Source organism: Shewanella olleyana (assembly GCF_023283825.1).
Lineage (GTDB): Bacteria > Pseudomonadota > Gammaproteobacteria > Enterobacterales > Shewanellaceae > Shewanella > Shewanella olleyana.
In genome coordinates this window covers 57672-115342 of record NZ_JAKILD010000009.1, presented here as the reverse complement: position 1 = coordinate 115342, position 57671 = coordinate 57672, and the positions used below count along the sequence as shown (strand labels likewise).

Below are 57671 nucleotides of genomic sequence, written 5' to 3'. Positions count from 1 at the left end.
CAATTTTCACCCGCGACTGACTTTACTGATGAGAAGTTTGTTGATGTCAATGTGCAAATTATTGAAGACGGTCGCCCACCGATTAAGGTGATATTTAAAGCAAGACGTTTAAAAGATGATAGCTGGAAGGCATTTGATTTGGTGGCTGAAGGGGTCAGTTTATTAGCGTCAAAACAGTCTGAAGTTTCTAACTTAATTCGTCAGAAAGGGGTGGATTCGGTGATTGAAATGCTTAAAGAGCGCACGGACCAAGAAATCAATTACAAACAGGATAAGGAAAATGCTGCGTGATTGAGTTTTTACAAAAAGCTGACATTTGTGAAATTAAAGGGCAACTAAGGCAAGCAGAGGTCATAGATTTATGGCCTAAGAGACAACAGTTGTTTACTGACAGCACTCAAGTGTTAGACTTGTCTGCTTTAGAGTATGCCGACAGCGCAGGCGTCGCATTTTTACTTGAGCTAATATGTTTAGGTAATTGCAGTAAAAGCAACACTCAGCCAAGGATATTGGTAAATCCGAGTGAACATCTAAAAAGACTCATTGAGTTATATGATTTAGAATCCTTTTTTCTAGAAAACTAGCATTGAATTTAAGGTAGCAAATTCCATGGATTGCAAAGTAATCGAGCAAATTTTATTAGACGCATTAACTATAGACGAAGTACACGTCACTTCTGATGGCAGTCATTATAAGGTCGTTGCCGTAGGCGAATGTTTTGACGGTATGAGCAAAGTCAAGCAACAACAAACGATTTACGCACCATTGAATGAGCACATTGCTAGTGGTGAGTTGCACGCGCTGACGATCAAAACTTTTACGCCGACTCAGTGGAAGCGTGAAAAACTATTTAATATGTAATTCAGAGAGTAAGTGTGGATAAATTAACAATTCAAGCCAGTCAGCCGCTTGCTGGAAATGTCACCATTTCGGGTGCCAAAAATGCCGCTTTGCCGATTCTATTTGCAGGTGTGCTTGCTGAGACTGACTTTGTCGTGTCTAACGTTCCGAGCCTTCGTGACGTCAATACCACGTGTAAGCTATTACGTTGTTTGGGCGCTGAAGTCACCGAGTTAGGCGATAGCAAATATTGCATTTCGACTCAAAACTTAAATGAGTTTTGTGCGCCTTATGACTTAGTTAAAACCATGCGTGCCTCTATTTTAATCTTAGGCCCGTTATTAGCTCGATTCGGCACTGCAGATGTTTCATTACCTGGCGGTTGTGCTATTGGCGCACGTCCAGTGAACCTTCACTTACAAGGCTTAGAGCAAATGGGCGCTAAGATTGAAGTGAAAGAAGGTTACATCAAAGCTCGAGTCGATGGTCGCCTTAAAGGCGCTCATATCTTTATGGATATGGTCAGCGTTGGTGCGACTGAAAACCTACTGATGGCTGCAACACTTGCTGATGGCGTCACCATTATTGAAAATGCGGCGCGTGAACCTGAAATTAATGACTTAGCGCATTGCTTAATTGCGATGGGCGCTAAAATTTCAGGCGTTGGTACTGCAACCTTGCACATTGAAGGTGTGGAACGTTTATCGGGTTGTGAACACCGAGTGATGCCAGACAGAATCGAAACTGGTTCATTTTTAGTTGCAGCAGCAGTGACTCGCGGAAGTATTCGTTGTGTTGATGCAGACCCTTCTTCACTTGAAGCTGTCTTAGCTAAGCTTGAAGATGCAGGGGCGAAAATCACTACGGGTGATGACTGGATAGAACTTGATATGCAGGGCAAACGTCCAACAGCTGTCAATATTAAAACAGCACCTTATCCTGCTTTCCCAACCGATATGCAAGCCCAGTTCTGTGTGCTAAATGCGCTAGCTGAGGGGACGAGTCATGTCACTGAAACGATTTTCGAAAATCGTTTTATGCATGTACCTGAACTAAGCCGTATGGGCGCAGATATGGAGCTTGAGGGTAACACTTGCATCATTAAGGGCATTGAGCGTATGAATGGTGCACAAGTCATGGCGACCGATCTTCGAGCTTCTGCAAGCTTAGTCATCGCAGGCTTAATGGCTGATGGGATCACAACTGTAGATCGTATATATCATTTAGACCGCGGTTATGAACATATCGAAGATAAGTTTGCTGGCTTAGGCGGTAAAGTGGTTCGTGTGAGTTAAGCTGTTTGAAGAATATTAAAAAAACCGCTCCTATGAGCGGTTTTTTTATGTCTGAATTAAGATAAAAGGGAGCAAACATGCTTAGTATGTTAGCTATTTTCAGCTAGCTTCTCACCAATAACAACCGGCAGCTCAATTGGTTTACCTTCACGAATGATAGTAATGCTGACTTTATTGCCTGGTGGTGTTTCTGCGATTCTGTCCATTAACATTTCAACGCCGGGGACACTCTCATCTGCATATTGAATGATAACATCACGAGGGCGAAGTGTTGCTTTAGCTGCAGGGCCACTTGGGTCAACACCTGTTACTAGTACGCCTTTAAGATCGGGTAAGTTTAAGATCTGCGCCATAACAGGACTAAGTGGCTCACCAGAAATACCCAAGGCTCCACGTATAACACGTCCATTTGTAATCAATTTCCCCATAATGCTATGGGCAAGTTTAATGGGAATGGCGAAGTTAATGCCATGTCCACCACCTTCGGCGCCGATTTGGAATGCCGCAGTATTGATGCCTATTAGCTCACCACTAGTATCAATTAATGCGCCACCTGAATTACCGGCATTAATCGCAGCATCGGTTTGCAAGAAGTCGAGGTAGCCAGAACTTAAGCCATTGCGGCCTGTTGCACTGATGATCCCTTGGGTGATAGTTTGACCTAAGTTGTATGGGTTACCAATCGCCAAGACAACATCGCCGACTTGAGCTGGATTGTTGAGGTTAATGGGAACAATAGGCACGTTATCGCCAACTATTTCAATTTTAAGTACAGCTAAATCGGTGATTTGATCAGAGCCGACAACTTCGGAAGTAAACTTTCTACCATCTTGCAGTGCAACGACAATTTCATCAGCTTTTTTTATGACATGATAATTCGTCAAAATATAGCCTTCTTTACTCATTATAACGCCAGAACCAAGGCCTTGTAGTGAGCTTGAATTGAGTGGACTATTTTGATCTAAACTTAGACTGTAAATATTAACAACAGCAGGGGCTGCTCGACGAACTGCACTGGCAAATGACAATTCATTACTATGATGGGCAACAGTTAAACCATTGTTGAAGCTATTATTATTGGTAATAGAATTAACGAATAAGAATGCCGCAGCCATGACCAAACCAAATACCACAGCCTTGCTTAAATACAGAATAGTGTTTTTGAAATTCATTGGTCGGCTATTTTAGAAAAGTTAATAAAATATATTATCACGATTAAAAAAATTAAGCATCGAGATGAGAAATCACGATGCTTAATTTCAGTTTGAATATTTGAGTGTTATTAAGCTGTTATCTCAATACTAGATACATCAGCTTGTTATCACGCAATATCTTTAACGCCACAGCGCCTTTAGGGTTCTTTAATTCATCTCTAAGTTTATTCAAGTTATTTACCTTGCTGCGGTTTAAACCGACAATGAGATCGCCTTTTTCAAGACCATTTCTGGCAGCAGGTGAACCTTGGGCAACGTCAGTGATTTCGATACCTTTACGAGTATTGTTTAGCTGAGCTCCTTCCAGCATTGGATGTAGAGCATCATCACCCGCGCCGCTACTTGAGGTGGACTCGCCTAGCACGACATCAGTGGTTTCTTTATCACCATCTCGAATGAATCCAATTTCAACTTTAGCGCCAGCGCCCATAGTGGCCACTTTGGCTCTAAGCTCTTGGAAGTTTTTAATCTTCTTACCATTAACACTGACAATAATATCGCCAGCCTCTAATCCAGCCTTATCTGCGGCGCTGTCTGGCATGACTTCACTAATAAAGCCGCCGTGTTGCGTCTCTAACCCAAACGCTTTTGCCAGTTCATTGTCTAAATCACGTCCTGTAACACCAAGTACACCGCGTTTGACTTCGCCATGCTCAATAATCTGGTTAATCAGGTTATTAACCATGTTGGCTGGAATCGCAAAACCAATCCCAACGTTACCGCCACTTGGGGCAACGATTGCAGTATTGATGCCTATTAGTTCACCATTTAAGTTCACCAGTGCACCGCCAGAGTTACCACTATTAATCGCTGCATCGGTTTGAATAAAGTTTTCCAACATTTCAATGCCAAGGCCGCTGCGACCAAGTGCACTAACAATTCCCGAAGTTACGGTTTGTCCAAGGCCAAATGGATTACCAATGGCGACAGCAAAGTCACCGACACGAATATCATCAGAGTTAGTCTGTTTAATTGCCGTTAAGTTTTTAGCTTCAATTTGCAGTAATGCAATATCTGATTCAGGATCGGAGCCAATCAATTTGGCTTCGATTTCACGGCCGTCATGTAATCCAATTTTAATTTCATCAGCGCCATTAATCACATGGTTATTAGTGACGATGTAACCTTCTTTTGCATCAATGATTACGCCAGAGCCTAACCCTCTAAATGGACGTTCTTGCACTTGTTCTCGGGGAACGTTGGGACCAAAAAAGTATTTAAATACATCTGGAATTTGTTGTTTTGAAGTTTGAGTGCCACTAACCGCAACCGAAACGACTGCGGGTGTTGTTCTTTCAAGCATGGGCGCAAGACTTGGTAATGCTTGCCCCTCTACGGCATGGGGAATAGCTGCTTGAGATAAAGCCGGCATTAAAGAAAGTGAGGCTGATAAAATAGCTGCTGAGAGTAAAGTTAATTTTGGTTTCATTAATTCTTGCTCCTTGAAAATTAAATCATGTCTCTGGCAATACGCTTGAACGGCCGCCTTAGATGAGATTAATCAGTTAAACATACACTAAATATATAACCTCGGAGTCGATGAAGTTTCAATTAGTTCAGCGTTTATTAACAAAGGTTAATTTTTTGTGGCTATAAGCGTTACCTCTATTGTAGCTGCATGCTATGATTGCTTCGAATTTTCAGCAGCATAAGAGAGTCGTATTCGTGTCGCAGTTAAGCCCTTGGCAGCATTATCAACAAGATTTAACCCGTGATGGTTTCGCTCACGATTTGGCACAAGAGCAAGCAGTCAAATCACTGCAACGCGTTTATGAAGAAGTCATCGCAGCCGATACTCAACCTTCTGGCTTTAGCAAACTCCTTGGTGCGATTGGTGTGAAACAATCCACTGCTTCTGTACAAGGGTTGTATTTATGGGGCGGAGTAGGGCGAGGTAAGACCTATCTCATGGATACCTTTTATGATGCGCTGCCAACGGACAAAAAGCTACGTGCTCACTTTCATCGTTTTATGCATCAATTGCATCATGACCTAGGTGAAATGGAAGGGGTTCAAGATCCTCTGATTAGCATTGCAAAGAAAATGGCGCAGCAATACAAGATTATTTGTTTTGATGAATTTTTTGTCTCTGACATTACTGATGCCATGTTACTGGGTACTTTGTTTCAATATTTATTTAAAGAAGGTGTGGCACTAGTCGCGACCTCCAACATTATTCCAGATGACTTATATAAGAACGGCTTACAACGCGCCCGTTTTTTGCCTGCGATTAAATTAATCAATGAACACTGTGAAATCTTAAATGTCGACTCAGGCATTGATTACCGTCTACGCACACTTGAGCAAGCTGAGATATACCACTATCCGTTAGATGAACAAGCGGATGCTAACTTAATCACTTATTTTGGTCAGTTAGCACCAGAGTCAGAAGTGTTAACTGGCGCTATTGAAATTGAAGGACGTGAAATCGGCATTCGTCAGCAGTCTCAAGGGGTTTTATTAGCGAACTTTAGAGACTTGTGTGACGGACCTCGTTCGCAGCGTGATTATATGGAAGTGGCTAGGTTATATCACACCGTATTAGTTAGCGGGCTTGAGCAAATGGGGTCTTCTACTACAGGTGATGATATTGCGAGACGCTTTCTGGCAATGGTTGATGAATTTTATGAGCGTAATGTAAAACTGATTATTTCAGCAGAAGTCTCATTAGAAGATATTTATACCGACGGTTTACTGAGTTTTGAATTTAGACGTTGTCGCTCAAGGCTAATAGAAATGCAATCTCACGATTACCTCACGTTAGAGCATCTTCCCTAGTCAATAATCGATGAGAAGATTACAAAGAGCTACATATATACCCAAACAACTTGAAGATACGTGTTTCAGAGCTTCACCGTGTATTCAATACTAGGCGCGTTAATGCGGTAATGTAGGTACCTTATAAATTAGCGCAACAACGTAGTGGGAACACGGTGAAACTCCCTGAGGGCAAGTTTTACACGCGTTTATGCTGCGTTATTGATTTTGAAAAGGGAATAACCATTACCCGCAATCAATGCCTTGCCTAAACGCGTGTAAATTCTTGCTGAAATCGAGCATCTTCAGGTTGTTTGGGTATATAGAGGCGTCTAATTTGAAGGTGATAAATCGGTTCAACAATTGAACATGATGTTTGAGTCACTCGCACCTTTATTAAGCTTATAAACAGTAATAAATTGAGAAATCACCCACAGAGGTGATTTTTTTATATTTATGAAAAAATTAGGTGATTTTTAACTCAGCTTTGTCTATAATCCGCCACCTGCCCTCGTTACTCCACCGATTTGGGTGGACGATTTAAACCAATTTCAGCTCGAAGGGGCTTTGAAATGGTCATTGTGTTGATTGCATGTGCAGTCAGCATTGAGACAGAATTTTAAACATTGGGTTTTTGTAAAATGAAGACTACATTTACTGCTACACCAGAAACAGTCACACGTGACTGGTTCGTCGTTGATGCTGAAGGTAAAACTTTAGGTCGTATCGCTACTGAAATTGCTACTCGTTTACGCGGTAAGCACAAGCCAGAGTATACTCCTCATGTTGACACTGGTGACTACATCATCGTTATTAACGCTGATAAAGTTACAGTGACTGGTAACAAAGCTAAAGGCAAAGTTTACTACTCACATTCAGGTTTCATCGGTGGTATTAAGCAGATTACTTTTGAAAAGCTGCAAGATCATAAGCCTGAAATGATTATCGAGAAAGCAGTTAAGGGTATGTTACCAAAAGGTCCTTTGGGCCGTGCTATGTTCCGTAAACTTAAAGTTTACGCTGGCACTGAACATAACCATGCTGCACAACAACCTCAAGTTCTTGATATCTAATACGGGAGTAAGCTAATGTCTGCAACTCAGTACTACGGCACTGGCCGTCGTAAAACATCAACTGCTCGCGTATTCGCTAAAGCAGGTAGTGGTCAAATCGTTGTTAACCAACGTCCACTTGATGTATATTTTGGTCGTGAAACTGCTCGTATGGTTGTTCGTCAACCACTAGAGCTAGTTGAAATGACTGACAAACTTGACATATATGTAACTGTTAAAGGCGGTGGAACCACTGGCCAAGCAGGTGCAATTCGTCACGGTATTACTCGTGCATTGCTTCAGTTAGACGAAGCTCTACGTCCTTCTTTACGTGGCGCTGGTTTCGTTACCCGTGATGCTCGTAAAGTTGAGCGTAAGAAAGTTGGTCTACGTAAAGCACGTCGTAAGCCACAATTCTCAAAACGTTAATTCGTTTTCAGAGTTCAAAAAACCCAGCTATATGCTGGGTTTTTTATTGCCTTTTTGAACTGAAATACGGCTATGATATAAAGTGATAATGATGTTGCTTTTGTTGTGTGTCGTTATTTTCTGTTGTTGGGATAATATAAAATTGTGGATTGAATGATGGATTTTCAACTATTGATGTTTGCGATTGGTTTGGTTTTGGTTTTAGAAGGCGTTGGTCCCTTGTTATTTCCTGAGCAGTGGAAAAAATATTTAGCCGAGATTTCTGTACAAAAAAAGAATGTTCTCAGGAGGTTAGGTGGTTCTCTGGTCTCTGCTGGCATAGTACTATTAATAATTTTCGCATAAAATACTTGCAATACACCCCCAAAAATCTGTTAAAATTCGCCTTTATACCGCAACCTTGCAGCAGACGATGGGCAAAAACGTAGTAGTACTCGGCACTCAATGGGGTGACGAAGGAAAAGGTAAGATTGTCGACCTTTTAACAGAACAGGCAAAATATGTAGTTCGTTATCAAGGCGGCCACAATGCTGGTCATACTCTTGTTATCGACGGCGATAAAACAGTACTTCATTTGATTCCATCAGGGATCTTACGCGACAATGTGAAATGCATTATCGGTAATGGTGTAGTGCTAGCTCCTGACGCTTTGATGAAAGAGATCAACATGCTTAAAGAGCGTGGTGTTCCTGTCGAAGAACGTCTTCTTATTTCAGAAGCATGTCCTCTAATTCTACCTTTCCATTGTGCTCTTGATGTAGCTCGCGAAAAAGCGCGCGGTAATCAAGCTATCGGTACAACGGGTCGTGGTATTGGTCCAGCTTATGAAGATAAAATTTCTCGTCGTGGTCTTCGTGTAGGTGATTTGTTCAATGCTGAACTTTTCGCTGTTAAGCTAAAAGAAGTGATGAAATATCACAACTTCATGCTTACCGAATATTATGATTGTGAAGCTGTTGATTATCAGAAAACACTCGAAGATGCATTGGCGATTGCTGATTATCTTAAGAGCATGTGTACTGATGTTACTGAATTACTTGATACTGCCCGTAAAGCGGGTGAGCCAATCTTGTTTGAAGGTGCTCAAGGTACATTACTTGATATCGACCATGGTACATATCCATATGTGACTTCATCAAATACTACAGCAGGTGGCGTAGCTACTGGTTCTGGTTTTGGTCCTCGTCACTTGGATTATGTGTTAGGTATCATGAAAGCTTACACCACTCGCGTAGGTGCAGGTCCATTCCCAACTGAACTTGAGAATGAGATTGGCGACTACTTAGGTCATAAAGGCCAAGAGTTTGGTGCTACCACTGGTCGTAAACGTCGTCCAGGTTGGTTAGATGCTGTGGCAATGCGCCGTGCAGTTCAAATCAACAGTGTAAGCGGCTTCTGTCTAACCAAACTTGATGTTCTAGATGGTCTAGAAGAAGTTAAGATTTGTGTTGGTTACCAGTACCCTGATGGGTCTGTTGAAACAGTCACTCCTCTGGCGGCTGAAGGTTACGAGCAGGTAACACCTGTTTTCGAAACTATGCCAGGTTGGAGCGAGACGACATTCGGTGCGACGTCAATTGAGCAACTGCCACAAGCAGCGCTAAATTACATCAAACGCATTGAAGAGTTACTTGAAGCTCCTGTTGATGTTATCTCAACGGGTCCTGACAGAAACGAAACAATCGTATTAGTTAATCCATTTAACTAACACAATTAAGGCCGCTAACTTAGCGGCCTTTTTATTGTGTAGTTAAACCGTTTTCAGATTGAAAATTTAAATCGAACATTCACTGCTTTCCTCCAGTTACTTTCGTCATTTTTATCCTATCTAATACATTTATTGCCACTTTCTATTGTGTTGAATAATTGTGGTTTGTGCAGTTAATACTCAAGAATTGAGCTATAATGCCGATGCATTGAGTAACTAAAGTGTCATTGAGAATCGTTATGCTGCGTTTAAGTTTATTAGTATTGTGCTTTATTCCTTATATGCTTGTTGCTGAAATGGCTTCAGTAGATATTTATAATGATGAGCAATTACTTAAATTGATCCGAACGAATCAATATTTACAGCAAGTTAAAGCGGATGATTGTCAGCTAGTGCAAGACATCGAAGCGAGAGCCGAAGTGCTAAAGCAGCCCATGTATCAATTCTTATGGGGCGAGATGCTTAATCATGGTGTTTGTGTGCCGCAGCATGCATCCAGAGGCATGAAACAATTACAAATTGCTGCAGAGCAAGGTAGCGCTGAGGCGATGCTAAAACTGGCCGAATATTACTATCACGGCAAAATGGTAGTCAAAGATAAAAACCGTGCCGTGCAGTATGTGATGCCTGCTGCTGCTAATGGCGATGTGCCAGCACGATTAATGTTAGTTCGCCTATTTGGCGAAGGTTATGGTAGTCCTGTAGATTACAAGTTAGGTTACCATTGGTTATATAACAGCGTATTTAATGATGAAGCCACACAGAAAAAAGCGACTTCATTATTGCAGAAATTAGCCGCTAAGATGCCCGCAAGTATAGTCGCGCGAGCACAGCAGCCGCAGCTGCACTAAACGCTAAGACTCCAACATTGGAGTAAATTATTTGGAAATTGAATGATCAACGATCCTCATTTTGAGAGAGAGCAAGACAAGTACGAAAACCCAATCCCTAGCCGTGAATACATCTTAGAGTATTTACGCGCTCAGAAATCACCTGTTACTAGAGAACACATTGCAGCAGCATTAAAGATGGTTGATGAAGATCATCTTGAAGCGTTAAGAAGACGTTTGCGTGCAATGGAACGTGATGGACAACTGGTTTATACCCGCGGCCATAGTTATGGCTTACCTGAAAAGATGGATTTACTTTCAGGCAGTGTGATTGGTCACCGAGACGGATTCGGATTTTTTAAATCTGATGAAGGTGGCGATGACCTATTTATTAATAACCGTGATATGCAGATGTATTTTCATGGCGATAAAGTCTTAGCGCAAAAAGCAGGCTCAGATCGTCGTGGACGTCGTGAAGCGCGTATTGTCAGATTAGTACAACAAAGAGTCGCCCCATTAGTTGGCCGCTACCATGTTGATGCTGGAATGGCTTTTGTTATTGCAGACGATAGACGTATCACCCAAGAAATTTTAATTGCTAAAGAAGATAGCAATGGCGCCCGTGCGGGCGATGTTGTGGTGGTTGAATTAACTCGCCGACCAGGCCGCTTTGTTAAAGCGGCTGCAAAAGTGACTGAAGTGCTTGGTAAAACCATGGCACCGGGAATGGAAATTGAGATTGCACTGCGCAATTACGATTTACCGCACAAATGGTCTTCAGTTATTGAGAAAAAGCTTAAACGCATTCCTGACGAAGTCCCTGAATCTGATAAGCAAGGCCGTGTTGATTTACGTCACCTGCCTTTAGTGACCATTGATGGTGAAGATGCCCGAGATTTTGATGATGCGGTTTACGCTGAAACAAAACCGAGTGGCGGCTGGCGTTTATGGGTGGCGATTGCGGATGTGAGCCATTATGTGCGAACGGATTCAGCATTAGATGAAGAAGCTCGCGCACGTGGTAACTCAGTGTATTTCCCTTCACAAGTAATCCCAATGCTGCCAGAAAAAATCTCTAATGGTTTATGTTCGCTAAATCCGCATGTTGACCGTTTATGTATGGTTGCGGAAATGACGATTTCAGCGGCGGGTAAGTTATCTGGTTATAAGTTTTATCCTGCAGTGATGCATTCACATGCAAGATTTACTTATACCCAAGTAGCAGCAATGCTTGAAGGTGGCGAAATCGCCCCTGAACACGAAAGCTTATTCCCGCATCTTCAATGTTTACAATCTTTGTACTTAACCTTGAATGAGCGCCGAGCTGAACGTGGTGCAATTGCTTTTGAAACGGTTGAAACTCAGTTCATATTCAATGAGCAACGTAAGATTGAAGCGATTGTGCCTCGTAGCCGTAACCAAGCGCATAAAATTATTGAAGAGTGCATGATTTTAGCGAACGTTGCCTCGGCTAAATTTGTTAAAAAGCACAAAGGTGAAGTGTTATACCGTGTGCATGAAGCGCCATCGGAAACCAAATTAGCTAACTTTAAAGAGTTTTTAGCAGAGCGCGGGTTATCGATGGGCGGTGGTGAGGAACCTACACCATCTGATTACCAAGATGTGATGTTAAAAATTGCCGACAGACCTGATGCTGAATTGATTCAAATCATGTTACTGCGCTCAATGAGACAAGCGGTATATAGCCCTGATGATGACGGTCACTTTGGTTTAGCATTAACTGAATACTCGCATTTCACTTCGCCTATTCGCCGCTATCCTGACTTGGTATTGCACCGTGTGATCCGCTATTTATTAGCGGCACAAGATGGCAATGTTAAAGATAAGTGGACCCCTGAAGGTGGTTATCATTACGATCTTGAAGAGTTGGATAAGCTAGGTGAAGAGTGTTCGACAACGGAACGCCGCGCAGATGAAGCCACTCGTGATGTAGCTGACTGGCTTAAGTGTGAGTACATGCAAGACCATGTTGGTGATGATTTTGAAGCGGTTATTGCTTCTGTGACTAGCTTTGGTTTGTTTGTGAGATTAAAAGATCTTTACATCGATGGCTTAGTGCATATTTCAAGTTTAGTGAGTGATTACTATCAGTTTGACCCAATGCGTCAACGTTTGGTTGGTGAAAATACCAAGAACATCTATCAAGTCGGTGATGAAGTCAGTGTAAAAGTTGCTGCCGTTAACTTGGATGATCGTCAAATAGATCTTATCATGCTCGGCGATCACGGTAAGAGCCGTAAAAAGTCGAATCGTAAACCGTTAACTGCACGTGAAAGGGCTAACCTTGAAGGCGCCAAAGCAGGCTCAAGTAAAGCAGGTTCGAATCAGTCGGGTTCAAGCAGTGATAGTAAAGATGAAAAAGCCGGAACTAAGCGTGGCTCAAGTAGCACGAAAAAACCGCGCTCTAAATCCAGTGCTAAGAAAAAGAGCACAGGTAAGGCATCTAAAAAACCTGTAAAAAGCTCAGCGGCTACAGCTGCGAAAAAACCATCTAAAGCAAAGCGTAAGAGAAAATAAGTAAATGAAAAAACAAGATATCATTTTTGGCATCCATGCTGTTGAAGCTTTGCTACGAAATGCACCTGAGCGTGTGATTGAATTATGGGTAGTGCAGGGGCGTGAAGATGAACGTGTACTGCCATTAATTAACACTGCAAACCAATATGGTGTATCTGTGCAGCGTTCGGGCCGTAAAGTGCTTGATGAAAAATCTGCAAGCAGTCAACACCAAGGTATTGTGGCGCGAGTAAAGCCTGCAAAAATCCTGACTGAAAATGATTTAGATGCATTGCTTGAAAAAACTGAGCTGCCATTTCTGTTAATTCTTGATGGCGTTACTGACCCTCACAACCTAGGCGCATGTCTACGTAATGCGGATGCGGCTGGTGTTCAAGGGATTATCGTACCAAAGGATAACTCAGTTGGCTTAACTGCCACGGTCAGTAAAGTGGCTTGCGGCGCGGCAGAAACCATTCCATTATTTCAGGTAACTAACCTTGCCCGCACCATGCGTCACATTCAGCAAAAAGGGGTGTGGATTATTGGTGCAGCAGGTGAAGCTGATTGTGAGTTGTACCAAGCAGACTTAAAAGGTCCTTTGGCCATTGCTATGGGTGCAGAAGATAAAGGGTTACGCCGTTTGACGCGCGAAAGTTGCGATTCAATCGTCTCGATCCCAATGGCAGGTAGTGTTTCAAGTTTAAACGTATCAGTTGCAACGGGTATTTGTTTGTTTGAAGCTGTACGTCAGCGTAAAGCTTAACGCCACAATCAACAGATAAGCGATTTATATTAAAAACGGGCCTAGAGCCCGTTTTTTGTTTTATGAGGTTTGAAAACTGCTGATTACTGGAAGGTATAAAGTAAATTAAAAGTGGTAATCGTATCGGTTTTAAAACTGTCTTCAGGTACCACTGCGGTGTACTTAACGTTGACACCAATCTTGAAAGCCCAGTCCTGTAGGAAAGTATTCTTGTAGCTTAAGTCGAGTGTCAGTGTATTGTTGTCTTCACCGACTTCTGAGGTTAAATCAGCATTAAGACTCGTGTATTCTTGCAGTTTTACTGAGTACTTTGCCGCAGTACGTAAAATAATGTCTTGGTTAGCGTCTGGGTTTAAATCAGAATCTGTTGCTTTAGGTAAGTCATAACGAAAACCAGGACCAACCTCTAAACTTAATTTTGTTTGATAGTTCGAGATAATATCAAAACCATAACCAGCCGATATTGTCGAAAGTTTGGTATAACTACCAAAGTCATCCCAAGTGAACTCCCCACGGCCAAAAATATAACCACTTTCAAGTTTGTAACTCGATTGAGCATAAACATCATATTTTTCTGCAGTGGTCGATTCTTCATCTGCCGCGTAATAGACTTTGAAAGTGAATTCTTGTGTGGCTTTATCTGTATCGTACTTTAAATAAGTTCGGCCATTAAAGTTTTGTGACTCATTGTTACCAGTGTTTAATTGCATCCCAGCTTCAATTTCGGCATTAAAGTCACTTGGTGGCTCTTTGTAATCAGGTGGAACCAGTGCCCAGGCTGAAGATGAAGCGAGCAAAGTAGAAGTAAAAATGATGACTTTTTTCATTACGCTTTTCTATGAATTGTTATTAGGAACGCCTGAAATTCGGATGAAGCGACATAATACCTGTAATCGAGTGGGCTGCAAAGCTAACCGTCATTAAAAACCTTAACGAGCAAGCATAAGTTGTTCAGTTTTATATTGAATTTTTGCATAGTAAATTAAGCCTATATATGAATATTTCGAGTATTTAAAACTAATAAGGTGAACGTGAAAGTATTACTTGAGTTTGGTGTTGTGTTTATGTACTATGTCGCGCTCAAATCAGTCATTTAATTTCGTTCCTTGCCTCCAACTTGGTCTGACTGAGCCACACGTGAGGCTAATTAACCGTAAGGAGCAATAAATGCGTCATTATGAAATCGTATTTATGGTTCACCCAGATCAAAGTGAACAAGTCCCAGGTATGATCGAGCGTTACAGCAGTGTAATCACTGATGCTAACGGTACTATCAGCCGTCTAGAAGATTGGGGTCGTCGTCAATTGGCTTACCCAATTCAAGACCTACATAAAGCTCACTATGTTCTTATGAACGTAGAAGCAACTGCAGAGTCTATCGAAGAGTTAGAAACAGCTTTCCGTTTCAATGACGCTGTTCTGCGTAACATGGTAATGCGCACTAAAACTGCTGTTACTGAAGCTTCTCCAATGGCTAAAGCAAAAGATGAGCGTGATTCACGTCGTGCTCCTACTGCTGCACCAGCTGCTGAAAAAGAAGTTGAAGCAAGCGCTGAAGAATCTGCTGAATAATTAATCTGTGATTAATCACTTAGTATTGTCAGGAACGATAACTCGTTCTAAGCGATTTGATAGCCCAAGCGGGATTCCACATAAGGTAATCACGTTAGAGCACAAAGCGCAGCGGTATGAAGGCCAGATGTTGAGAAATGTTTATTGCCTCATCCAAGTCATATTAAGTGGCCAACGTTTTAATAGCGTTACAGAAGAATTAAAAGCAGGCGTGCAGGTCCAAGTTGAAGGGTTTATCTCTATGCAGCAAGGACGAAATGGCCAAAATAAATTGGTTATGCACGCCGAAAATGTCGAATTGAAAACTTAGGAGACTGTCAACATGGCACGTTATTTCCGTCGTCGCAAGTTCTGTCGTTTCACCTCTGAAGGTGTTGCAGAAATTGATTACAAAGATATCGTTACTTTAAAAAACTACGTAACAGAAAGCGGTAAGATTGTTCCTAGCCGTATCACTGGTACTAGTGCTAAATATCAACGCCAACTAGCTCGCGCGATTAAGCGTGCTCGTTATCTTTCTCTACTGCCTTACACTGATTTACATCAGTAATCGCAGTATTAATCAGAGGAATTAGATAATGAACGTTATTCTGCTTGATAAAATCGCTAATCTTGGAAACCTAGGTGACCAAGTTTCAGTTAAAGCCGGTTACGCACGTAACTTCCTTTTGCCACAAGGCAAAGCTGTTGTTGCTAATGACGAAAACGTTAAAGTTTTCGAAGCACGTCGCGCTGAATTAGAAGCTAAATTAGCTGCTGAATTAGGTGTTTGTGCTGCACGAGCTGAAAAGCTTGCTGCATTAGACGCAGTTGTTATCGCTTCTAAAGCTGGTGACGAAGGTAAACTATTCGGTTCAGTTGGTACTCGCGACATCGCTGATGCAGTTACTGCTGCTGGCGTTGAGCTTGCTAAAGCTGAGGTACGTCTACCTTTAGGTGCATTACGCACTTTAGGTGACTTCGAAGTTGAAGTTCAGCTTCACACTGAAGTTAAAGCTGTTGTTAAAGTTTCTGTTGTTGCAGAAGACTAATAGCAATTTGCTTTAAAGAAAACACCGCCAATTGGCGGTGTTTTTTTATGCCTGAAATTTATGTCTGACTTAAGATTAATACCAATCTGGATAAATAAGTGATCAGATATTGCGTAGGAAAAATCGCTTAGAACAATACTGGAATTGCAGCTAGCTAGTTGCTCTACCTACAAAATTTCTAACGAAGTTATAAGCGATTTTAACCAATAAGAATGATCATATTCTTATGCTGATTGGTATAGATAAAAAAGCCCCGATTAATCACTTAATCGAGGCTGTTTGGATGTTGTGAATGTTGTATTAGCGAGACATTAGTTTCTCACTAAATCTAACTCTTGAATTAAGTTATCAGCGTGATCAACTTTATCCATCATCCAAAGTATGTAGCGGAAGTCCACATGCACTGCACGAGTGATCGTTGGATTAAAGAACCAGTCTTTGGTGATTGCTTCGTAGGTTGAATCAAAGTTCAAACCAACCATTTCACCTTTACCATTAAATACTGGTGAGCCAGAGTTACCACCTGTGGTATCAACACTTGATAAGAAGTTAACCGGTACTGAGTTAAATTCTTCAGGTTTATCTAAACAAGAAAACAAACTGCAGATCCATGAACGCGGATCTTGATATACAGACGCAACAGTATGTTTGCCGTAGTCATTTGTCGCGATAGCATCTAGTAACTTCTTCGGTGCATTATATGGCTCTTCACCAGTATGCTTACCGACAATCCCTTCAAGGCGAGTGAAAGGTTGCTTATAAAGTGCATCACGAGATTGATAACCATCAACCATACCGTAGGTAATACGTAGAGTCCGGTTTGCATCAGGGTACACTGGCCAGTCGTTAGCTTTGTAATACGCAATGATGGCTTTCATGTACTCAGGACGCGCTGTTGAAAGTTGCCCTTTTAATGACTTCTCCGTGTTTTCCTGCGCCATATTAGTATCGTGCAGGGCAACCGCTAAACGAATAAATGGATCTGAACTTGTTTCAAACGCTTCAGCATCTTTATCCATCCAAGCTAAACGCTGTTCTTTATCGGTTAGGTTAGTTAACGCATAGTAGCCATCAAGTTTTGCAGATAATGCTTCAGCATCAGAAATCTTGTTTAGCGCTTCATCTAAGATAGCCACTCGTTGATTTTGAGCCATGTAAGCATTTAAATCTTGTAGCCACAGCGTTTTATCAACGGATACATCAAAGCTGCGCTCTAAACGTTTTAGGTTCGCTGCGAACATTTTCATGTCACGCTCTTGGAAACCTTGCTCACGTTTTGCATCAGGTAATTGCTTTTCTTTTGCTAAGCGGTAAAGCTTTTTAGCCGCAGATAGCAGTGAACTCGACTGGGCGTTATTAAAGAAATAATCTGTTTGAATTTGATTTTGCTGCTTAGCTAATAGCAGCTCAAGTTCGCTGATTAAGTTTTGGTTCGCTTGAGTATCTTTTTTAAGCCAAGCTAAGAAATCATTCTCGCGTGCTTGTTTGATACCCACAATATCAGTGGCTTTGAAACCATCTAATAATCCATTGAGCTTTTTCATGCGGTTTGCCATTGACGCTAAGCTACCAGCATATTTAATCGCAATCGTATTATTGTCGGCGGCCATTTGGTTAATGGTATCGATTTGCAGTTGGTAGCGTTTGGCGTACGTTGGGTACATCCAATCGCTGGCAAACTTTAATTCACTGGTCAGGCGGTAACGACTCGTTGAGCCTGGGTAGCCTGCAGCAAAAACACCGTCGCCCGCTTTAACACCATCGGCATTAATTTTTAAATAGCTTTTAGGCTCAAAAGGCACATTGTCTTCAGCGTAGCCAGCTGGTTTACCGTCTTTACCAACGTATGCGCGTAAAAAGGTAAAGTCACCAGAGTGGCGAGGGTATTCGTAGTTATCGATGTCGCCGCCAAATGCGCCGACGCTTTCAGGTGGTGCATAAACAAGGCGAACATCACGAATGATTAACTGCTTAATCAAGTAATACTCTAAACCGTTATGGAAGCTACTGACTGAACAGCGGTAGTTCTCATCCGTTTCACACTCTTTAATTAATGCTTTGCGGTTTGATTGGATATCTTCGTAACGTGCTAACGGTTCTTCGCTTAAATTGGCATTAACGCTTTTAGTTACATCCGTTACGGCTTCAGTGATGTATAATCGCTCGTTAGGGCCTGCTGAAGGTTCTTCTGCTTTAGTGTTCGCAAGAAAGCCTTCTTCTAGGTAATTGTGCTCAGTTTTACTGTTATATTGTATTGCTCGGTAGGCACAGTGATGATTGGTCACAACTAGCCCTTGGGGCGAGACGAAACTGGCGGTACAATAGCCGAGACCGACAACAGCATTCATTGGATATTGGGTTAAGTCAGCAAGTTGTTTGGCAGGAATTTCGATGCCGCGTTGAGCTAATTTATCTGCGATAGAAGGCATTTGATAGGGTTGCCATTGGCCTTCATCGGAATGGGCTAGCCCGGAAGACAGCACAAGGGCTGCAACGAGTGCAATACGCATGTTCTTTCCTTAAATATTATTATTGTTAGTCTGCATCAGCGGTCAATGTTGCACAAATTGTTGCGCAACATGTTTGCATGACCTCGGTGTTATACCATATTTTACAAACAGGTTGGGAATTGGGAGTTTTAATGTCACAAAAAGGTGTTTTTAAGGCAAAGGAAAGGTTAAGAGACGCTCAAGTCGACGCGCTTAAATTACCGCCTCATTCTATTGAAGCTGAGCAATCTGTTTTAGGTGGCTTAATGCTTGATGCCGAAGCTTGGGACAGAGTCTCAGAAGCTATCGTGGCTGAAGATTTCTATTCTCGTTCGCACCGAATGATTTATGCGGCTATGAGCCGTTTAGTTGAAACGGGTCAGCCTATTGATTTGATCACAGTTTCAGAGCGCCTTGAAGTTGAAGATCAACTTGAAGATGCCGGTGGTTTTGCCTACTTAGGGGAAATTGCTAAAAACACTCCTAGTGCAGGTAATATTTTATCTTATGCCGACATTGTACGTGAACGTGCAGTTGTTCGTGACATGATTGGTGTTGCTCATGAAATTGCCGATGCTGGTTATAACCCTGAAGGACGTAATTCGAGCGACTTGCTTGATTTAGCTGAAACCAAAGTATTTAAAATTGCTGAATCTCGCGCCAATGCTAATGAAGGTCCTGAAGGCATTAAGTCGATTCTTGAAAAAACCGTCGACAAAATTGAGCAATTATACAATAACCCCCATAACGGTGTGACAGGTGTATCAAGTGGCTTTACTGATCTTGATAAAATGACCGCCGGCTTCCAATCGGGTGACTTGGTGATTGTGGCTGCACGTCCATCGATGGGTAAAACAACCTTTGCGATGAACTTGTGTGAACAAGCAGCGATGAACGAAGACAAGCCAGTGCTTATTTTCAGTTTGGAGATGCCGTCAGAACAGATCATGATGCGTATGTTGGCGTCTTTAGGTCGAGTGGATCAAACCAAAATTCGTACCGGTCAACTTGATGATGAAGATTGGGCTCGCGTGTCGTCAACGATGGGGATCATGCTGGAACAAGGCAAGATGTACATTGATGATGGTTCAGGCTTAACACCAACTGAAGTACGAAGTCGTGCTAGACGTATTGCGCGTGAGTATGGTGGGCTATCGATGATCATGATTGATTACTTACAGCTAATGCAGGTGCCGTCATTAAAAGATAACCGTACCTTAGAAATTGCCGAAATTTCTCGCTCGTTAAAGTCATTAGCGAAAGAGCTTGAAATTCCTGTTATTGCTCTGTCACAGCTTAACCGTTCGTTGGAACAACGTGCAGATAAACGACCTGTTAACTCGGATTTGCGTGAATCAGGCTCGATTGAGCAAGATGCCGATTTGATCATGTTTATTTATCGTGACGAAGTGTATAACGATGATTCTGAACAAAAAGGTGTTGCAGAGATTATTATTGGTAAGCAACGTAACGGTCCAATTGGTCGTGTGCCATTAGCTTTCCAAGGTCAGTTTTCTCGGTTTGATAATTACTCTGGGACGCAAATGTTTGACGAAGATTAATACTGTTTCATAAAACAGACTTTCGTTAGCAAGTTGCTATTATCAAACAAGCCTCTGTTTATAAAAACAGAGGCTCATTTTTTAGTTTTTCATGGTGCTTTATCTGCGCCCGTTTGCCAAGTAAGGTTAATTATTTGAAACCGTTTCCCCGTGCAGAAATCAGCCAACAAGCCTTACAAGATAACCTTGCAAGGTTAAGAGAGATAGCGCCTAACAGTAAAGTGATGGCAGTCGTTAAAGCCAATGGTTACGGCCATGGTTTGCTCAATGTGGCTCAATGTATTGAAAATGCAGACGGATTCGGTTTAGCAAGGCTTGAAGAGGCACTGCAACTCCGTGAAGGCGGTGTGAGTGCTAAATTACTGCTACTTGAAGGCTGCTTTCGTCAGTCGGATTTACCCTTACTGGTAAAACATCAGATTGATACTGTCGTTCATCATGAATCTCAAATTGAAATGCTCGAACAATCAAACTTAACTGCTCCTATCACTGTTTGGCTTAAAGTCGATTCTGGCATGCACAGACTTGGTTTTAGCATTGAGCAGTTTAATGACGTTTATCAACGTTTAGTGGCCTGTGCAAATGTGAAAAAACCGATTCACTTAATGACTCACTTTGCATGTGCCGATGAACCTGACAATAACCTCACCGAGCAGCAAATGGATACCTTTAATCAACTTATTGCAGACTTACCAGGCGACAGAACACTGGCAAATTCAGCCGGTACCTTATTTTGGCCCCAAAGCCAATGTGATTGGATAAGACCTGGCATTGCTTTATATGGCGTATCACCTGTTTACGGGGATAAAGGCTGCCATCACGGTTTAGTGCCTGCAATGGAGTTAGTATCTAATTTAATTGCCGTTCGCGATCATAAAGCAGGTCAAAGTGTTGGTTATGGCGCTCATTGGACTGCCACTAAAGATACTAAACTCGGTGTTGTTGCTATTGGCTATGGCGATGGCTACCCACGTAATGCACCTGAAGGCACGCCTGTATGGCTCAATGGCCGACGAGTTCCCGTTGTAGGGCGAGTGTCAATGGATATGCTAACGGTTGATTTAGGTGCCGATGCAACTGACAGTGTCGGTGACTTAGTACAGCTGTGGGGTAAAGCCCTTGCTGTTGAAGAAGTCGCTGAGCATATTGGCACGATTGCTTATGAATTGGTGACTAAACTGACCCCACGGGTGGTTGTCGATTTACAGCCATAGTGCAGGTAGGTTTACCCAGTTTATCAAACTTATTGAGTTGTTAAGTTAGAGGAAAGTTGAGTGCAGTTGTATAAATCAGCCATAATGATTTATTGCGTAGTATTGAGTGTGAGCGCCGTTGCAGGAACGACTACATCACAAGTTAAACCTAATCAAACTTCCATGATTCAAACTGTGGCATCCGAAGGCCCAGTGGTTTCAGTTGAGCTCCCATCTGAAAAAGATGCAGTTGAGCTTACTTCATCTGAGCAATCGTCACCCCAGAAAGAGTCTTTAGAAAAAGAGTCGTTAGAGAAAGGTTCGCCAGAATATGATCCTGAGTTTGTCGCAGTACCGATTGTTTTTTCAACTGAAACCCTCAGTACCACCTTTGGCGCTGCAGGATTGGTTAAACATGCAGGACAGGCTCAAGCGGTAGCATTAGGTATTGGTTTGTATTCTGCCAATGATAGTTGGCTGACATACGCAGGTTTTTACAATTACCAAATTCCAAAACTAGACCAATGGTTATTTAGCGCTGAATTATTTCGCGGCCATTATGAACAGGGCATTTACTACTTACCTCGAGCTCAGCAAGCTAACGATGCTGAACGTATTGTCAGTGTGGGAGACGAAGGGTTTTCAAAGTTACACATTAAGTACGTATTGCCTATTGGCGGCGGCGCAAATGGAGCTGCGGCATCACTTGCACGTAAACAAAATGCCATCAATTGGAATCCACTAGAGTCAGGTGTTACAACACTTAGCCTAACACCATTCAATAAATACCGAGAATTAGAAGCGCTAGATTATCTGCCCGATGAAGCTCGCGGTTTTGAATTTGCCCTTAATTGGGATAACCGTGATTCAGCCAATAATAGTACCCAGGGTGGCGAAACCAGTTTAACCATTACTCGTGGCAGTGAAATCAATGATGACCCGAACTGGTTAATGTGGGAGTTTGAGCAAAGTGCCTTCTTTTCGCTAGGCAGTAATTCATGGTTTGAAGCACAGGTACTAGCAAGTAACTTTTATATTGCAGATACGCCATCTTGGAATGACGTTGACCATGACAGTCAAACCTATCAAAGACCGCCGAGTTTTGCCGGTGTGTCGTTAGGTGGTTTTGACCGACTACGGGGTTATGACTCTAAACAATTTACCGGAAGAAGCGCAGTGAATTATGCGGTCGAGTACCGAGTAACTCCACGCTGGCAACCGCTGCAAAACCTGCCAGTGTTTAATTTATATGATGTAGCTTGGTGGCAATGGGCGTTATTACTTGAGACCGGTAATGTCACTGACGAATTTGCACTCGATTCATTACATAAAGATATGAAAACCTCCTATGGCGCCAGCGTTCGCTTTGAAGTTGAGAATATTGTCATTCGTGGAGACTTTGTCACGGGTGGCGATGAAAGCCAGTTTTGGGTGATGGTTAATCAACCATTCTAATCTAATATCTTATATAGCAAGATTAGAAATTAATCATAAACAATCTTCATTAAAAGCTGCATAGTGATATAATGCGCGGCTGAAATTTTGGCTGTTTAAGTAGAAAAAACTGGCAGTTTAAATCAAGTTCATTAAGTCGCTGATAATCATCGATAAGGTAAATTTTTTGGCTTCAACAACACTGAATAGAGCACTATCAATCGCACCAATGCTTGATTGGACTGATAGGCATTATCGCTACTTTGCAAGATTGATGTCGGCAAATACTGTGCTGTATACCGAAATGGTCACCACAGGTGCCATCATTCATGGTCAAGGTGATTACTTAGCCTATAACCAAGAAGAGCATCCTGTTGCTCTGCAATTAGGTGGCTCAAATCCAAAAGATTTAGCGACGTGTGCCAAATTGGCATTTGAACGTGGCTATGATGAGATTAACCTTAATGTCGGTTGTCCGTCTGATCGGGTACAGAATGGCCGTTTTGGCGCTTGCTTGATGGCCGAACCTGCTTTAGTCGCTGAATGTGTTGATGCCATGAAGCAAGTGGCGGATATTCCCGTGACGGTGAAAACCCGTATTGGCATTGATGAGCAAGACAGTTATGAGTTTCTTACCGATTTTGTGGATACGGTTAAAGCGGTAGGGTGTGATACTTTCATTGTTCATGCTCGAAAGGCTTGGCTGCAAGGCTTAAGCCCGAAAGAGAACCGTGAAATACCTGAACTTAACTATGAGCGTGTTTATCAACTCAAGCGTGATTATGCTGATTTGAATATCAGTATTAATGGCGGGGTTAAAACGCTAGCGGACTCATTAACTCATCTTAAGCAGCTCGATGGTGTGATGATAGGACGTGAGGCTTATCAGAACCCTTACATTCTAGCGCAAGTGGATCAAATGATTTACGGTGAAGACAAGCCCGTTATCACTCGTGAGCAAGTGATTGAGCGAATGATGCCGTATATTGAGCAGCATTTAAAAGAGGGTGGCAGATTAAACCACATTACTCGTCACATGATTGGCTTATTCCAAGGCTTACCGGGTTCTAGAGGTTGGCGACGACATTTGAGTGAGAATGCCCATAAAGCAGGAGCAGGAGTGTCAGTGATATGGGACGCCGTTGCAAGAATGGAGCAGAGTCGCCCGCCAGCTGATGTCACTTTTTACCCCAATAATAATGTCTGACGTTATAAAATGATCTGAAGTCAAAGCTTAACAATACTCTTGGTTTTGACATTTTTGGCCTTAAAAAGCGCCCTGTGATGGCGCTTTTTTTGTGTGCTGTATTTGGCTAATTAAGTTTTAGCTAATTTCACTATTTTAGTGGTTAAAAATACTAATAGTTTAAAAAGCGCTCAACTTGGTTTTATAGCTAAAAATCTTGATATGGTAAAAATTACTTTAAAATCAGTGCTTAAAAATAATTTAAAGACTTGGCACGCAGCTTGTAATAACCATGGTGTACCCAACAATTGAAAAGGAAGACATCATGTTTAACTCAACTAATAATACAACTGGTTTAATTTCTACGACTAACACTAACGCAAATTCAACGGCTAAAAGTGTATTTAAAAAAGTAGCTCTAGTGGCATTACTTGCTACCGCAAGTGTTAGCGCACAAGCAAATGACTTGAACAGTAACGATATGATCAATGTGCTTGAAACACGCATTAGTGAAACAGCGACTGAAATGCTGCAATCAGCAAAACAAGAAATTGTATTGTCGTTACATAGTCAAATTGCAGAGCAAGTATTTGAGTTAAACAGTTCACTTGAGATAGCTGAAACAACGCAAGAAGCGACGACAGATTCAGTATTAGCCAGCAACGAGGACTAATTTATGGATTTAATGATGATATTTCATTTAGCAGATCCATTAATCTCATTACTTCTGCTTCCCGTTGTTAGTTTTATAGTTTGTTCACTATTGATATGCGGGTTGCAGTGGTACCAATTTAAAAGTGTCGATGCGATTTCTAAAGAGATGACAGGTTTAGATTTCGCTGGAGAAACAAAATGAACATGTCCGATGTTGAAAAGTTTTTAACAGCAGATAAAAGCATTATATGTGGCACAACACACTCAGTATCAAAGCAATTTGGCTGGTCAGTGATGTGGACTCGAGTACTAACGTTAATCGCAATTTTTCTGAACCCGACGATGGGGCTGATAGCTTACTTTGTGACTGCCATTGTAGTGAGTCTGCAAAAAACAAAATACTAATGTTAGGGTAAGTTTTTATACCCTAACATCAGGGCCGCACAAGGAAGAGGCTGTTACTTCTTATCTTTATCTTCAACATGCACTATTAAATGTGCAGTTACCTTCTTCCTATTGCTAAGCCTCATAGCGTTATTTCATTAACGTGAGTAATGAAAACGCAGAAGATTATCGATTTAAAAAAGCTTGGAAGCGTGCTTTGGCTTCATCACTTTTAAGTCTTTCTCCAAACACGTCTAACTCCGCTAGCATTTGTTGTTTAACTTCTGACTGGTTGTAGCGCAGTAGCTTTTTAGATGCTTGCAAAGATTGTGGTGGTTGCGCTGCGAGTTTTTTGGCTTGCGCTAAAACAAAACCATCTAATTCCGACTGCTCAATCACTCGATTGATAATGTTAAGTTCACTTGCTGTATTAGCGCTAAAGCTTTCGCCTAATAAAATTAATTCAGCCGCTTTTTGCTGGCCGACAATTAAGGGTAATAACAAGCTTGATGCAGCCTCGGGAACTAAGGCTAAATTAACAAAAGGCAGCTGGAATTTGGCGCTACTATCTGCATAAACTAGGTCGCAATGCAGTAGCATGGTTGTACCAATTCCTACAGCTGCGCCAGAAACTGCAGCTACAATTGGTTTTTTAAGATTTAGCAGGCAATGCAGAAATTGCACCGTAGGATGAGTATCATTTAGCTCGCCACTGGCAAGGAAATCTGCGATATCGTTACCTGAAGTGAAGCAGTTGCCTTCACCGCGCAACATAAAGGTACGAATGTCGTTGTCGGCCTCACCTTGGATCAGGTATTCTGTAAGCTGTTGGTACATTTTAAGATTAAATGCATTACGTTTTTCAGGACGATTGAAACTGATAATACGTACGCCTTGATCATCCTTAACCTGAATCTGACTCATTCGTTGTTTTCCTTATGGACACGAGTAGGGTGTAAATGGAGTTTATGACATTGAAAGCAATATTCAAACAACTGTTTAGTTTTTTAGCATTAAGTGTATTTTCTTTTTCTGCTTCAGCGGGGATAATGTTAACTGAAGGGCATGTTCGAGCGATGCCTGCAAGTGTGCCAAATACCGCAGCTTATTTAACCTTGATGAATCATTCCGATGATACGGTGACTTTAGTTTCTGTGACGACGCCAGTTGCTGAAGAGGCGCAACTACATACCTTGGTCGAAGAAAATGGCATGGTTAAAATGCGCCAAGTTGAGGGGTTCGATATTCCATCTCATGGCACATTAACGCTGCAGCCATCAGGTGATCATATTATGCTGCTATCATTAACCAAGCCACTTACAATGGGCGATAAAGTTCCACTGGTATTGACCTTTAAAGATGGTCAAACCCTCGCTATCGAATTAGCAGTAGAAAAAAGATCGAATAGTGATACCCAAGAAAGTAATCATCATCACCATCATCATTAAGGAGCTGTTTTGATGCAAATGACACGGAATAAAGTATTTGGAGTCGTAGGAATAATCTTGTTAATTGGTTATTTTATCGCAGTTTGGTGGAGTATCGAGCCAGATATTCTCGAGCCTGATGTACTTCAAAATGAACGCGGGGATGAAATTGTTGGTTATGCCACGACGTCGTCATTAATTTTGACGATGGAAACCCTATTGGACAAACCAGGTGGATGGTTATCCAATGATATTATGCCGCCATCAGTAATAATGGATAATATGCCAGCCTTTGAATTTGGCGCACTTGAGCAATCTCGTGACTTAGCCTTAATCTTGCGTAAAGAGTTTAGTCGCTCACAATCGCAATCAACTGCTGATGCCGATTTACTCGCCGCACATTCAAAGTTAAACATTGAACATACGAGTTGGTTAGTACCAAGTGCTGAAGGCGAGTACCGTGAAGCGATCAAATTACTGAAATTATATCGCGCTAAAATTAGCGATACAGAAAACAGTAATGCGCAGTTTTATGCCCGTGCAGATAATCTGAATGAATGGTTAAAAGAAGTCCAAAAGCGTTTGGGCAGCATGTCACAGCGGCTATCAGCCAGCGTAGGTCAAGATCGTTTAAATACTGATTTAGCGGGTGACAGTACTGCAAGACAGTCTACACCTTCATTGACTGATTTAGAGATTAAAACTAGTTGGTGGAAAATTGATGATGTGCTTTATGAAAGCCGAGGTTCTGCTTGGGCTTTATTAAACTTCATGAAAGCTATCGAAGTTGATTTCGCTGATGTATTAGAAAAGAAAAATGCTGAAGTGAGTTTACGACAAATTATTCGTGAACTCGAAGCCACTCAGCAAACTGTTTGGAGCCCAATGGTTTTAAATGGTGATGGATTTGGATTAGTCGCCAATCACTCGTTGGTAATGGCTAACTATATATCCCGTGCAAATGCCGCGGTGATTGATTTAACTAACTTACTCTCTCAGGGATAATGATGAAAAAGACACTTCTTGCCACTGCCTTATTAGGTATGTTGAGCGTTTCTTCTGCTCATGCAGCTACAGTTGTTGGTTTTAAAGTTGGTGGTGACTATTGGGAAGCTGACACCAGTGGTTCATTCAATAGCGATGATGGTGTAGCGCAAACTTATAACTATGAGTCTAAATCTCAAGGTAGCCTTTGGATTGCGATTGAGCACCCAATTCCTATAGTGCCAAACATCAAAATTCGTGAAAACAGCTTAGAGGGTAAGGGTAGTCAAGTTGGCTCAAACTTTATGTTCAATGGTCATCAGTTTGAATCTGATACAACAGTATATAACGACCTAAGTAACACTGATTTTGTGCTTTATTACGAAATCCTTGATAACGATTTAGTGGCGTTAGATTTAGGTGCCGCTTACAAGCAAATGCATGGTTCATTGCGCGTTCAAGACCTAGGTCATCCTGAAGAAGTGGACGTCGATAGTGGTATCGTTATGGTTTATGCAAGCGCTGAAGTAGGTGTTCCGGGTCTTGGTTTATATGCTTTTGCTGATGTGATGTTAGGTGTCGATGAAACCAGTGTTTACGATTACAACGCAGGTCTTGGTTGGAAGTTTGAAGGTACAGCATTAGATACCGCAATACGTGTTGGTTATCGTGATTTCAACTTTGATGTTGATGACTTCTCGAGCACGACACAGAATATGAGCTTTACTGGTGCCTTTGCTGGTGTTGAACTGACTTTCTAATCAGTTAGTTATAGATATAAAAAACCGCCTTGTGGCGGTTTTTTTGTAGCTGAATTTTGATCTTATACCAATTGGGATAAATAACTGTTCAGATATTGCGTAGGAAAAATTGCTTAGAACAAGGCTGGAATTGCAGCTAGCTAGTTGCAATTACTACCAAATTTCTAACGAAGTTATAAGCGATTTTAACCAGTAAGAATGATCATATTCTTATGCTGATTGGTATTATTGCCTGGATATTAAGTTGTTGTTTTAGTTGTTGTTATTTCAACTTAAGGTGTTTACGACGTGTTCAAGCATCAAGCATCAAGCATCAAGCATCAAGCATCAAGCATGAGTTGATGTTACTTTTTGCAGTTGAATTAGATACTGCTAAAGATATTCGTTACCGTGATTTCAACTTGGATGTTTATGGATTCGAGCACTCAGCAGGGTTTAGTATTTAAAGAGGTATTCACAGAAACTGAACTGACTTTCTCATGAGTGAATTTATAGACATAAAAAAACCGCCTTGTGGCGGTTTTTTGTTATTTTATCAACATTACTGAGCGATTAAGCCGTTGTTGATAGAGATGATGTCATCTTCACTCAATGTGCCTGCAGCTTGTTTTAGCGCTAGGATTGAGTTGATGTAACCATAACGTGCATCAGACAGCTGACGCTTTGAATCGTATAAGTCACGTGTACGGTTTAATACGTCAACGATAGTACGAGTACCCACTTCAAAACCTGCTTGAGTTGCTTTTAAAGCACTTTCAGATGAAATCACTGATTGCTCATAAGCGCGGATTGAACTGATTGATGCGCCAACGTTATTGAAGTTGTTACGAACATCTTTAACCACACCACGATGAACTTGCTCAAGCTTTTCACTTGCTTCAACATATTGGAACTGGGCTTGCTTAACTTGCGATGACACTTTAAAACCTTCAAATATTGGTACACTCAATGTCACTGCAATGTTGGCGTTGTCATAGTCATAACCTGGATTTTGTTCAAACCCTTTTGTATAACCAGCACCTAAGTTAAGCGAAGGCATGTGCCCGGCTTTAAACAAGTCAATGGTTTTGCTAGCAATATCACGTCCAATACGCTGAGTCATCAAGTCGATGCTGTTGGTTTCAGCTATCTTTAACCATTCTGAAGAGCTGGTTGGGTTGGCTGCTCCTGCTGAAAAACGGTTAGTATCAAGAGTATTAATCGTTTTATGATCTATCCCTGTGATTTCACGTAATGCTTCATAGCTGTTGGCTAAGGTGTTTTCTGCCAAAATTTCAGTTGCAGAAGCTAAATCGTATTGCGCTTGAGCTTCATGTACGTCGGTAATTGCAGTTAGACCTACTGCAAAGCGTTGTTTAGTTTGCTCTAATTGACGTTCAATAGCGCGTTTCTCTGCGCCTTGGAATTCATAGTTGTCTTTTGCCGTTAATACATCAAAATATGCTGTGGTTACACGAATGATTAATGCTTGCAGCGCAGATGCATAAGCTGAGTCAGCTTGTGATGCAGCCATTTCCGCTAAGTCTAAACCGACCCATGCACTGTGATCATAAATAACTTGGTTTAGGGTTACTCCACCAGTAAAACCATCTGGTTTTTCTGTTGGTTTTCCATCATCAAGATCATTCCATGCTTTAGCGTAGCCAACGTTAGCGCTGATGGTAGGCAGTAAGGGAGCGCGGTTTTCTTCAATCGTTTCGTATAATGCATCACGTTGAGACTGAGCTTGTAGCACGATGGTATCGCTTGTCAGCGCTTGCTGATAAATTTGCAATAAATCGTCAGCATTTGCTGCTGGTGCAGCAACAGCTAGTGTTAGTGCTGCGTATAAAGAACGTATTTTAAATTTCATTTGCTGCCCTTTTTAGACATAGTCTCCGCTTGGGAGGTAAGATGATCTTGTTTGTTCACAATTTAAAATTTTAAGCAGGATTACTTTAGCATATTGTGAACAAGCTAAAACTTTGTGCAATCCCGCTATGTATCTAGTGTGTATGATAAAAAGACTATCATCTTTAAGCTAAATATCAACTTTCAAGTTGTAACAGACTTTTTTAAATTCGCATGTTTAAACACTTAACGAATATAATAATGCATAAAATATTTCAAAGGGCTTACTAACTGTAAGAAAAAATATGAAAGATAGTGAAGTAATAGAACAGTTTAACGCAAAAAGCGATGTTGAAGTCATTTCCACTAAAACTTTATATAAAGGTTTCTTTCAGTTAGATGAATATAAATTCAAGCATAAGTTATTTTCAGGTGGTTGGAGTGACGTTGTCACAAGGGAAGTTTTCGAGCGAGGTAATGCCGTCGTTGTTTTGCCTTATGACCCCGTCACTCACCAAGTGGTATTGATAGAACAAATTAGATTACCTGCATTAGCAACGACTAATTCTGTTTGGCTTCTTGAGCTTGTGGCAGGTATGATTGCTGCCGGCGAAGTGCCCGCCGAAGTAGCAGAACGTGAGCTAATGGAAGAAACTGGCTTGAAGGCCAGCGAAGTGCACTTGGTCAATAGTTATTTAGCAACACCAGGTGGCTCCTCTGAGCGTTTTCATTTTTATTGGGCCAAAGTTGATGCCACAAAAGCCGAAGGTATTCACGGACTCGATTATGAACATGAAGATATTAAAGTGCATGTTGTTGGCTTTGACGCTGCGATGGAGATGGTCAATTCAGGTCGAATAGATAATGCATCAACTGTTATTGGTTTGCAGTGGCTAGCACTAAACTTAGATAAAGTAAGACAAGCTTAGCCGTTGTTGGGCAAGCTAAGCTAATACTCGGTAAATTCAAAAAATAAACTAGAACACTTAATGAAAGGCATCTGTAAGCAATACCTGTAACAGATACCTGTAACAAATAGAAATGAAGTAAGTGAGACTATTTTGAAGCCACAAACCACTAAATATAAATATCAACCTAATGTCAGTGCTTTCCTAGCATTGTGTGGGCGTAATTATGCGTTGATTTTAAAGTGGTTACCTGAAGTTGCTGAAGTTAATGATTCTTGGACTGTAGAAGGTCAATTTGGCTTACTGGATGTCACTATTTTAGAGAACACAAAATATACTCAATTAATTGAAATAACACGTCATTTACCTAACAGTGATTTCCTTATCACACCTAAAGCCAGTGTGCGAGTCTATCATGATGCTCAATTAGCAGAAGTGTTAACTAGTCAACAGATTTATCGGTTAAAAGCAGTGTATGATTATCCAAATGTACATATGCATCAAACGGATGAGAAGTATCAAGTTAATGCATTTCTAGAAGAGCTGTTAAAGATTGGATGTCGCCCTGTGCAAGTCTGTTCTTCATCACTCTAAAACATTGAATTAATTTATGTTGGGATTAATTAGTGCTTAAAGAGCCAGTGTCTTATTCAATTGCTGATACGGATGTCGTGCGACTTATTCAAGTTACTGACCCGCACTTATTTGCTGATCCCGAATCAAAGCTGTTAGGTGTGAATACGGCTGCTAGTTTTCAGGCGGTGTTAAACACTTTTCTCGCGAGTGAATATCCTGCTGACATGATTTTGGCTACGGGTGACATAAGCCAAGATTACTCTCCACAGTCTTATCAACACTTTTCCACGACAATTGCAGAGTTAAACCTTCCTTGTCATTACCTACCTGGTAATCATGATGATCCACGCTTGATGAGTTTACATATGCAAGGGCCGCATTTATTTGGCCAGCAACGTATTCTAGCGGGTGAATGGCAAATTTTAATGTTGGATTCTACAGTACGTGGCAAGCCTGGCGGATACATGGCAGAGCAACAATTTGCGCTTATTGATGCTGCCATTAAAGCTGAACCGAATAAGCATGTGCTATTAGTGATGCACCATAATCCCATTTTGGTTGAATGTAGTTGGCTTGATCAGCACTGTATGAGTAATGGTGACGCGTTTTTAAAGCGTGTTAGCCAATACCCGCAAGTCAAAGGTGCGCTTTGGGGGCATGTTCATCAAACCATTGATACTCAGTACCCAAAAGCTGAAGGTGGGATTTATTTAATGGCCACGCCATCCACCTGCATACAATTTAAACCAAAATCATCCTATTTTGCTTTAGATGGACTTCAACCTGGCTATCGTTTGCTGGAGTTAGCAAGCAATGGTAGCATTCAAACAAACGTTTATCGGGTGCCCGGGGAAAAATTCTCTCCAGACAATGATGCTAGTGGTTATTAAACGCTAGGTATTCATGTGTTAGCCTGATTTTATTAATGCTTTAGCATTTCAGGTTATTTAACGCGAGAGGAAGTATGCTTCTCTATATACATGGATTTAATAGTTCCCCTCAGTCAGATAAAGCAATAGAAACGGCTCAGTATATTCAACACCGTTTTCCGAATTTACCCTTCATTCAACCTCAATTACCATCATCGCCAAAAGAAGCGATGGCCTTATTATGTGGTATTGTAGAGCGCGCGAAAGCTGAAGGTGAACCATTACGTTTTATTGGTTCTTCTTTAGGTGGGTATTTTGCGAGTTATCTAGCTGAGACCTATGGCGGTAAAGCTGTTTTAGTTAATCCAGCGGTAAAGCCATTTGAGCTTTTTGATGAGTTTTTAGGGCCTCAATATAACCCTTATACTGACGAGCACTATCAAGTATTGCCGCAACACAAGTTAGATGTGGCTGAGTATGATACTGAAGTGATATTTCGTCCCGACCGTTTCTTAGTATTTTTGCAAACTGGCGATGAAGTGTTAGATTATCGTCAAGCGTTATCCAAATATCATTGTTGTGAGCTGCATTTAGAGCCCAATGGTGACCACAGTTTTATTGGCTATAAAAATCAGCTAGATAAGATATGTGAATTTTTACAGATTTCTTAATCAGTTTCATTAAGGCCCAATAATGTGGGCTAACAATTGACCTAATGTGTGGACTATGACCAATCAATACACTTCTGATGCTATCGAGGTTCTTAATGGACTCGACCCTGTAAAACGCCGTCCTGGTATGTACACCGATACCACTCGACCTAACCACTTAGGTCAAGAAGTCATTGATAACAGCGTCGATGAAGCTTTGGCCGGTCATGCTACAAAAATTGATGTGGTGCTACATGCGGATAACTCGTTAGAAGTTATCGATGATGGTCGTGGTATGCCGGTAGATATTCATCCTGAAGAAGGGATCCCCGGTGTTGAACTTATCCTAACTAAATTACACGCAGGTGGTAAGTTTTCAAATGACAGCTACCAATTTTCTGGTGGTTTACACGGAGTAGGTATTTCAGTTGTAAATGCCTTGTCGACACGTGTTGAGATTAGTGTTCGTCGTGATGCGCAAGTTTACGAAATCGCATTTGAGAATGGCGACAAAGTTGAAGACCTGCATGTGACAGGCACTTGTGGTAGACGAAACACAGGTACACGCGTGCATTTTTGGCCAGATGCGAGCTATTTTGACTCGGGCAATTTCTCAATTTCTAAGTTGCTATATCAATTACGTGCTAAAGCAGTGTTGTGTCCTGGTTTACGCATTAAGTTCACCAACAAGCAAAATGGTGAAGTTAACGAGTGGTATTACGAAAGCGGTTTAACAGATTATTTGAAAGAAGCTGTGAAGGGATCCGTTCTATTACCAGAGGATCCTTTTATCGGTGAGTTTTCAGGTAAGACCGATGCGGCTGAATGGGCCATTACTTGGCTGCCAGAAGGCGGTGATAGTATTTATGAAAGTTATGTAAACTTGATCCCAACGCCGTTAGGTGGAACCCATGTAAATGGATTTAGGCAGGGCTTATTAGAGTCAATGCGTGAGTTTTGTGAATTTAGAAACCTTATTCCTCGTGGTATTAAGTTATCGCCAGACGATATTTGGGATAAAGCATCGTTTATCTTATCGATTAAGATGCAAGATCCGCAGTTTTCTGGACAAACAAAAGAGAAACTATCGAGCCGTCAAAGTTCAGCCTTTGTATCAGGTATCGTTAGAGATGCATTTTCTCTTTGGCTAAATTCCAACACAGAGCAAGCGGAGCAATTAGCTGAACTGTGTATTAGTAATGCACAGCGTCGTTTAAAAGCGGCTAAAAAAGTCGCCCGTAAGAAAGTGACATCAGGGCCAGCATTACCTGGTAAGTTAACCGACTGTAGTGGCCAAGACCCAATGCGCGGCGAACTTTTCTTAGTGGAAGGTGACTCTGCTGGTGGTAGTGCCAAACAAGCCCGTGACCGTGAGTTTCAGGCTATTATGCCGCTACGTGGTAAAATCTTAAATACGTGGGAAGTGGATGCATCACAAGTGCTCGCCTCGCAAGAGGTACATGATATTTCGGTGGCGATCGGCTGCGATCCAGACAGTGAAGATATTTCAGAACTGCGTTATGGCAAGATCTGTATCTTAGCGGATGCCGATTCTGATGGATTGCATATTGCTACGTTATTGTGTGCATTGTTTATGAAGCACTACCGCGTGTTAGTAGAAAAAGGCCATGTTTATATCGCAATGCCGCCTTTATTCCGGATTGATTTAGGTAAAGAAGTTTTTTATGCCCTAGATGAAGGCGAAAAAAACGGTATATTAGATAGAATTGTTGCAGAAAAGAAAAAAGGCAAAGTGCAGGTCACTCGATTTAAAGGATTGGGTGAAATGAATCCATTGCAATTACGTGAAACCACCATGGATCCGAATACTCGTCGACTAGTACAGCTTACTATTGATGACAACGACGATACGATGGCATTAATGGATATGTTATTAGCTAAAAAACGCTCACCAGACCGTAAAGTCTGGTTAGAGTCTAAAGGTGATTTAGCAGAGATCTAACAGGGTAGTTAGACCCGTACTATTACATTGCACATTGCATATTGGCCAGAAAGAGGAAGGCAAAGAATAATTATAATGTCGAGAATAATAATTAAAATGGATATCAAGCAAATTTCAACAGTGTTAAAAACTCTGTCTGTATTAGCTCTAGCTCAGCTTGTTGCAGTTAAGGCGTTTGCTGCCGATCCTATGATGATTACTGTTACAAAAGGATTTGGACTCACTTTATATGCTTCTGATTTGGGTGACTCTAAACAGATGGCAATCGGTAGCCAAGGAACCTTATTTGTTGGCTCAAGAAAGAGCGGCACAATCTACGCCTTAGTTGATACTGATAACGACGGCCAAGTGAATAAACGCTACTTGATAGGCAAAGGTTTGGAATACCCAGAAGCACTCGCTTTTCATAACGGCGATTTATACGTAGCTGAAGATGATCGCATTCTGCGCTATCAAGATGTTGAAAACCGTCTTCGCCGCCCAGGTAGACCTAAAGAAGTGTATTCAGGCTTACCGAGTGTTGAGCGTAAACATGCCCGCGGCATGGAGTTCGGCCCAGATGGTCGCCTTTATCTCTCGATTGGTTCGCCGTGTAATGTTTGTGAAGCGCCAGCGCCGTTTGGCAGCCTGTTAGCGATTGATATTAAAACGGGTGATACAGAGCAGGTGGCTTCAGGTTTACGTCGAGTAATCGGTTTTGACTGGTCGCCAACGACTGACAAATTATGGTTTGCCGATCAAGGGCGTAATTGGATGGGCGATAATATGCCTGCAGATGAAATCAACCGTATTGATGTGAAGGGCAGTCACTTCGGGTTCCCATACATACATGGCACTGATGTCGCCGAACCCGCTTTTAAAAAGCCTGATACTTTAAATGTGTCAGTGCCGCAATTTGAATTACCTGCGCACGTTAAACCTACCAGTTTACTGTTTTACGAAGGTAAACAATTCCCAGAACGTTACCACAATCAACTTTTTGTAGCCGAAAATGGATCTTGGAACCGCTCGAGCAAGATTGGTTATCAAGTTGTCATGCTAACGCTTGATAATGATGAAATAACCAAACGTGAGAGAGTGGTAAGCTTTTTAGACGGAGAATTTCCCGTCGCCAGACCTTATGACCTGATAAATGCCCCAGACGGAGCAATGTTCATCTCTGATGACTTAAAAGGCAATATATACCGCTTGTATTACAAAGCGGCAGAACAATCACAGGATAAGAAATAATGAGTGATGCGATTGAATTAAGCCTTGATGGTGTTGAGCAAATGCCTCTACGCCGCTTTACTGAAGAGGCTTATTTAAACTATTCAATGTACGTGATTATGGACCGTGCATTGCCACATATTGGCGATGGTTTAAAACCTGTTCAACGTCGTATTATCTATGCCATGAGTGAGCTGGGCTTATCGGCTCAATCAAAGCATAAGAAGTCTGCCCGTACGGTTGGTGATGTATTAGGTAAATACCACCCACACGGTGACAGCGCGTGTTACGAAGCAATGGTATTAATGGCACAGCCATTTTCATATCGTTACCCTTTGGTAGATGGTCAAGGAAACTGGGGTGCTCCAGATGATCCTAAATCCTTCGCTGCGATGCGTTATACCGAAGCAAAACTATCAAAATTCTCAGAAGTATTATTATCTGAGTTGGGCCAAGGGACTGTAGATTGGGGCGTTAACTTTGACGGCACCATGAAAGAGCCTAAGTCATTACCTGCACGTTTGCCGCACATTTTATTAAATGGTATCACCGGTATTGCTGTTGGTATGGCTACAGATATTCCGCCACATAACGTGCGCGAATTAGTATCAGCCTGTGTTGAGTTACTCGAGAATCCTAAAGCTGAATTAGAGCGCCTGATGGAGTTTGTCCCGGGTCCTGATTATCCTACATACGCAGAGATCATTACCCCCAATAAAGATATCGCTAAAATTTACGAAACAGGTCGCGGTTCAATAAAAATGCGTGCTGTTTACGATATTGATAATGGTGAAGTGGTGATTACCGCTTTGCCACATCAAGCAGGTAGTGGCAAAATTCTTGAGCAAATAGCCAACCAAATGCAAGCGAAAAAGCTGCCGATGGTAGCGGATTTACGTGATGAGTCAGACCACGAAAACCCTGTTCGTTTAGTGGTTGTTCCTCGTTCAAATCGAGTTGATTGCGATCAACTGATGGCACACTTGTTTGCTACAACCGATTTAGAAAAAAGCTTTCGCGTTAACTTAAACGTTTTGGGCCTTGATGGCCGCCCTAAAGTTAAAGGGTTAAAAGAGTTACTCACTGAGTGGCTGACTTATCGTATCTCAACGGTTACCCGCCGATTACAGTTCAGATTAGATAAAGTGCTCGCTCGATTGCATATTCTTGATGCGTTAATGATTGCCTTCTTGAATATTGATGAAGTGATTGAAATCATTCGTTTCCATGATGAGCCTAAAGCCGAGTTAATGGCTCGCTTTGAGTTGTCAGAGAAACAAGCTGAAGCGATTTTAGACTTAAAACTGCGTCATTTAGCTAAGCTCGAAGAGTTTAAGATTAAAGGTGAGCAAGAAGAGTTAGCTGCTGAACGTGATAAATTGGAATTAATTCTGGGCTCTGAGCGTCGTTTAAAGACCTTAGTGAAAAAAGAGTTAATTCAAGATGGTGAAACATTTGGCGATGACAGACGCTCTCCAATTATTGAGCGTGTAGAATCTAAAGCATTAACTGAGCAAGAACTGACACCCGCAGAATCAGTAACTGTAGTCTTGTCTGATAAAGGTTGGGTGCGTTGCGCTAAAGGCCATGATGTTGATGGTGAAGGACTGAACTATAAAGCGGGCGATGCTTTCCTTTGTAGTGCCAGCGGCAAGAGTAACCAGCCAACGGTGTTTATTGACTCGACTGGGCGGGCGTTTGCGACTGATACGCATACCTTACCTTCGGCAAGAAGTCAGGGTGAACCTATCACCACGCGCTTTAATTTATCCCCTGGAGCAGTTATGCGTCACGTCTTATTGGGCGTCGACAGCCAATGCTACTTGCTTGCTAGTGATGCCGGCTACGGTTTTATTGGTTCATACGCGGATATGATTAGCCGTAACAAAGCGGGTAAAGCATTACTGAGTTTACCTGCCAATGCGCAGTCATTGATGCCTAAACTGGTCAATAAAGGGGTAACGCAATCGATTATTGCCATTACCAATGAAGGCCGCATGCTGATATTTGATGTGGATGCATTGCCGCAATTATCGAAAGGTAAAGGCAATAAAATTATTGGTATTCCGACTGAACGTGCTAAAAGTCGTGAAGAACTACTTATTCATTTGGATATTATTCCTGAGGATGCGTCAGTCACTCTGTGGGCCGGTAAACGTAAGTTAACCTTAAAACCATCTGACTTAGAACATTACCGCGGTGAAAGAGGCCGTCGTGGTGCTAAATTACCAAGGGGCTTACAGCGTGTCGATAGTGTTCAGATTGAGCAGGGTTCACAAGCCGCTGAGCTTGAATCAGATGTAGCTAGCGAATAATGTAATTGTGACTAGTCAAAAGCTTTAAAACAAAAAATGCTGCCTCAGGGCAGCATTTTTTATGAATTAGATTTGAAGTTAACGCTTATATTTTACGAGAATAACGACTGAAAAATATGATAGAGATTAAGCGACTTCGTAGAAATTAGGTTCAACATCAACTTGCGCTTTAATGATGTTTGTAGCCATACGTGAACATTTACCACATTGATCAGCAACACCTAAGCGTTTTTTAACGTCAGCTAAAGAGCTATCGCCATGCTTGCTTACTGCTTCTCTGATTTGGGTATCAGTAATTCCGTGACAAAGACAAACGTACATAAAGCCTCTTCGTAAAGTTTGATGACATATTTAAGTGAGTTTGAAAATTAAATATGCTAGCTAATCAACAATAACGCAATTGTAAATGAAAACAGTTCTCATTGCTAATAACTTTTTAAACAAATCTGACAAATATCGAAAAGTAATGGTTATTACAAACTGCTGACTAGCTCACAAAATCAGTAATAACGAGCTCTGAAGAGTACTTGTTGATGGCAAGTTAATAGCCTTTAATAAAATCGACTTGGTGGTTAAGTGGTTGCTGTTGACACCATAAGTGGTAGTTTTCGACAAACACTTCTACGACTTGTTCTGGAAAACTTGGTGCGGCGATATGGGGAGTGATGATCGCATTAGGGCATTGCCAAATTGCGTGTTCACTCGGTAAAGGCTCTTGATTGAAAACATCTAATACCGCGTGTTGTTGTGGCTGATGCAGTAATTGTTCAGCCAGCGCATCTAAGTCGAGCACATTGCCACGACCTAAGTTGAATAACACAGACTCAGCAGGCAATAGCGCTAGCATTGTTTCGTTTAGCATGTTTTCAGTGTCTAATGTGCTGGGTAAAATACTCGCAACAGCATGCGCTTTGGGTAAGTAGTCAGCTAAACGATCAATTGTATCAACATGATCAAAGAAAGATTTACTGGCTCCAGTTTTACTTAATCCAGTGACTTTCATGCCAAAGTGTTTAGCTGTTTGAGCAATGTGCTGGGCAATTGAACCTGTACCTAGAAGCAGTAGGTGCTGCCCTTGGAGGGTTCTAAAGCTACCAGGAGCCCAATGTTGCTGTTGCTGTTGTTGTTTATATTTAGCGTGTTCTCGTTGATGTGCGAGTAAATAGCCAAATAAGTACTCACTCATTAGAGGGCCAAAGATACCTTTAATGTTAGTCAGGCTGTAATCGCGGCGCTGCCTTGAACCAGTAATTTTGTCTACACCTGCAAAAGTCGATTGTAACCATTGCAGTTCATTGCCTAAGTTTAAAAGAGGAGCTGCCAGTTGCGGCTCTGCAAACCAAATGTTAGCTTCACAAACACTGCTAGGATCATCCCCTAAAATAATGAGTTCTGGTAAGTTATGGCTGGTTAATAACTCACGATATTTATTATTTTCTTGGGTTAATAACAGTAATTTATGCGCCATAAGCATTTCCAGTTTGTCGAAATTAAAGAGGTAGGATTAATGAACCAAATCATAGCATTTTTATCGAAATTAGGCGCTATGTTACACCCTTGGATGAGCGAGATTGCAACAGCTTTAGTTGCTTGTACCATCGTTATTTTTGCTACCGATATTAATCGAGTGCTGAGAAGAACATTGTCTGGTAGCGGTTTTTTTATTAGAACTTGTGCCTTCGTGCTGGTGAATGCTTTTGGTTATGGCCTTGCGATAGTCAGTATTAGTCCATGGCTTGCCAGCCAGCTAAGAGCCATGCCCTCTCAGTGGATGCTACTTATCGTGATAGGGATCTTTTTTGGCATTGGCGCTTGGGCACAGCGAAATCGGCAAGTATAAAGCGGCAAATATGATTTGGCAGTTTGGTAAACTGCCATGTCAGAATACATTAAAGCTTACTTACTAAAACTAATTCGCTAAACCTAATTCGTAAAAACTAATTTGTAAAAGCTAATTCGTAAAAGCTAATTCATAAAAACTTTAGCCGAACCACTTCTCATGACTATCGTCACTTTGGTAATCAATTAATGCAGCTGCGGCTTTATCTGGATAGTTACTAAAAATACCGTCCACACCTAGGCCTTTAAGCGCGTGAATATCTTCGGGGTTATCGACAGTATAGACATAGATTTGTGCCCCACGTTGATGGGCATCTTTGACCATTTCATGGGTGACAAAATGTAAGTCGACATGAATGGAGTAGGCATTTAATGCAGACACAGCTTCAGCGTAATGTAATGGCACACCCGCTAAGATTGGGGCAACTCTCGCTTGGGGGAGATGCTGCTTCACAATAGCTAAGTAAGGTTGATTAAATGATGAAATGAGCAATTGTTGTTCATTAAAGTTAAGCTCACTGATCAGTTTGGAGTATATGGCCACTAGAGGTTCAGCGGTGTGATATCCCTTTAGCTCAATATTAACGATGCAACGGCCGTTAATTAACTCCATCACTTGCCAAAGCGTGGCAATAGAGTGCTGCTTAATGGTTACCTGATTAATTTCATCTTGAGTACTCAGGTGAGTTAACCCAAAGCCTGAAGTTTTCCCTTCTAAGCGGCGATCATGAAATACATAAAGCTCGCCTTCAATATTATATACATCTAGCTCAATAGCTTGGACGTTGAGCGCTAACGCTTTTTCCATTGCCGCTAAGGTGTTTTCAACTTCATAACCACTTGCGCCGCGGTGTGCAAAAATCAGCATTTAACTAACCTTTAATTATTTGATTAAAATCACGAGATTGACCGTTGTTAATATGGATTTCCATTTGTGGATAGGCCAGTTCAACTTGGTTATCTTTTAATTTTTTACAGATCCGTTTATGTAAATTGTGTCTTAATGGCCAGCGATCATTCATATCCTTAGCGTAAGATCTCACTTCGTAATCTTGAGTATGTTGACCAAAACCAGCAAACCACACTTCAGGTTCAGGGAAGCTTAATGATAAATCACACTCTCTTACAGCTTGATGAAGTAAGGCCTCAACTTTTGACGGATCGGCATCACGTTGAACGGATACACTAACAATGACTCTTGTGATTGGATCAGACAAAGACCAGTTAACTAATTGCTCGGTAATAAAGGCTTTATTAGGAACAATGATTTCTTTTCTGTCCCAATCGACAATGGTAGTCGCGCGAATTTTAATTTTACTAACGGTACCCGTTAAGTCGCGAATAGTGACGGTATCACCTATCCTAATAGGCTTTTCAAATAGGATAATCAAACCAGAAATAAAGTTGGCAAAAATCTCTTGCAAGCCGAAACCTAACCCGACTGACAATGCAGCAACTAACCACTGTAATTTAGACCACTCAACTCCAATAGTTGAAAACCCAATTAGCATCCCTAAAAATATGACAAAGTAACTACTTACCGTAGTAATGGCAAAGCCTGTACCTGGGTTTAATTCCAGACGCTGCAAAATCGTCAGCTCTAATAAACCAGGAAGGTTTTTGGCAATCATTGCCGAGAATCCAACGATAGTTAAAGAGAACAAAATTGATTTTAAGGTGATTGGGATTTGCTGCTCAATACCATTCACCACAGAGTGGGTATTCCACATTGTGATGCCATCTAAAAATGAGAATAATGCAGTATGAGTTTGTGAGACTAAGGCCAGCAAACTACCGAAAAAAGCCAAGATTAATAAAGAGCGGACTAACCCGAGTGATTGACTCGCAATAGTTTCCAGATCGACGATTGGCTCTTCATAGTTTTCATTAGCATCGGCAGTATTATTTAGCTCACCTCGCTCTCGTTGCGCAAGTCGTTCAGCTCGACGCGCTTTAGCACGATCGAAAGCAATAAGTCTTCTTTCTATTAACATCCAGCGTTTAATTATTTGATATAGTAGTAAAAAACTTAAACCGAGTAGTAAGGATAGTTGCAGCTGTAATAGCACCTGGAAGGCACTAAAGTAATAACCAGTAATGGCTAAAAAGATGCAAGTACAAGGGACCGTGATCAGGAATAGCCAAGTCAGTTTGTTTAACAGTTGCATATTTTTGCCGTCATTAGAATCAGCACGAAAATCACTGATAAATGTGTACATATCACGGTAAAGAATTAACAAGGTGATGGTAAAGACTAAGAATGCCCCTCGACCAATACTATTTCGAATTAAAGATGCATCAATTGCTTCACTGAACCCCATGATGCCAATGAGAGGCCAACTGATAAAAATAAACCTTAAGGTTTTTTCTTGCAGCCTTTTAACTAAAGGTTGCGGTCGCCTAAAGTGGCTAATCAGTATTCCATTATCAAGTGACAGTAAGGCGAAAAATCGGTAAATCCAGTAACAGCAGCCAATGGAGAGAATACCTACACCAATGGCATGAACAAAGTTAAATTCAGAGTTATAGAAGATAAAGCCTGCTAGCAGTAATGGCAGAGGTTTAACTAATGAATAAATTAAGCTCAAGCCAAGCGTTTTAGCGGTAAAGATAAATTTATCTTGAGTTACGTTACCGACATTTTGACCGTAATGTTCAATTGACCGATTATATTTAGGTGTTAATAAATCCTGCGCCATTAAGCATAGGATAAGGATAATGACCCACCAAGCCCAATATATGTTTTGAGTCTGCCATGCCTGTTTTAACTTTTCTCTTTGTGGGGCTTGAGTTAACCATACCATTGCATTTTTTAGGTCAATCAACCACAAACCAGAGATACTTGCTGCATTAGGCACCCAAAATAGATGTTCGTTTAGGGTGTTCTTTAGGCGAATATATATGCGACTTAGCTGGTCGTAGCTGTTACGAAGCTTGGCTTGCTCATTAAGGTACACGTCATAATTTTGCACCAGTTGATCGATTAAACTCTGCTGTGACTCCAGCAGTTTTATTTGAGTGTTATTTAAAAAGTCTTCATTGGTGAGCTGTTGCTTATTAAGCGCCTTTTGTTGCTCAGCTTGATAACGCATTAATCTAGAGTCAGCTATTTCCGCTAACAAGACATCTTGGTTAGGCGGTTTTGGCAGTGACTGCAACATTTGCAGAAATCTATCACCGAAGGCTGAATTTGTTTCAACCCAAGTAATTTGCTCTTCGACATTGGCCAATTGCAAAGTAATTGATTGATACTGTTTTTCAGTTTTTTCTTGCTGAGTGATGACTTGAGTAATGCCGTCAGTTATTCGTATAAGCTCTTGAGCATATTGTTGATTTTTTTGACTGATTTGTTGGGCTAACGTGTCAGCCAGCAATTGCTCGTCAATAATGTTGTTTGCAATGGTATTGGCTGCTTGCTGTTGTCGATTTTGATTATTTTGCTTGTTCAGTGATTCAATTAATTTTTCTTGTTGGGTATGTTCTATTCGTAGGGCTTGTAGCTGTAGTTGAGCTATTCGCTTCTGTTTTGGCGTGCTAGATAACTCGGCGGTTAATGTGGCAATGCTTTGTTCGAGTAAATCCCCTTGGAGCAGGTGCAATTGGCCAAGCGGGGTATCACCAGGGGCAAACTTGGCTCTTTTGTGTTGGTTAGATGCATCCTTTGCTTGTCTTAATAAGCTTGGAATTTGTTGTAAACGCCGAGTAAGCTCAACGATTTGCTCACTGAGATCATTTTCAGACTGTTTTATTTCTGACAGGTGGTAATAAGCCATTGACGCTTGCTGGCCGACATCGATTTCAGAATTGATATTGATGTCTTCAATTGGTTTACGGATAGCAGCTGTTAGTTTTCGAATCGTGTCATTGCTACTGGCTTCAAGTTCAAGATAGCTCTCTTCTTCAGCGTCGAGTTTTTCAATACTGGCCTTAACATTCTCTATTTGACTCGGTAAGTCAGCGACTTGGGATGAACTTGTGTCTTGAGATAAGCCCAAGCGTTTATCAAGTTGCAAAGGAGAGTTAGCCGATGCAAAAAAGGAGATTAAGCTGAGAATAAAAAACGCAATACGGAACATAGGGAATGATTGCTAGTGAGAGACTAATACAATGGTAACAAAAACCTGAGTTTACGCTGTATTTTTTTTATGATTTTGCTGAGTTTCGAATATTGCTGTGAGCAAGATAATCAATCCGCCAATAACGGTATTAAGGTTAACTTGTTCATTAAGCAGTAAGAAGGCTAAAACGGTGCCGTAAAAAGGCTGCAAGCAAGAGACTAAACTTGCGGTTTTAGCGCTTAATTGACGCAGTGAGGAGGCAAATAATGCATGGGGTGCAGCAGTAAAAAATACGCCTAAAATGGCTATGGTTAACCATATATCAACTGTTATTGAGGTGAGTTCGACTTCTAAAAAAGGAGACAAGATAACCACAGCGACTAATGTTTGATAGAACATTGCTTGTGGCCCGCTGTATTGTGAGAAGTATTTTTTGTGCAATAAATTACGTGCGGTGAATAAAGCCGCCGAAAGCACACCTACAGCAATACCTAAGGTGACATCATTATCCAAATTGGGTTCAGGAATAAGCATAAATACCCCTGTGAGCACTGCGATACCTGAGAGTAAATCTATAAGCCTTAAATGAGTTTTATTGACGAGAGGTTCAACTAATACGGTCATGACAGGATAGGTAAAAAAAGCAATCATTCCGATGGCGACAGAGGATAGCTGCATTGCGGCAAAGTAGGTCACCCAATGTAAACTCACTAAAATACCTAACCCAAGAGCAATAAAATAATGCTTGGGCTGAGATAGCAGCAATGCTTGACGGGAAATTTTGACAATACATCCAAGAACGAAAAATGCGATGGTACATCGAAGAACGGTGATATCTAATGCATTAAGGGGAAGTATTTTTGAAAATAATGCAGTAATACCAAATAGTAGCACTGCAATATGTAACTGAATTAGCCCAGAAGTATTTGATACTTCAGGGCGCTGGGCTTTTATCATGCCGATAGGCATAGTTACTATTTTACTTTAAGTGAGCGAATGCTTGACCCATACGAGTCGTTTCAGTCGGCTCAACGCCTTCTGCAAAGGTATCAATGGCATCTTGTCCAAATAACATGACGACTGTTGAACCTAACTTGAAACGCCCCATTTCAGCGCCTTTTTCAAGTGTAAGTGCTTCAGCACCTTCAGTTGGGTAATCCCAAGTGAATACTTGCTTACCACAAGGAGGGGTTACTGTACCTGCCCAAATAGTTTCAATACTAGCGACGATAGTGGCGCCGACTAATACCATTGCCATTGGACCCACTTCAGTTTCAAAAATAGCGACAACACGTTCATTACGAGCAAATAAGCCCGGCACGTTTTGCGCAGTTAGTGGGTTAACTGAAAATAGTTCACCAGGCACGTATGTCATTTTCGACAAAGTACCAGTAATAGGCATGTGGATGCGATGGTAATCTTTAGGTGCTAAATAGATAGTGGCAAAGTCACCACCATTAAAACGTTCAGCGTCTTTTTGTTGGCCACCTAATAATGCAAGTGTGGTGTAATCATGGTTCTTAGCTTGGACAATCTTGCCTGCTTCAATTGGACCACATTGACTGACTGCGCCATCCACAGGGTGAGCCATAGTTTTTTCGTCAGCGACAATTGGGCGTAGGCCTGATTTTAATGCACGAGTAAAGAATGCATTAAAGGTTTTGTATGCTTCTGGCTCACTTTGCGCCGCCTCTGACATATCAATTTTATACTGTTTGATAAACCATTTAATACCTGCGGTAGTGATCGCTCCCGCTTCTGCAGCTGCAAGCTTACCCACAAGACGTGATAGTAAATGTTTAGGTAAGATATATTGCAAAGCAATTTTAACAGAATCCAATTGAGTACCCTTTTTAGTTATTTATTTGATGCTTATCTTGTTCTTTTTAACACTAAATTTGTTAGCTTATTCGTCTAATGCTCTAAAGTGTCGAGCATGACGCTGTTCATCAAGACTAGCTATAATGCGGTGATAGTTGTTAAATCTATCTTCAGTTATTTTCCCATCAGCGAGTGCAGCTTGCAAGGCGCATCCTGGATCATTACCGTGTTTACAATCTCTGAACTTACAAGTGCCGATGTATTCTCTGAATTCAACAAAGCATTCTCCGACACGCGGAGCTGGTAAATGCCACAAGGCAAACTCACGCACACCAGGGGAGTCAATTAAATCTCCGCCACTTTCGAAGTGAAGTAATTTAGCTGTTGTTGTGGTGTGTTGACCTAAGCCAGAGTTCCCTGATACATCACCAATTAGCAAGTCTGCTTCAGGCATTAAAGCATTAATGAGTGATGACTTACCCACACCAGATTGACCAGCAAAAACGCTAATTTTGTCAGATAATAGCGATTTTATTTGTTCAACACCTTCACCAGTATGGCTACTCACCATATAAACAGGGTAACCAATTTGGCGGTAACGCTCTAAAGCCACTTCGACTTCTTCACGATTGTCATCGGTTAATAAATCCATTTTATTGAGAATGATAACCGGAGGAATTTCGGTATCTTCTGCTGCCACCAAATATCTGTCGATAATTTGGGTGGTGAAGCTAGGCAATATTGAAGAGACAATTAAAATTTGATCTATGTTCGCTGCAATGATTTTTACACCGTCATATAAATCAGGACGGGTGAGGGAAGACTTACGTGGATGAACAGCTTCAACAATACCGCCAATACCACGGTCGGTTTCGGTTGCTAAGCGAACAAGCACCTTGTCACCGGTGACAAGGCTAGTGATATTTCGGCGAATATTACAACGTGCAACAATACCTTCTTCGGTTTCGATATCAGCATGCTGACCGAAACGAGAAATGACGATTCCCTGTTGTTCTGGCCCAAGTAGACTATCCTGTAAATCATTGGTTTGATCTGGATTATCTTTACGCTTTAGGCGCTTACTTTGGTTGTCGCGCATTCTGCGCTTTTGACCTTGGCTAAGTGGTTTCTTTTTACTCACAGGCAAATCTTCATTAATTAGGTGTTTTTTTGTCGTATAAAAAAACAGTATGATACACCCTCTTTAATAAAAAAGCCTGAATTTAGGGCTTTTGACAGAATAAGGCAGATATTATGGCTGTAAACTCAAGCAATCTTATTTGGGTTGATTTAGAAATGACTGGTTTAGAGCCCAGCGTCGATCGCATTATTGAAATCGCGACGATTGTGACTGACCAAGAATTGAATATCATTGCTCAAGGACCTGTTATGGCAGTTCACCAATCTGATGACGTGTTAAATGGCATGGATGATTGGAATCAAAAACATCATGGTGAGTCTGGATTAATTGATCGCGTTAAAAGCAGTAAACATTCTGAAGAAGACGTTATCAGAGCAACGATTGAATTTTTAGAGCAATATGTGCCTAAAGGTGCTTCGCCGATGTGTGGAAACAGCATTGGTCAGGATCGACGTTTTTTGAATAAATACATGCTCGAACTAGAAGATTTCTTCCATTATCGCAATATCGATGTCAGCACGATAAAAGAGTTAACAAACCGATGGAAGCCAGAAGTCATGAAAGGCTTTAGCAAAAAGAATACTCACCAAGCACTAGAAGATATCAAGGAATCTATTGCTGAATTGCAGTTTTATCGTCAAGAAGTATTTAAAATTTAAGCAATCAAACCTTTTTTTTGAATTAGGGGTTGCAGTGTAGTGAATATTACATATAATGCGGCCTCAACTTTTTACAGCGAATCACTTCACTGATGAGAGTTGAAATTTGAGAATTTGAAAGAATGCGACATTAGCTCAGTTGGTAGAGCGATACCTTGCCAAGGTATAGGTCATCAGTTCGAACCTGATATGTCGCTCCAAATTTTCAAAATAAAAATTGATTAAGATGCGACATTAGTTCGGTTGATAAGGTTGAAACGATACCTTGCCAAGTGTTTTAATAAAGCATATGAAATGCGACATTAGCTCAGTTGGTAGAGCGATACCTTGCCAAGGTATAGGTCATCAGTTCGAACCTGATATGTCGCTCCAATTTTTAAAATTGAAATATAGATGCGACATTAGCTCAGTTGATAAGGTTGAAACGATACCTTGCCAAATGTCTTAATCAAGCAGACAAGATGCGACATTAGCTCAGTTGGTAGAGCGATACCTTGCCAAGGTATAGGTCATCAGTTCGAACCTGATATGTCGCTCCAATTTCAATACCAAGTTTTGTAAGGCGACATTAGCTCAGTTGATAAGGTTGAAACGATACCTTGCCAAGTGTTTTAATAAAGCTAAATAGATGCGACATTAGCTCAGTTGGTAGAGCGATACCTTGCCAAGGTATAGGTCATCAGTTCGAACCTGATATGTCGCTCCAAACTTCCCCCTCTGTTATACCTCAAGTAAACTTTCCAAGTTAATAATTAGCTCAGTTGCGCTTTTAGCATAGTGATACCTTTTTGTTGCCAAGGTATAGGTCATCAGTTCGAACCACTCTTGGTGAAAACATTAGGTCGCTCCAAACTTCCCCTCTAGTTTAAAATTCCATAAAACCTTAAAAATCAAATGAACCAAATAATTAGCTCAGTTGCGCTTTTAGCATAGTGATACCTTCTTGTTGCCAAGGTATAGGTCATCAGTTCGAACCACTCTTGGTGAAAACATTAGGTCGCTCCAAACTTCCCCTCTAGTTTAACATTCCATAAAACCTTAAAAATCAGATGAACCAAATAATTAGCTCAGTTGCGTTTTTAGCATAGTGATACCCTTTTTTTGCCAAGGTATAGGTCATCAGTTCGAACCACTCTTGTTAAAACATTAGGTCGCTCCAAACTTCCCCTCTAGTTTAAAATTCCATAAAACCTTAAAAATAAAATGAACTAAATAATTAGCTCAGTTGCGCTTTTAGCATAGTGATACCTTTTTGTTGCCAAGGTATAGGTCATCAGTTCGAACCACTATTTTTTGAAAATATTAGGTTGCTCTAAATTCCCTTTAGATTTAATGAGCACATAAGCTGGATTTAACAGGTTTATTGGCTGTTTATTTCACATTTGCTAATTTACCTGTCTTTTATATGTAAAATATGAGCTTGCTCAAATATTCCTTGTGATTTTTCAACCATAATAAATACAAGCTTTTACAAACTAATTTATTCGCTGCATGAGAATGCAGATACTGGTGGAGTGTTTATGATACGTATCCAACAACTAAGTGAGCTACTCGAGTTTATAGCTAAGTCACGTTTAGACATGAAACAACTCTATAGTCGATTGCACCGCAATGCTGATTCGACCCGAGTAAAAATGATGTTAGAGTATCTACAACAACATCAACAACATGTACATGACAGTATCGAAGATTATATTGATGAAGCGCCAAAGCGGATGCTGGATACTTGGTACAAAGACATCACTTTTGAAGACTTTGCAAAACGTTGTAATGAATCTGTGCTCGCTGCCAATATGACAGAAGATGACGTACTAGAGTTGCATCTTGATCTAGAAAATAGACTCATTGCGTTGATTGAAAAGACCGCTAACAGCACTGGTGTCACTGAGATTAAAGATGCATTGCTTGATTTGGTACGAGTTGAGCGAACTCAGCAAAAAAGACTGGTCCATAGTGCATTGAGAATGGATGATATTTAACAGATATTTTTCCAATTTAGATTTTATGTTAATATTTTCAAATAGAGTCAGCTATTAAGCTGGCTCTATTTTTTTCAGCTGTCTAGATTGGGTAAAATTACAGGTGACTCTATTTATCTCTGTAAATTTACACTTTTTATATGATTAATCCCTCAAGTGCTGGTAAGTTAACATGACTTCTATAACAAAAAATCTTCAAGACGAACAAGCTACAATAGAATTAGGTAAATCTTTGTCGCTATGGGTTTCAGCACCTCTGGTTATCTATTTAACAGGTGATTTAGGCGCTGGTAAAACGACGTTAAGCCGAGGGTTAATTCAGAGCTTAGGCCATCAAGGAAACGTTAAGAGCCCAACCTATACGCTTGTTGAACCTTACGAATTTAAAGATATGGAAGTGTTTCACTTTGATTTGTACCGCCTACTTGACCCAGAAGAGCTTGAGTATATGGGGATCCGTGATTATTTTACTGAAAAAAGCATCAGTATTATCGAATGGCCTGATAGAGGGCACGGTTTAATACCTGAAGCAGATCTTGCGATCCATTTGAGCTATCAAGGTGAGCAAAGAGAAGTAGAAATAAGTGGGCTGACAGCATCAGGTCAGCTCATCGTAGATAAATTAAAATAATAATGACCTGATAAAAAAATGATACGATTTTTTGCTTTTGTACTCTTACTTAGCCTTTCATATACAGTTGAAGCGGCGAATAAATTAGACAGTGTTCGAATTTGGGACGCACCTAATTCTACGCGCGTGGTTTTAGACTTATCTAAGGCCCCTGACTACAGTTATTTTTCTTTATCAAATCCACAGCGTTTAGTTATTGATCTCAAAGATGCATCAACGAAAGTTAAGTTTGAAAGCTTAGCTAAAAGCAGTAAACTGATTAATAAAGTTAGGCTCAGTTCTCCACCTAAAAAAGGCACGTTAAGATTAGTTCTAGAGTTGACTTCTCCTGTGAAACCCAGCTTATTTGCATTAACCCCAACAGCGCCATACGGTAATCGATTAGTTGTTGATTTAGACCATTCAGGCAATCAATCCGCTGCTAAAAAATCAGTTGTTCAAACCAGTAAACGCTCTACTGACGTTATTGTGGCAATCGATGCTGGCCACGGCGGCGAAGATCCGGGATCAATAGGTCCCAAGGGCACCTATGAAAAGAAAGTGGTTTTAGCCATTTCTAAAAGGCTTGAGCGTAAAATTAATGAAACCCCGGGGATGAAGGCTGTAATGACCCGAAGTGGCGACTATTTTGTTAATTTAAATCAACGCTCGGAGCTTGCAAGAACAAGTCGAGCAGATTTGTTACTGTCGATTCATGCGGATGCGTTTACTACTCCACACCCTAAAGGGGCTTCTGTATGGGTATTATCAAAGCGTCGTGCTAATACTGAAATTGGCCGTGTATTTGAAGATAAAGAAAAGCATTCGGAGTTATTAGGTGGTGTGGGAGACATCATCCAAAACAGTGATAGCGAGCAATATTTGGTCATGACCTTGATTGATATGTCGATGGACCATTCAATGGCTGAAAGCCATAGCATTGCGTCGGATATTCTAGCTGGTTTAGGTACAGTGACTAAGCTACACAAAAACAAGCCAGAATCAGCGAGTTTTGCTGTGCTTAAGTCGACAGATATTCCTTCGATTTTGATTGAAACTGGCTTTATTTCGAATCCGAAAGAAGAAAAGCAACTACTTGATGGTAATCATCAACAAAGATTAGCCAATGCTATTCATAAAGGGGTGGTCAATTATTTTGAGGCGAATGCACCAGCAGGGACGTTATTTGCTAAGCAGAGCAATGTGAAGCATACAGTCAGAAGCGGTGATTCACTGTCGGTTATTGCTCAACGTTATAAAGTGAGTGTATCTAGCATCAAGAAAAGTAATAACTTAAAGTCCGATGTATTACGAATAGGCCAAAAACTGGTCATTCCGAGGGCATAATCTATGGCGATTCAAATTCTGCCGCCGCAACTTGCTAACCAAATTGCGGCTGGTGAAGTGGTTGAAAGACCTGCATCTGTTGTCAAAGAGTTGGTTGAAAATAGCCTGGATGCTGGAGCTACCCGTATCGATATTGAAATTGATAAGGGGGGCAGTAAACTTATTCGAATCCGTGATAATGGTAAAGGTATTGCGAAAGAAGAGCTTGCTCTGGCATTGTCACGTCACGCTACTTCCAAAGTTCACTCATTAGATGACCTAGAGGCTATTCTCAGTTTTGGTTTTCGTGGTGAAGCGCTAGCGAGTATTAGCTCTGTTGCACGCTTGAGCTTAACCTCAAAGCCTGCTGAGCAAACTGAAGCTTGGCAAGCGAATGCTGCTGGCTCGCAAATGGATGTGAAAATTACGCCGGCTGCGCACCCTAAAGGTTCGACAATTGAAGTCGTTGATTTATTTTTTAATACTCCAGCGAGAAGACGTTTTTTAAAGAGTGATAAAACTGAATTTACTCATATTGATGAGTGGCTCAAACGTATCGCCATTGCAAGAACCGATGTCCATTTTACCCTAACGCACAATGGCAAGTTAGTTCGCCAATACCGTCCTGCAAATACTGAAATTCAGTACAAGCAGCGCCTAGGACAAATTTGTGGTCGTGGCTTTGCTGAACAGGCTTTACATCTTGCTTGTGAACATGATGGACTGACATTGTCGGGGTATTTACAGTCACCAAGTGATACTCAAGTCACCGATAGCTGCTACTTTTATGTCAACGGACGCTTAGTTCGTGATCGTTTAGTGAATCACGCAGTAAAACAAGCTTTCGGACGTTTTAATATTCAGCATCAACCTGGTTATGTACTGATGCTTGAAATTGATCCGCATCAAGTGGACGTCAATGTTCATCCTGCAAAACATGAAGTGAGATTTCATCAAAGCAGGTTGGTTCATGACTTTATATTGCAAGCTTTGCAGTCAGTTTTAGAGCAAATTTCCGAACTCGCTATTGAACCTGCTGGATATCATGAGAATGCTTCTGGCCATGCCTCGCATAGCTCGAGTGAATTACCTGCTTCGTCTGTGCATGGAGAAATACAAGCACAAACGAGTCGACTACCTCAATCTGGTACAGGTAATTTATATGCAGGAGAAGGGGCTCAGGCCGGACAGTATTTAAATCAAATCGGTGCTAATCACACTGATACAGATAGAGAATATCAACCAAGAGAAGTGAGCAGTAATCGGTTTGGTAATATGTCTGTGCCAGCGCAGGGGCATCAATATGGTGGCTCTCAAGGTGGAAACTCTAGAGCAATTGATTCTGCTGAGGTAACACCAACCGCATTAGCCAATTATGGTCAATTACTGCAAACTAATAATGATAATGCTTCATTAACACAAGTTAATGAAGTTAATACTACTGCAATAACGACCATGCCGCCCTTGCTAGATGGACAATATTGGGTTATTGCAAAGGACAGTCAGTTACTGTTGCTCGATATTGTGCAAGTGTCTGTTATTGTTGTTAAAAATGACATTTTATCAAAAATAAAAACAGGATTAGTTGGCCAGCCGTTATTAATGCCAGTTTCAATTCAAGCAGATGTAGACTGGAAAGGGTTGCTTGAAGAACGAGACTTATTGCTACGTAGACTCGGTTTAACCTTATCTATTCGCTACCAACAGTTGATAATTAAGAATGTGCCCCCATATCTGAGAGATAGCCAGTTAGCGGTATTAATCCCAGAATTATTGAACTGGATTAAATTGGAAACCCCTTCGGATGAAGCTTTGTCTTTGTGGATTGCAAAACATCAAAAGCAATCGTTTTCAGCAGCTTCTGAAATTTGGTTCAAATACAGTCAATTAGATAGTGACCAAAAGCTTGATATTGAATCAAACGCTAAATCGCTACCGTGGAAAACTTGGTTAGAAGAGAATTAACGTGAACCAAATTAAGCAACCTAAAGTATTGTTTTTAATGGGGCCTACAGCTTCAGGTAAAACAGCTTTAGCCATCGAAATGGCGCAAAATCATAACTGTGAAATTATTTCAGTTGATTCAGCGCTAATTTATCGTCAAATGGACATTGGTTCAGCTAAACCTAATGCTGATGAGTTAGCATTAGCTCCGCATCGCTTGATTGATATTTTGGATCCGAGTGAAAGTTATTCGGCAGCTGATTTCAGACGTGATGCGTTAAATGAGATAGAACAAATTATTGCTCGTGGTAAAACCCCATTGTTAGTGGGTGGAACTATGATGTACTTTAAAGCACTACTTGAAGGCTTGTCGCCACTTCCAGCTGCCGATGAAATGGTGAGAGCAGAGATTTTACAAGAAGCTGAAGAACACGGTTGGGATTTTTTGCATCAACAACTTTGTGAGATTGACCCCGTTGCTGGTGAGCGTATTCACCCCAATGATCCGCAACGTTTATCTCGTGCTTTAGAAGTTTTTAGAATAACAGGTAAGACAATGACCGAGTTGACCGCAACTAAGTCAGAAGCATTACCTTATGATGTGGTCCAATTTGCTATCGCACCACTTGATAGAAAAGTATTACATGAATTAATCGCAAAAAGATTTAAACTCATGATGGAACAAGGTTTTATCGAAGAGGTTCAGCGACTAAAGGACCGAGGTGATTTGCATTTAGATATGCCGTCTATGCGTTGTGTTGGTTATAGACAGTGCTGGCAATACCTAGACGAAGAATTTGACCATGATACTTTGGTAGAAAAAGCCACAGCTGCCACTAGGCAATTAGCAAAACGTCAATTAACATGGTTGAGAAGCTGGCCAGATTTGAATTGGCTTGAAAGTGGGGCCGAAGGAAATTTAGTTACACTAATACGACATTCGAGCTAGATTATTCAGTGTTGCTGTATAATACTCAATCTAAACAGTAAAACATTATTCAAAAAATTTGTTTTGAAAATAAAAAAAGGAAATCGAAATGGCTAAGGGGCAATCTTTACAAGACCCATTTTTGAACGCACTGCGTCGTGAACGTGTACCAGTTTCAATCTATTTAGTGAACGGTATTAAGTTACAAGGACAAGTTGAGTCATTCGACCAATTCGTTATTTTGTTGAAAAATACAGTGAGCCAAATGGTTTACAAACATGCTATTTCGACAGTAGTACCAGCACGCCCATTTAATGTCGCGGCGCAAAGTACTCACACACAGCATGATGAAGCATCTGCTTCAGAATAATATTTAAGGAGTTTGCTACTTGTTTGATCGCTATGAAGCGGGTGAAACCGCAGTTCTTGTGCACATTGACTTTTCTGATGACGACCGAAGAGAAGACATAACTGAGTTACAATTATTAGTCGAATCAGCAGGTGCTCGCTCTGTTGGTGTTATTACCGGAAGTCGACGCTCACCTGATCGAAAGTTTTTTGTAGGTACAGGTAAAGTTGAAGAGTTAGCCGCAATGGTAGCTGCAACTGAAGCTAACGTGGTGATTTTTAATCACGCACTTAGCCCTGCACAAGAAAGAAACTTAGAACAAATTTGTGAATGTCGAGTATTAGACCGGACAGCACTGATTTTAGATATTTTTGCTCAACGAGCGAGAACGCACGAAGGTAAGTTACAAGTGGAGCTAGCGCAATTGCGCCACATGTCGACTCGCCTTATTCGTGGCTGGACTCATTTGGAGAGGCAGAAAGGTGGTATTGGTATGCGAGGCCCTGGGGAAACTCAGCTCGAAACCGATAGACGCTTACTGCGTGGACGCATTAAGAGTATTAATCGTCGACTAGAAAAAGTAGATAAGCAGCGTGAACAAAGTCGCCGTTCGCGTAAGCGCAGTGACTTATCGACAGTCTCATTGGTGGGTTATACCAATGCAGGTAAGTCGACACTGTTTAATGCGTTAACCGCTTCAGAGGTTTATGCAGCGGATCAGTTGTTCGCCACACTGGATCCGACACTGCGTAAACTAAATTTACCTGATGGTGCCGTTATTTTAGCGGATACCGTTGGGTTTATTCGTCATTTACCTCACGACTTAGTCGCAGCCTTCAAAGCTACATTGCAGGAAACTCGTCAAGCTGACTTGTTATTGCATGCTGTTGACTGTGCTGATGAGAATATGACCGAAAATTTCGAACAAGTTCAAAATGTACTTGAAGAAATTGACGCAGATACTATCCCACAATTAGTTGTTTGTAATAAAATCGACTTATTGGAAGATTTTGTACCTCGCATCGATTACGACGATGATGGGATGCCTGAACGAGTTTGGGTATCTGCACAAAAACAAATTGGATTTGAATTGCTACTACAGGCTATCAACGAGTTAATCGGTGAAGTTATTGTGGAGCAAACATTGAAAATACCAGCGACGGCTGGGCATTATCTTGGTCAGTTTTATGGACTGGACGCGATACAGCAGAAAGAGTATGACGATCTGGGGAACTGTATTTTGTCTGTTCGTTTGTCGGAAGCCAATTGGCGTCGATTAACAAAACAGAGTCAAGGCGAATTAGAGACGTTTATTTGTGAGGATTCATTAGAAGACTCAGAAGTAGACGTTACTTGCTAATAACATTTATTTCATCCACTTATGGAGTGCTAAATGGCTTGGAATGAGCCCGGTAACAAGGGAAAAGATAAAGACCCTTGGGGAAACAAAAACGGTAACGATAAAGGCCCACCAGATTTAGACGAAGTATTTCGTAATCTTTCAAAGCGCTTTGGCGGTGGTAAAGGTGGTTCAGGTGGATCTTCAAGCCCTTCATTTAACTCAACCAGCATTATTGTTGTTTTAGTTATTGGTTTGTTGGTATGGGGAGCTTCAGGTTTTTATACCATTAAAGAAGCAGAACGTGGGGTGACCTTACGATTCGGACAGCACTCAGGCGAAGTTGGACCTGGTTTACATTGGAAAGCAACATTTATTGATGAAGTTTTTCCTGTGAACATTAAAGCAGTTCGATCGATTCCATCTTCTGGCAGCATGCTAACATCTGACGAAAATTTGGTTAAAGTTGAGCTAGATGTTCAATACCGCGTAGACGATGCATATTTATATTTGTTCAGCGCTGTTGATGCCAATGCAAGTTTAAGAGAGGCAACTGATAGTGCTTTACGTTATGTGATTGGCCATAACACAATGGATGACATCCTGACCACTGGTCGTGATGCCATTCGTCGTGATACATGGTCTGAACTAGAACGTATTCTTGAGCCATACAAATTAGGTTTATCAATTCAAGACGTCAACTTCTTACCTGCGCGTCCGCCAGAAGAAGTTAAAGATGCTTTTGATGATGCAATTTCTGCGCAAGAGGATGAGCAACGTTTCATTCGTGAGGCAGAAGCTTATGCTCGTGAAATTGAACCTAAAGCACGTGGTCAAGTTGAACGTATGGCGCAGCAAGCAAGTGCTTATAAACAACGTGAAGTGTTAGAAGCCCAAGGTAAAGTTGCCCGTTTTGAACAACTATTACCTGAGTATAAAATGGCACCAGAAGTGACTCGTAAGCGTCTTTATTTAGATGCAATGCAAGCAGTTATGGCTGACACGAATAAGGTACTTATTGATACCAAGAACAGTGGTAACTTAATGTATTTGCCTTTAGATAAAATGATGGATAATCAAACCAAGAATAAAGAGGTTGAGCCTGTTGCAGAAACGCACATCAATACCCCTTCAAATAATTCGTTTGATTCTTCAATGCCGCTTGATGGCCGCCAAACTCGCGAAGCTCGTTCTCGCCAAGGGAGGGACTAACTTATGGGTAGATTTGGACTGATTATTTTAGTCATTCTTTTAGGTGTTGGCTTTTCATCTT

56 protein-coding genes and 4 tRNA genes (2 of these 60 cut by a window edge) are annotated in these 57671 nt (G+C 41.2%); 47 read left to right on the top strand and 13 right to left on the bottom strand.

Features of this window, described 5'->3' with window-relative positions; all coding sequences use genetic code 11:
• The 4 genes in view from L2735_RS08460 to murA are tightly spaced (at most 25 nt apart) and all read left to right on the top strand, a layout consistent with a single transcriptional unit that may run on beyond the window.
• Positions 1-291, top strand: the 3' portion of a protein-coding gene (locus L2735_RS08460; RefSeq protein ID WP_248984275.1) for an MlaC/ttg2D family ABC transporter substrate-binding protein. The gene continues 375 nt to the left of window position 1, outside the view; 291 of the gene's 666 nt are visible here — the last part of the coding sequence; its start codon lies beyond the left edge, outside the window; the stop codon is at positions 289-291.
• Positions 288-584, top strand: a complete 297-nt coding sequence (locus L2735_RS08455) for an STAS domain-containing protein (RefSeq protein WP_248984274.1) — start codon at positions 288-290, stop codon at positions 582-584. Before L2735_RS08460 ends, L2735_RS08455 begins: the two co-directional genes overlap by 4 nt.
• Before the next feature lie 25 nt (positions 585-609).
• The gene (locus L2735_RS08450) at positions 610-861 is read left to right on the top strand and encodes a BolA family protein (RefSeq protein ID WP_248984273.1); all 252 of its coding nucleotides are present in this window, start codon (positions 610-612) and stop codon (positions 859-861) included.
• A 14-nt stretch (positions 862-875) separates the two neighbouring features.
• The gene (gene murA, locus L2735_RS08445; protein ID WP_248984272.1) at positions 876-2135 is read left to right on the top strand and encodes a UDP-N-acetylglucosamine 1-carboxyvinyltransferase; all 1260 of its coding nucleotides are present in this window, start codon (positions 876-878) and stop codon (positions 2133-2135) included.
• Positions 2136-2224: 89 nt separating this feature from the next.
• Here murA and degS read toward each other — a convergent pair whose 3' ends face one another.
• Together degS and L2735_RS08435 are read right to left on the bottom strand one after the other, a co-directional pair.
• Complete coding sequence (gene degS, locus L2735_RS08440; protein WP_248984271.1) at positions 2225-3307, bottom strand: outer membrane-stress sensor serine endopeptidase DegS; 1083 nt, start codon at positions 3305-3307, stop codon at positions 2225-2227.
• A 118-nt stretch (positions 3308-3425) separates the two neighbouring features.
• The gene (locus tag L2735_RS08435) at positions 3426-4778 is read right to left on the bottom strand and encodes a DegQ family serine endoprotease (RefSeq protein ID WP_248984270.1); all 1353 of its coding nucleotides are present in this window, start codon (positions 4776-4778) and stop codon (positions 3426-3428) included.
• Positions 4779-5014: 236 nt separating this feature from the next.
• Here L2735_RS08435 and zapE point away from each other — a divergent pair, with 236 nt between their 5' ends.
• From zapE to rlmB, 8 genes are all read left to right on the top strand, one after another.
• Positions 5015-6127 (top strand): cell division protein ZapE, encoded by a 1113-nt coding sequence (gene zapE / locus L2735_RS08430; RefSeq protein ID WP_248984269.1) that lies wholly within the window; start codon positions 5015-5017, stop codon positions 6125-6127.
• Positions 6128-6747: 620 nt separating this feature from the next.
• Positions 6748-7179, top strand: coding sequence for a 50S ribosomal protein L13 (rplM, locus tag L2735_RS08425; protein WP_020910899.1), 432 nt, complete (start codon positions 6748-6750; stop codon positions 7177-7179).
• Positions 7180-7194: 15 nt separating this feature from the next.
• The gene (rpsI, locus tag L2735_RS08420; protein ID WP_102528011.1) at positions 7195-7587 is read left to right on the top strand and encodes a 30S ribosomal protein S9; all 393 of its coding nucleotides are present in this window, start codon (positions 7195-7197) and stop codon (positions 7585-7587) included.
• A 156-nt stretch (positions 7588-7743) separates the two neighbouring features.
• Positions 7744-7932, top strand: a complete 189-nt coding sequence (locus L2735_RS08415; RefSeq protein WP_248984268.1) for a DUF2065 domain-containing protein — start codon at positions 7744-7746, stop codon at positions 7930-7932.
• A gap of 67 nt (positions 7933-7999) precedes the next feature.
• Positions 8000-9295 (top strand): adenylosuccinate synthase, encoded by a 1296-nt coding sequence (locus L2735_RS08410; RefSeq protein ID WP_248984267.1) that lies wholly within the window; start codon positions 8000-8002, stop codon positions 9293-9295.
• 239 nt (positions 9296-9534) lie between these two features.
• Positions 9535-10146 carry a tetratricopeptide repeat protein gene (locus L2735_RS08405; RefSeq protein ID WP_248984266.1) on the top strand — a complete coding sequence of 204 codons (612 nt, stop codon included), beginning with the start codon at positions 9535-9537 and terminating at the stop codon, positions 10144-10146.
• A 42-nt stretch (positions 10147-10188) separates the two neighbouring features.
• Positions 10189-12663, top strand: coding sequence for a ribonuclease R (gene rnr / locus L2735_RS08400; protein ID WP_248984265.1), 2475 nt, complete (start codon positions 10189-10191; stop codon positions 12661-12663).
• Positions 12664-12667: 4 nt separating this feature from the next.
• Positions 12668-13408: a 23S rRNA (guanosine(2251)-2'-O)-methyltransferase RlmB gene (rlmB, locus tag L2735_RS08395; protein ID WP_248984264.1), complete on the top strand. Its 741-nt coding sequence runs from the start codon at positions 12668-12670 to the stop codon at positions 13406-13408.
• 83 nt (positions 13409-13491) lie between these two features.
• Here rlmB and L2735_RS08390 read toward each other — a convergent pair whose 3' ends face one another.
• Positions 13492-14235, bottom strand: a complete 744-nt coding sequence (locus L2735_RS08390) for a DUF481 domain-containing protein (RefSeq protein ID WP_248984263.1) — start codon at positions 14233-14235, stop codon at positions 13492-13494.
• A gap of 340 nt (positions 14236-14575) precedes the next feature.
• Here L2735_RS08390 and rpsF point away from each other — a divergent pair, with 340 nt between their 5' ends.
• From rpsF to rplI, 4 genes are read left to right on the top strand one after another with little or no spacing between them, the layout of a single operon-like run.
• Positions 14576-14980, top strand: a complete 405-nt coding sequence (gene rpsF / locus L2735_RS08385; protein ID WP_055023456.1) for a 30S ribosomal protein S6 — start codon at positions 14576-14578, stop codon at positions 14978-14980.
• A 7-nt stretch (positions 14981-14987) separates the two neighbouring features.
• The gene (gene priB, locus L2735_RS08380; protein WP_153915458.1) at positions 14988-15290 is read left to right on the top strand and encodes a primosomal replication protein N; all 303 of its coding nucleotides are present in this window, start codon (positions 14988-14990) and stop codon (positions 15288-15290) included.
• A gap of 12 nt (positions 15291-15302) precedes the next feature.
• On the top strand, positions 15303-15530 hold the full coding sequence (rpsR, locus tag L2735_RS08375; protein ID WP_055023454.1) for a 30S ribosomal protein S18: 228 nt from the start codon (positions 15303-15305) through the stop codon (positions 15528-15530).
• 28 nt (positions 15531-15558) lie between these two features.
• On the top strand, positions 15559-16011 hold the full coding sequence (gene rplI, locus L2735_RS08370; RefSeq protein WP_220752128.1) for a 50S ribosomal protein L9: 453 nt from the start codon (positions 15559-15561) through the stop codon (positions 16009-16011).
• 311 nt (positions 16012-16322) lie between these two features.
• Here the strand turns inward: rplI and L2735_RS08365 are convergent, their stop codons facing one another.
• Positions 16323-18521, bottom strand: a complete 2199-nt coding sequence (locus L2735_RS08365) for a S46 family peptidase (RefSeq protein ID WP_248984262.1) — start codon at positions 18519-18521, stop codon at positions 16323-16325.
• A 131-nt stretch (positions 18522-18652) separates the two neighbouring features.
• Between L2735_RS08365 and dnaB the strand changes: the two genes are divergently transcribed.
• The 6 genes from dnaB (at position 18653) to L2735_RS08335 (ending at position 24934) form a co-directional block, all read left to right on the top strand.
• A complete protein-coding gene (gene dnaB / locus L2735_RS08360; RefSeq protein ID WP_248984261.1) occupies positions 18653-20062 on the top strand; it encodes a replicative DNA helicase in 1410 nt (469 codons plus the stop codon).
• 134 nt (positions 20063-20196) lie between these two features.
• Positions 20197-21276 (top strand): alanine racemase, encoded by a 1080-nt coding sequence (gene alr, locus L2735_RS08355; protein ID WP_248984260.1) that lies wholly within the window; start codon positions 20197-20199, stop codon positions 21274-21276.
• Between the two features lie 60 nt (positions 21277-21336).
• Positions 21337-22710: an outer membrane protein assembly factor gene (locus tag L2735_RS08350; RefSeq protein ID WP_248984259.1), complete on the top strand. Its 1374-nt coding sequence runs from the start codon at positions 21337-21339 to the stop codon at positions 22708-22710.
• 166 nt (positions 22711-22876) lie between these two features.
• Complete coding sequence (gene dusA / locus L2735_RS08345; RefSeq protein ID WP_283104580.1) at positions 22877-23896, top strand: tRNA dihydrouridine(20/20a) synthase DusA; 1020 nt, start codon at positions 22877-22879, stop codon at positions 23894-23896.
• A 304-nt stretch (positions 23897-24200) separates the two neighbouring features.
• Positions 24201-24548: a hypothetical protein gene (locus tag L2735_RS08340; RefSeq protein WP_248984258.1), complete on the top strand. Its 348-nt coding sequence runs from the start codon at positions 24201-24203 to the stop codon at positions 24546-24548.
• 179 nt (positions 24549-24727) lie between these two features.
• The gene (locus tag L2735_RS08335) at positions 24728-24934 is read left to right on the top strand and encodes a PspC domain-containing protein (protein ID WP_248984257.1); all 207 of its coding nucleotides are present in this window, start codon (positions 24728-24730) and stop codon (positions 24932-24934) included.
• A gap of 165 nt (positions 24935-25099) precedes the next feature.
• On the opposite strand, the gene L2735_RS08330 is transcribed toward L2735_RS08335, so the two are convergent.
• Positions 25100-25837, bottom strand: a complete 738-nt coding sequence (locus L2735_RS08330) for an enoyl-CoA hydratase (RefSeq protein ID WP_248984256.1) — start codon at positions 25835-25837, stop codon at positions 25100-25102.
• A 35-nt stretch (positions 25838-25872) separates the two neighbouring features.
• On the opposite strand from L2735_RS08330, the gene L2735_RS08325 reads away from it, so the two are divergent.
• From L2735_RS08325 to L2735_RS08315, 3 genes are read left to right on the top strand one after another with little or no spacing between them, the layout of a single operon-like run.
• The gene (locus L2735_RS08325) at positions 25873-26361 is read left to right on the top strand and encodes a copper chaperone PCu(A)C (RefSeq protein WP_248984255.1); all 489 of its coding nucleotides are present in this window, start codon (positions 25873-25875) and stop codon (positions 26359-26361) included.
• Positions 26362-26373: 12 nt separating this feature from the next.
• Positions 26374-27345, top strand: a complete 972-nt coding sequence (locus tag L2735_RS08320) for a DUF2333 family protein (protein ID WP_248984254.1) — start codon at positions 26374-26376, stop codon at positions 27343-27345.
• A 2-nt stretch (positions 27346-27347) separates the two neighbouring features.
• Positions 27348-28085, top strand: coding sequence for a TIGR04219 family outer membrane beta-barrel protein (locus L2735_RS08315; protein WP_248984253.1), 738 nt, complete (start codon positions 27348-27350; stop codon positions 28083-28085).
• A gap of 541 nt (positions 28086-28626) precedes the next feature.
• Here the strand turns inward: L2735_RS08315 and tolC are convergent.
• Complete coding sequence (gene tolC / locus L2735_RS08310; protein WP_248984252.1) at positions 28627-29937, bottom strand: outer membrane channel protein TolC; 1311 nt, start codon at positions 29935-29937, stop codon at positions 28627-28629.
• 283 nt (positions 29938-30220) lie between these two features.
• Here tolC and nudF point away from each other — a divergent pair, with 283 nt between their 5' ends.
• From nudF to parC, 7 genes are all read left to right on the top strand, one after another.
• Positions 30221-30844: an ADP-ribose diphosphatase gene (gene nudF / locus L2735_RS08305; RefSeq protein ID WP_248984251.1), complete on the top strand. Its 624-nt coding sequence runs from the start codon at positions 30221-30223 to the stop codon at positions 30842-30844.
• Between the two features lie 132 nt (positions 30845-30976).
• Positions 30977-31417, top strand: a complete 441-nt coding sequence (locus L2735_RS08300) for a DUF1249 domain-containing protein (RefSeq protein WP_248984250.1) — start codon at positions 30977-30979, stop codon at positions 31415-31417.
• A gap of 32 nt (positions 31418-31449) precedes the next feature.
• Complete coding sequence (cpdA, locus tag L2735_RS08295; protein WP_248984249.1) at positions 31450-32289, top strand: 3',5'-cyclic-AMP phosphodiesterase; 840 nt, start codon at positions 31450-31452, stop codon at positions 32287-32289.
• A 74-nt stretch (positions 32290-32363) separates the two neighbouring features.
• Entirely contained in the window at positions 32364-32939 is a 576-nt protein-coding gene (locus L2735_RS08290; protein ID WP_248984248.1) for a YqiA/YcfP family alpha/beta fold hydrolase, read from the top strand.
• Positions 32940-32994: 55 nt separating this feature from the next.
• Positions 32995-34881, top strand: a complete 1887-nt coding sequence (gene parE / locus L2735_RS08285) for a DNA topoisomerase IV subunit B (protein WP_248984247.1) — start codon at positions 32995-32997, stop codon at positions 34879-34881.
• 75 nt (positions 34882-34956) lie between these two features.
• On the top strand, positions 34957-36111 hold the full coding sequence (locus tag L2735_RS08280) for a PQQ-dependent sugar dehydrogenase (RefSeq protein ID WP_428848302.1): 1155 nt from the start codon (positions 34957-34959) through the stop codon (positions 36109-36111).
• Positions 36111-38405 (top strand): DNA topoisomerase IV subunit A, encoded by a 2295-nt coding sequence (gene parC / locus L2735_RS08275; RefSeq protein ID WP_248984246.1) that lies wholly within the window; start codon positions 36111-36113, stop codon positions 38403-38405. The genes L2735_RS08280 and parC overlap by 1 nt, the downstream gene beginning before the upstream one ends.
• 126 nt (positions 38406-38531) lie before the next feature.
• Here the strand turns inward: parC and L2735_RS08270 are convergent, their stop codons facing one another.
• Positions 38532-38726 (bottom strand): bacterioferritin-associated ferredoxin, encoded by a 195-nt coding sequence (locus L2735_RS08270; RefSeq protein ID WP_055023428.1) that lies wholly within the window; start codon positions 38724-38726, stop codon positions 38532-38534.
• 220 nt (positions 38727-38946) lie between these two features.
• Entirely contained in the window at positions 38947-39873 is a 927-nt protein-coding gene (locus tag L2735_RS08265; RefSeq protein ID WP_248984245.1) for a D-2-hydroxyacid dehydrogenase, read from the bottom strand.
• A 39-nt stretch (positions 39874-39912) separates the two neighbouring features.
• Between L2735_RS08265 and L2735_RS08260 the strand changes: the two genes are divergently transcribed.
• A complete protein-coding gene (locus L2735_RS08260) occupies positions 39913-40245 on the top strand; it encodes a DUF3392 domain-containing protein (RefSeq protein WP_153916315.1) in 333 nt (110 codons plus the stop codon).
• A 141-nt stretch (positions 40246-40386) separates the two neighbouring features.
• Here the strand turns inward: L2735_RS08260 and L2735_RS08255 are convergent, their stop codons facing one another.
• The 5 genes from L2735_RS08255 to rsgA all read right to left on the bottom strand — a co-directional run bounded on the left by L2735_RS08255 (position 40387) and on the right by rsgA (position 47264).
• Positions 40387-41112: a glycerophosphodiester phosphodiesterase gene (locus tag L2735_RS08255; RefSeq protein WP_248984244.1), complete on the bottom strand. Its 726-nt coding sequence runs from the start codon at positions 41110-41112 to the stop codon at positions 40387-40389.
• Positions 41113-41116: 4 nt separating this feature from the next.
• Entirely contained in the window at positions 41117-44320 is a 3204-nt protein-coding gene (locus tag L2735_RS08250; protein WP_248984243.1) for a mechanosensitive ion channel domain-containing protein, read from the bottom strand.
• A 51-nt stretch (positions 44321-44371) separates the two neighbouring features.
• Positions 44372-45271, bottom strand: a complete 900-nt coding sequence (locus L2735_RS08245; protein ID WP_248984242.1) for a DMT family transporter — start codon at positions 45269-45271, stop codon at positions 44372-44374.
• A gap of 10 nt (positions 45272-45281) precedes the next feature.
• Positions 45282-46142, bottom strand: coding sequence for an archaetidylserine decarboxylase (asd, locus tag L2735_RS08240; protein WP_248984241.1), 861 nt, complete (start codon positions 46140-46142; stop codon positions 45282-45284).
• 66 nt (positions 46143-46208) lie between these two features.
• Positions 46209-47264: a small ribosomal subunit biogenesis GTPase RsgA gene (gene rsgA / locus L2735_RS08235; RefSeq protein WP_248984240.1), complete on the bottom strand. Its 1056-nt coding sequence runs from the start codon at positions 47262-47264 to the stop codon at positions 46209-46211.
• 113 nt (positions 47265-47377) lie between these two features.
• On the opposite strand from rsgA, the gene orn reads away from it, so the two are divergent.
• From orn to hflC, 14 genes are all read left to right on the top strand, one after another.
• Positions 47378-47923 (top strand): oligoribonuclease, encoded by a 546-nt coding sequence (gene orn / locus L2735_RS08230; protein WP_248984239.1) that lies wholly within the window; start codon positions 47378-47380, stop codon positions 47921-47923.
• Positions 47924-48047: 124 nt separating this feature from the next.
• Positions 48048-48123, top strand: a tRNA-Gly gene (locus L2735_RS08225).
• Positions 48124-48219: 96 nt separating this feature from the next.
• Positions 48220-48295 (top strand) — tRNA-Gly (locus L2735_RS08220).
• Between the two features lie 91 nt (positions 48296-48386).
• Positions 48387-48462: transfer RNA gene (locus tag L2735_RS08215), tRNA-Gly, on the top strand.
• 91 nt (positions 48463-48553) lie between these two features.
• Positions 48554-48629: transfer RNA gene (locus L2735_RS08210), tRNA-Gly, on the top strand.
• An 817-nt stretch (positions 48630-49446) separates the two neighbouring features.
• Entirely contained in the window at positions 49447-49902 is a 456-nt protein-coding gene (locus L2735_RS08205) for a ferritin family protein (RefSeq protein ID WP_248984320.1), read from the top strand.
• A 172-nt stretch (positions 49903-50074) separates the two neighbouring features.
• Positions 50075-50533, top strand: coding sequence for a tRNA (adenosine(37)-N6)-threonylcarbamoyltransferase complex ATPase subunit type 1 TsaE (gene tsaE, locus L2735_RS08200; protein WP_248984238.1), 459 nt, complete (start codon positions 50075-50077; stop codon positions 50531-50533).
• An 18-nt stretch (positions 50534-50551) separates the two neighbouring features.
• Complete coding sequence (locus L2735_RS08195) at positions 50552-51859, top strand: N-acetylmuramoyl-L-alanine amidase (protein WP_248984237.1); 1308 nt, start codon at positions 50552-50554, stop codon at positions 51857-51859.
• 3 nt (positions 51860-51862) lie between these two features.
• The gene (gene mutL, locus L2735_RS08190) at positions 51863-53803 is read left to right on the top strand and encodes a DNA mismatch repair endonuclease MutL (RefSeq protein ID WP_248984236.1); all 1941 of its coding nucleotides are present in this window, start codon (positions 51863-51865) and stop codon (positions 53801-53803) included.
• Position 53804: 1 nt separating this feature from the next.
• Positions 53805-54731: a tRNA (adenosine(37)-N6)-dimethylallyltransferase MiaA gene (gene miaA, locus L2735_RS08185; RefSeq protein WP_248984235.1), complete on the top strand. Its 927-nt coding sequence runs from the start codon at positions 53805-53807 to the stop codon at positions 54729-54731.
• 88 nt (positions 54732-54819) lie between these two features.
• Positions 54820-55080 (top strand): RNA chaperone Hfq, encoded by a 261-nt coding sequence (hfq, locus tag L2735_RS08180; protein ID WP_248984234.1) that lies wholly within the window; start codon positions 54820-54822, stop codon positions 55078-55080.
• Between the two features lie 19 nt (positions 55081-55099).
• Positions 55100-56419 (top strand): ribosome rescue GTPase HflX, encoded by a 1320-nt coding sequence (gene hflX / locus L2735_RS08175; RefSeq protein WP_248984233.1) that lies wholly within the window; start codon positions 55100-55102, stop codon positions 56417-56419.
• Between the two features lie 33 nt (positions 56420-56452).
• Positions 56453-57610 carry an FtsH protease activity modulator HflK gene (hflK, locus tag L2735_RS08170; RefSeq protein ID WP_248984232.1) on the top strand — a complete coding sequence of 386 codons (1158 nt, stop codon included), beginning with the start codon at positions 56453-56455 and terminating at the stop codon, positions 57608-57610.
• A 3-nt stretch (positions 57611-57613) separates the two neighbouring features.
• Positions 57614-57671, top strand: the 5' end (the start) of a protein-coding gene (gene hflC, locus L2735_RS08165; protein ID WP_248984231.1) for a protease modulator HflC. Its footprint extends 833 nt past the window's final position; only the first 58 of its 891 coding nucleotides appear in the window; the start codon lies at positions 57614-57616; its stop codon lies beyond the right edge, outside the window.

Excerpts from the sequence above, each read along its gene's own strand:
- L2735_RS08450 (WP_248984273.1), top strand. The coding sequence starts at position 610 with ATGGATTGCAAAGTAATCGAGCAAATTTTATTAGACGCATTAACTATA.
- degS (WP_248984271.1), bottom strand. The coding sequence starts at position 3,307 with ATGAATTTCAAAAACACTATTCTGTATTTAAGCAAGGCTGTGGTATTT.
- L2735_RS08435 (WP_248984270.1), bottom strand. The coding sequence starts at position 4,778 with ATGAAACCAAAATTAACTTTACTCTCAGCAGCTATTTTATCAGCCTCA.
- rplM (WP_020910899.1), top strand. The coding sequence starts at position 6,748 with ATGAAGACTACATTTACTGCTACACCAGAAACAGTCACACGTGACTGG.
- rpsI (WP_102528011.1), top strand. The coding sequence starts at position 7,195 with ATGTCTGCAACTCAGTACTACGGCACTGGCCGTCGTAAAACATCAACT.
- L2735_RS08415 (WP_248984268.1), top strand. The coding sequence starts at position 7,744 with ATGGATTTTCAACTATTGATGTTTGCGATTGGTTTGGTTTTGGTTTTA.
- L2735_RS08410 (WP_248984267.1), top strand. The coding sequence starts at position 8,000 with ATGGGCAAAAACGTAGTAGTACTCGGCACTCAATGGGGTGACGAAGGA.
- L2735_RS08405 (WP_248984266.1), top strand. The coding sequence starts at position 9,535 with ATGCTGCGTTTAAGTTTATTAGTATTGTGCTTTATTCCTTATATGCTT.
- rnr (WP_248984265.1), top strand. The coding sequence starts at position 10,189 with ATGATCAACGATCCTCATTTTGAGAGAGAGCAAGACAAGTACGAAAAC.
- rlmB (WP_248984264.1), top strand. The coding sequence starts at position 12,668 with ATGAAAAAACAAGATATCATTTTTGGCATCCATGCTGTTGAAGCTTTG.
- L2735_RS08390 (WP_248984263.1), bottom strand. The coding sequence starts at position 14,235 with ATGAAAAAAGTCATCATTTTTACTTCTACTTTGCTCGCTTCATCTTCA.
- rpsF (WP_055023456.1), top strand. The coding sequence starts at position 14,576 with ATGCGTCATTATGAAATCGTATTTATGGTTCACCCAGATCAAAGTGAA.
- rpsR (WP_055023454.1), top strand. The coding sequence starts at position 15,303 with ATGGCACGTTATTTCCGTCGTCGCAAGTTCTGTCGTTTCACCTCTGAA.
- rplI (WP_220752128.1), top strand. The coding sequence starts at position 15,559 with ATGAACGTTATTCTGCTTGATAAAATCGCTAATCTTGGAAACCTAGGT.
- L2735_RS08365 (WP_248984262.1), bottom strand. The coding sequence starts at position 18,521 with ATGCGTATTGCACTCGTTGCAGCCCTTGTGCTGTCTTCCGGGCTAGCC.
- dnaB (WP_248984261.1), top strand. The coding sequence starts at position 18,653 with ATGTCACAAAAAGGTGTTTTTAAGGCAAAGGAAAGGTTAAGAGACGCT.
- L2735_RS08340 (WP_248984258.1), top strand. The coding sequence starts at position 24,201 with ATGTTTAACTCAACTAATAATACAACTGGTTTAATTTCTACGACTAAC.
- L2735_RS08335 (WP_248984257.1), top strand. The coding sequence starts at position 24,728 with ATGAACATGTCCGATGTTGAAAAGTTTTTAACAGCAGATAAAAGCATT.
- L2735_RS08330 (WP_248984256.1), bottom strand. The coding sequence starts at position 25,837 with ATGAGTCAGATTCAGGTTAAGGATGATCAAGGCGTACGTATTATCAGT.
- L2735_RS08325 (WP_248984255.1), top strand. The coding sequence starts at position 25,873 with ATGGAGTTTATGACATTGAAAGCAATATTCAAACAACTGTTTAGTTTT.
- L2735_RS08320 (WP_248984254.1), top strand. The coding sequence starts at position 26,374 with ATGCAAATGACACGGAATAAAGTATTTGGAGTCGTAGGAATAATCTTG.
- L2735_RS08315 (WP_248984253.1), top strand. The coding sequence starts at position 27,348 with ATGAAAAAGACACTTCTTGCCACTGCCTTATTAGGTATGTTGAGCGTT.
- tolC (WP_248984252.1), bottom strand. The coding sequence starts at position 29,937 with ATGAAATTTAAAATACGTTCTTTATACGCAGCACTAACACTAGCTGTT.
- nudF (WP_248984251.1), top strand. The coding sequence starts at position 30,221 with ATGAAAGATAGTGAAGTAATAGAACAGTTTAACGCAAAAAGCGATGTT.
- L2735_RS08290 (WP_248984248.1), top strand. The coding sequence starts at position 32,364 with ATGCTTCTCTATATACATGGATTTAATAGTTCCCCTCAGTCAGATAAA.
- parE (WP_248984247.1), top strand. The coding sequence starts at position 32,995 with ATGACCAATCAATACACTTCTGATGCTATCGAGGTTCTTAATGGACTC.
- L2735_RS08280 (WP_428848302.1), top strand. The coding sequence starts at position 34,957 with ATGTCGAGAATAATAATTAAAATGGATATCAAGCAAATTTCAACAGTG.
- parC (WP_248984246.1), top strand. The coding sequence starts at position 36,111 with ATGAGTGATGCGATTGAATTAAGCCTTGATGGTGTTGAGCAAATGCCT.
- L2735_RS08270 (WP_055023428.1), bottom strand. The coding sequence starts at position 38,726 with ATGTACGTTTGTCTTTGTCACGGAATTACTGATACCCAAATCAGAGAA.
- L2735_RS08265 (WP_248984245.1), bottom strand. The coding sequence starts at position 39,873 with ATGGCGCATAAATTACTGTTATTAACCCAAGAAAATAATAAATATCGT.
- L2735_RS08260 (WP_153916315.1), top strand. The coding sequence starts at position 39,913 with ATGAACCAAATCATAGCATTTTTATCGAAATTAGGCGCTATGTTACAC.
- L2735_RS08255 (WP_248984244.1), bottom strand. The coding sequence starts at position 41,112 with ATGCTGATTTTTGCACACCGCGGCGCAAGTGGTTATGAAGTTGAAAAC.
- L2735_RS08250 (WP_248984243.1), bottom strand. The coding sequence starts at position 44,320 with ATGTTCCGTATTGCGTTTTTTATTCTCAGCTTAATCTCCTTTTTTGCA.
- L2735_RS08245 (WP_248984242.1), bottom strand. The coding sequence starts at position 45,271 with ATGCCTATCGGCATGATAAAAGCCCAGCGCCCTGAAGTATCAAATACT.
- orn (WP_248984239.1), top strand. The coding sequence starts at position 47,378 with ATGGCTGTAAACTCAAGCAATCTTATTTGGGTTGATTTAGAAATGACT.
- tsaE (WP_248984238.1), top strand. The coding sequence starts at position 50,075 with ATGACTTCTATAACAAAAAATCTTCAAGACGAACAAGCTACAATAGAA.
- L2735_RS08195 (WP_248984237.1), top strand. The coding sequence starts at position 50,552 with ATGATACGATTTTTTGCTTTTGTACTCTTACTTAGCCTTTCATATACA.
- mutL (WP_248984236.1), top strand. The coding sequence starts at position 51,863 with ATGGCGATTCAAATTCTGCCGCCGCAACTTGCTAACCAAATTGCGGCT.
- hfq (WP_248984234.1), top strand. The coding sequence starts at position 54,820 with ATGGCTAAGGGGCAATCTTTACAAGACCCATTTTTGAACGCACTGCGT.
- hflK (WP_248984232.1), top strand. The coding sequence starts at position 56,453 with ATGGCTTGGAATGAGCCCGGTAACAAGGGAAAAGATAAAGACCCTTGG.